Origin of the sequence: Pseudomonas sp. zfem003 (assembly GCF_032621675.1) — a bacterium.
In the GTDB taxonomy this organism is placed as follows: domain Bacteria; phylum Pseudomonadota; class Gammaproteobacteria; order Pseudomonadales; family Pseudomonadaceae; genus Metapseudomonas; species Metapseudomonas otitidis.
This window is the reverse complement of the sequence record NZ_JAVYJG010000011.1, coordinates 221,774-277,304: the sequence shown is the minus strand read 5'-3', so window position 1 is coordinate 277,304 and position 55,531 is coordinate 221,774. Positions and strand designations below refer to the sequence as shown.

General features: G+C 65.3%; 47 protein-coding genes and 1 tRNA gene (2 of these 48 cut by a window edge). 19 read left to right on the top strand and 29 right to left on the bottom strand.

Translation table 11 applies throughout. The features are described from left to right. A protein-coding gene (locus RTK35_RS25820; protein WP_044411992.1) for a LysR family transcriptional regulator crosses the window boundary here: on the bottom strand, positions 1-881 show its 5' portion. 19 nt of this gene lie to the left of the window's left edge; only the first 881 of its 900 coding nucleotides appear in the window; its start codon is at positions 879-881; its stop codon lies beyond the left edge, outside the window. Positions 882-984: 103 nt separating this feature from the next. Between RTK35_RS25820 and RTK35_RS25815 the strand changes: the two genes are divergently transcribed. The 4 genes from RTK35_RS25815 to RTK35_RS25800 are packed head-to-tail and all read left to right on the top strand — an operon-like array spanning position 985 to position 3,814. Further along, on the top strand, positions 985-1,683 hold the full coding sequence (locus RTK35_RS25815; RefSeq protein ID WP_044411995.1) for an MOSC domain-containing protein: 699 nt from the start codon (positions 985-987) through the stop codon (positions 1,681-1,683). Beyond that, complete coding sequence (locus tag RTK35_RS25810; RefSeq protein ID WP_316909322.1) at positions 1,680-1,919, top strand: hypothetical protein; 240 nt, start codon at positions 1,680-1,682, stop codon at positions 1,917-1,919. The genes RTK35_RS25815 and RTK35_RS25810 overlap by 4 nt, the downstream gene beginning before the upstream one ends. Beyond that, complete coding sequence (locus RTK35_RS25805; RefSeq protein WP_316909321.1) at positions 1,912-3,108, top strand: acetylornithine transaminase; 1,197 nt, start codon at positions 1,912-1,914, stop codon at positions 3,106-3,108. The genes RTK35_RS25810 and RTK35_RS25805 overlap by 8 nt, the downstream gene beginning before the upstream one ends. A 1-nt stretch (position 3,109) precedes the next feature. Beyond that, positions 3,110-3,814 (top strand): type 1 glutamine amidotransferase, encoded by a 705-nt coding sequence (locus RTK35_RS25800; protein WP_316909320.1) that lies wholly within the window; start codon positions 3,110-3,112, stop codon positions 3,812-3,814. 347 nt (positions 3,815-4,161) lie between these two features. Here RTK35_RS25800 and RTK35_RS25795 read toward each other — a convergent pair whose 3' ends face one another. Continuing rightward, positions 4,162-4,956, bottom strand: a complete 795-nt coding sequence (locus tag RTK35_RS25795; RefSeq protein ID WP_316909319.1) for a carbon-nitrogen hydrolase family protein — start codon at positions 4,954-4,956, stop codon at positions 4,162-4,164. Between the two features lie 12 nt (positions 4,957-4,968). Then, on the bottom strand, positions 4,969-6,651 hold the full coding sequence (locus RTK35_RS25790; RefSeq protein ID WP_316909318.1) for a flavin monoamine oxidase family protein: 1,683 nt from the start codon (positions 6,649-6,651) through the stop codon (positions 4,969-4,971). 400 nt (positions 6,652-7,051) lie between these two features. On the opposite strand from RTK35_RS25790, the gene RTK35_RS25785 reads away from it, so the two are divergent. After that, a complete protein-coding gene (locus tag RTK35_RS25785; protein ID WP_316909317.1) occupies positions 7,052-7,942 on the top strand; it encodes a fimbrial protein in 891 nt (296 codons plus the stop codon). Between the two features lie 4 nt (positions 7,943-7,946). Here the strand turns inward: RTK35_RS25785 and RTK35_RS25780 are convergent, their stop codons facing one another. Next, positions 7,947-8,420 (bottom strand): Lrp/AsnC family transcriptional regulator, encoded by a 474-nt coding sequence (locus tag RTK35_RS25780; protein ID WP_316909316.1) that lies wholly within the window; start codon positions 8,418-8,420, stop codon positions 7,947-7,949. Between the two features lie 135 nt (positions 8,421-8,555). On the opposite strand from RTK35_RS25780, the gene RTK35_RS25775 reads away from it, so the two are divergent. Beyond that, the gene (locus RTK35_RS25775; protein ID WP_316909315.1) at positions 8,556-9,578 is read left to right on the top strand and encodes a fimbrial protein; all 1,023 of its coding nucleotides are present in this window, start codon (positions 8,556-8,558) and stop codon (positions 9,576-9,578) included. A gap of 91 nt (positions 9,579-9,669) precedes the next feature. Here the strand turns inward: RTK35_RS25775 and RTK35_RS25770 are convergent, their stop codons facing one another. Next, the gene (locus RTK35_RS25770) at positions 9,670-10,644 is read right to left on the bottom strand and encodes a fimbrial protein (RefSeq protein WP_160158611.1); all 975 of its coding nucleotides are present in this window, start codon (positions 10,642-10,644) and stop codon (positions 9,670-9,672) included. Positions 10,645-10,949: 305 nt separating this feature from the next. Here RTK35_RS25770 and RTK35_RS25765 point away from each other — a divergent pair, with 305 nt between their 5' ends. Both RTK35_RS25765 and RTK35_RS25760 read left to right on the top strand, forming a co-directional pair. Further along, a complete protein-coding gene (locus tag RTK35_RS25765; RefSeq protein WP_316909314.1) occupies positions 10,950-11,918 on the top strand; it encodes a fimbrial protein in 969 nt (322 codons plus the stop codon). A 121-nt stretch (positions 11,919-12,039) separates the two neighbouring features. After that, complete coding sequence (locus RTK35_RS25760; protein WP_316909313.1) at positions 12,040-13,011, top strand: fimbrial protein; 972 nt, start codon at positions 12,040-12,042, stop codon at positions 13,009-13,011. Positions 13,012-13,068: 57 nt separating this feature from the next. Here the strand turns inward: RTK35_RS25760 and RTK35_RS25755 are convergent, their stop codons facing one another. Further along, positions 13,069-13,308, bottom strand: coding sequence for a DUF2388 domain-containing protein (locus RTK35_RS25755; protein ID WP_082078321.1), 240 nt, complete (start codon positions 13,306-13,308; stop codon positions 13,069-13,071). An 89-nt stretch (positions 13,309-13,397) separates the two neighbouring features. Next, positions 13,398-13,934: a tetratricopeptide repeat protein gene (locus RTK35_RS25750; RefSeq protein WP_074967403.1), complete on the bottom strand. Its 537-nt coding sequence runs from the start codon at positions 13,932-13,934 to the stop codon at positions 13,398-13,400. A 203-nt stretch (positions 13,935-14,137) separates the two neighbouring features. On the opposite strand from RTK35_RS25750, the gene RTK35_RS25745 reads away from it, so the two are divergent. The 5 genes from RTK35_RS25745 to RTK35_RS25725 all read left to right on the top strand — a co-directional run bounded on the left by RTK35_RS25745 (position 14,138) and on the right by RTK35_RS25725 (position 19,479). Then, positions 14,138-15,427 (top strand): FAD-binding oxidoreductase, encoded by a 1,290-nt coding sequence (locus RTK35_RS25745; RefSeq protein ID WP_316909312.1) that lies wholly within the window; start codon positions 14,138-14,140, stop codon positions 15,425-15,427. 43 nt (positions 15,428-15,470) lie between these two features. After that, the gene (locus RTK35_RS25740) at positions 15,471-16,028 is read left to right on the top strand and encodes a helix-turn-helix domain-containing protein (protein ID WP_044412049.1); all 558 of its coding nucleotides are present in this window, start codon (positions 15,471-15,473) and stop codon (positions 16,026-16,028) included. 51 nt (positions 16,029-16,079) lie between these two features. Further along, the gene (locus tag RTK35_RS25735) at positions 16,080-17,429 is read left to right on the top strand and encodes a glutamine synthetase family protein (RefSeq protein ID WP_174244733.1); all 1,350 of its coding nucleotides are present in this window, start codon (positions 16,080-16,082) and stop codon (positions 17,427-17,429) included. A 305-nt stretch (positions 17,430-17,734) separates the two neighbouring features. Further along, entirely contained in the window at positions 17,735-18,361 is a 627-nt protein-coding gene (locus RTK35_RS25730; RefSeq protein WP_172432464.1) for a TetR/AcrR family transcriptional regulator, read from the top strand. After that, positions 18,358-19,479, top strand: a complete 1,122-nt coding sequence (locus tag RTK35_RS25725; RefSeq protein WP_316909311.1) for a methyltransferase — start codon at positions 18,358-18,360, stop codon at positions 19,477-19,479. The genes RTK35_RS25730 and RTK35_RS25725 overlap by 4 nt, the downstream gene beginning before the upstream one ends. 351 nt (positions 19,480-19,830) lie before the next feature. On the opposite strand, the gene RTK35_RS25720 is transcribed toward RTK35_RS25725, so the two are convergent. Next, on the bottom strand, positions 19,831-20,739 hold the full coding sequence (locus RTK35_RS25720) for a LysR family transcriptional regulator (protein WP_316909310.1): 909 nt from the start codon (positions 20,737-20,739) through the stop codon (positions 19,831-19,833). A 110-nt stretch (positions 20,740-20,849) separates the two neighbouring features. On the opposite strand from RTK35_RS25720, the gene RTK35_RS25715 reads away from it, so the two are divergent. Beyond that, complete coding sequence (locus RTK35_RS25715) at positions 20,850-21,932, top strand: polyamine ABC transporter substrate-binding protein (protein ID WP_316909309.1); 1,083 nt, start codon at positions 20,850-20,852, stop codon at positions 21,930-21,932. 43 nt (positions 21,933-21,975) lie between these two features. Beyond that, positions 21,976-22,938, top strand: a complete 963-nt coding sequence (gene speB, locus RTK35_RS25710) for an agmatinase (protein WP_316909308.1) — start codon at positions 21,976-21,978, stop codon at positions 22,936-22,938. 765 nt (positions 22,939-23,703) lie between these two features. Here speB and RTK35_RS25705 read toward each other — a convergent pair. The 3 genes from RTK35_RS25705 to RTK35_RS25695 form a co-directional block, all read right to left on the bottom strand. After that, positions 23,704-25,266, bottom strand: coding sequence for an acyl CoA:acetate/3-ketoacid CoA transferase (locus RTK35_RS25705; RefSeq protein ID WP_316909307.1), 1,563 nt, complete (start codon positions 25,264-25,266; stop codon positions 23,704-23,706). Between the two features lie 136 nt (positions 25,267-25,402). Further along, a complete protein-coding gene (locus RTK35_RS25700) occupies positions 25,403-26,788 on the bottom strand; it encodes a GntP family permease (protein WP_222900850.1) in 1,386 nt (461 codons plus the stop codon). A gap of 485 nt (positions 26,789-27,273) precedes the next feature. Continuing rightward, on the bottom strand, positions 27,274-28,734 hold the full coding sequence (locus RTK35_RS25695; RefSeq protein ID WP_316909306.1) for a sigma-54 interaction domain-containing protein: 1,461 nt from the start codon (positions 28,732-28,734) through the stop codon (positions 27,274-27,276). 128 nt (positions 28,735-28,862) lie between these two features. On the opposite strand from RTK35_RS25695, the gene RTK35_RS25690 reads away from it, so the two are divergent. Further along, positions 28,863-29,021, top strand: a complete 159-nt coding sequence (locus RTK35_RS25690; protein WP_003084988.1) for a YqaE/Pmp3 family membrane protein — start codon at positions 28,863-28,865, stop codon at positions 29,019-29,021. Positions 29,022-29,107: 86 nt separating this feature from the next. Here the strand turns inward: RTK35_RS25690 and RTK35_RS25685 are convergent, their stop codons facing one another. The 12 genes from RTK35_RS25685 to rpsU form a co-directional block, all read right to left on the bottom strand. Then, on the bottom strand, positions 29,108-29,578 hold the full coding sequence (locus tag RTK35_RS25685) for a Bro-N domain-containing protein (protein ID WP_044405628.1): 471 nt from the start codon (positions 29,576-29,578) through the stop codon (positions 29,108-29,110). 399 nt (positions 29,579-29,977) lie between these two features. Next, complete coding sequence (locus tag RTK35_RS25680) at positions 29,978-30,889, bottom strand: restriction endonuclease (RefSeq protein ID WP_316909305.1); 912 nt, start codon at positions 30,887-30,889, stop codon at positions 29,978-29,980. A gap of 15 nt (positions 30,890-30,904) precedes the next feature. Then, positions 30,905-31,771 (bottom strand): hypothetical protein, encoded by an 867-nt coding sequence (locus tag RTK35_RS25675; RefSeq protein ID WP_316909304.1) that lies wholly within the window; start codon positions 31,769-31,771, stop codon positions 30,905-30,907. 96 nt (positions 31,772-31,867) lie between these two features. Then, positions 31,868-33,172 (bottom strand): hypothetical protein, encoded by a 1,305-nt coding sequence (locus RTK35_RS25670; protein WP_316909303.1) that lies wholly within the window; start codon positions 33,170-33,172, stop codon positions 31,868-31,870. Positions 33,173-33,283: 111 nt separating this feature from the next. After that, positions 33,284-34,618 (bottom strand): restriction endonuclease subunit S, encoded by a 1,335-nt coding sequence (locus RTK35_RS25665; protein WP_316909302.1) that lies wholly within the window; start codon positions 34,616-34,618, stop codon positions 33,284-33,286. After that, positions 34,615-36,159: a class I SAM-dependent DNA methyltransferase gene (locus tag RTK35_RS25660; RefSeq protein WP_316909301.1), complete on the bottom strand. Its 1,545-nt coding sequence runs from the start codon at positions 36,157-36,159 to the stop codon at positions 34,615-34,617. Before RTK35_RS25660 ends, RTK35_RS25665 begins: the two co-directional genes overlap by 4 nt. Before the next feature lie 428 nt (positions 36,160-36,587). Continuing rightward, positions 36,588-40,061, bottom strand: a complete 3,474-nt coding sequence (gene hsdR, locus RTK35_RS25655) for a type I restriction-modification system endonuclease (protein WP_316909300.1) — start codon at positions 40,059-40,061, stop codon at positions 36,588-36,590. Between the two features lie 339 nt (positions 40,062-40,400). Beyond that, a tRNA-Ile gene (locus RTK35_RS25650) sits at positions 40,401-40,477 on the bottom strand. 16 nt (positions 40,478-40,493) lie between these two features. Next, on the bottom strand, positions 40,494-44,228 hold the full coding sequence (locus RTK35_RS25645) for a bifunctional diguanylate cyclase/phosphodiesterase (protein WP_316909299.1): 3,735 nt from the start codon (positions 44,226-44,228) through the stop codon (positions 40,494-40,496). A gap of 103 nt (positions 44,229-44,331) precedes the next feature. Next, positions 44,332-46,185, bottom strand: a complete 1,854-nt coding sequence (gene rpoD, locus RTK35_RS25640) for an RNA polymerase sigma factor RpoD (RefSeq protein ID WP_208275118.1) — start codon at positions 46,183-46,185, stop codon at positions 44,332-44,334. Positions 46,186-46,252: 67 nt separating this feature from the next. Then, positions 46,253-48,202, bottom strand: a complete 1,950-nt coding sequence (dnaG, locus tag RTK35_RS25635) for a DNA primase (protein ID WP_316909298.1) — start codon at positions 48,200-48,202, stop codon at positions 46,253-46,255. Positions 48,203-48,395: 193 nt separating this feature from the next. Beyond that, positions 48,396-48,611: a 30S ribosomal protein S21 gene (gene rpsU / locus RTK35_RS25630; RefSeq protein WP_003085057.1), complete on the bottom strand. Its 216-nt coding sequence runs from the start codon at positions 48,609-48,611 to the stop codon at positions 48,396-48,398. Between the two features lie 204 nt (positions 48,612-48,815). Here rpsU and tsaD point away from each other — a divergent pair, with 204 nt between their 5' ends. After that, positions 48,816-49,841, top strand: a complete 1,026-nt coding sequence (tsaD, locus tag RTK35_RS25625) for a tRNA (adenosine(37)-N6)-threonylcarbamoyltransferase complex transferase subunit TsaD (RefSeq protein ID WP_074967460.1) — start codon at positions 48,816-48,818, stop codon at positions 49,839-49,841. 41 nt (positions 49,842-49,882) lie between these two features. Here the strand turns inward: tsaD and plsY are convergent, their stop codons facing one another. Next, positions 49,883-50,452 carry a glycerol-3-phosphate 1-O-acyltransferase PlsY gene (plsY, locus tag RTK35_RS25620; protein ID WP_044405658.1) on the bottom strand — a complete coding sequence of 190 codons (570 nt, stop codon included), beginning with the start codon at positions 50,450-50,452 and terminating at the stop codon, positions 49,883-49,885. Positions 50,453-50,504: 52 nt separating this feature from the next. Here plsY and folB point away from each other — a divergent pair, with 52 nt between their 5' ends. Further along, entirely contained in the window at positions 50,505-50,858 is a 354-nt protein-coding gene (gene folB / locus RTK35_RS25615; RefSeq protein ID WP_044405660.1) for a dihydroneopterin aldolase, read from the top strand. Next, complete coding sequence (gene folK / locus RTK35_RS25610; protein WP_236214603.1) at positions 50,849-51,388, top strand: 2-amino-4-hydroxy-6-hydroxymethyldihydropteridine diphosphokinase; 540 nt, start codon at positions 50,849-50,851, stop codon at positions 51,386-51,388. The genes folB and folK overlap by 10 nt, the downstream gene beginning before the upstream one ends. A gap of 3 nt (positions 51,389-51,391) precedes the next feature. On the opposite strand, the gene RTK35_RS25605 is transcribed toward folK, so the two are convergent. The 5 genes from RTK35_RS25605 to RTK35_RS25585 form a co-directional block, all read right to left on the bottom strand. Continuing rightward, positions 51,392-51,886 carry an OmpA family protein gene (locus RTK35_RS25605; RefSeq protein WP_107329510.1) on the bottom strand — a complete coding sequence of 165 codons (495 nt, stop codon included), beginning with the start codon at positions 51,884-51,886 and terminating at the stop codon, positions 51,392-51,394. A gap of 36 nt (positions 51,887-51,922) precedes the next feature. Next, entirely contained in the window at positions 51,923-53,167 is a 1,245-nt protein-coding gene (locus RTK35_RS25600) for a diguanylate cyclase domain-containing protein (protein WP_074967468.1), read from the bottom strand. Beyond that, complete coding sequence (locus RTK35_RS25595) at positions 53,164-53,712, bottom strand: YfiR family protein (protein WP_244165660.1); 549 nt, start codon at positions 53,710-53,712, stop codon at positions 53,164-53,166. Before RTK35_RS25595 ends, RTK35_RS25600 begins: the two co-directional genes overlap by 4 nt. Positions 53,713-53,841: 129 nt before the next feature. Beyond that, positions 53,842-55,083 carry a multifunctional CCA addition/repair protein gene (locus RTK35_RS25590; protein ID WP_316909297.1) on the bottom strand — a complete coding sequence of 414 codons (1,242 nt, stop codon included), beginning with the start codon at positions 55,081-55,083 and terminating at the stop codon, positions 53,842-53,844. After that, positions 55,049-55,531: the 3' portion of a DUF4136 domain-containing protein gene (locus RTK35_RS25585; protein WP_316909296.1), read on the bottom strand. The gene runs 102 nt beyond the window's last position; the window shows 483 of its 585 coding nt (coding positions 103-585); the start codon falls outside the window, past its right edge; its stop codon occupies positions 55,049-55,051. Before RTK35_RS25585 ends, RTK35_RS25590 begins: the two co-directional genes overlap by 35 nt.

Sequence of the window (55,531 nt, the reverse complement as noted above, 5' to 3'; positions counted from 1 at the left end):
GGCGCCGGGACTTTCTCCAGCAGGTTGTGCAGCAGTTCCAGGGTGGCCTGCTGGCGCTGGGCATCGCGGAACACCAGTCCTACCTTCAGCGGCACGCGCGGTTCGCTCAGGGGCTTCCACAGCAGGTACTGGTTGGCGTGCATCTGCCGTGCCCGTCCGGGCAGCACGGTGGCCAGCTGGGTATGGGGCAGGCTGTCGAGGATGCCGGCCATCTGGTTCAGCTCCGCCTGCACGTTGGGCCGGCGGCCGATCAACGCCAGTTGTTCCTGCCAGATCTGCCGCACGCGGAACTCCTCGCCCAACAGCAGCATCGGCAGTTCCGCCGCCTGGCTCAGCGACACCTTCTTGAACTCCCGCAACGGGTGCTCCGTGGGGATCACCAGTTGCAGCTCGTCTTCGTAGAGCAGCCGGCTGTGCAGGCCGGGCTGTCGCGGTGGGAGGAAGCCGATGCCGATGTCCAGGGTGCCGGTCAGCAGGCGCCGCTCGATGTCCAGCCCGGACAGCTCGTAGATCTGCACCACCAACTGCGGCTGGGCCTCCCGCAGCCGCTCCAGCAGCAGCGGCACCAGGCTGGCATTGACCGTCTGCAGCACGCCGATGGCCAGGCTGCGCGGTGCCTGGCCGCGGAACCCGCGCAGCGCCTCGCGGGCGCGTTCCAGGCCATCCAGCAGCGGCAGCGCATGGCTGTACAGCGTGTGGGCGGCGAGGGTCGGTAGCAGGCGCTTGCCGCTGCGCTGGAACAGGCTCACGTCCAGCCCCTGTTCCAGTTGGCGGATCTGCTGGGAAAGCGCCGGCTGGGACAGGCTCAGGCGCTCGGCTGCCCGGCCCACATGGCCCTCTTCATAGAGCGCGACGAAGTAGCGAAGCTGGCGAAAATCCATAAGCCCTGCTTATCGATAAAGCTGGAAAATCGAAATGGCCCGGCAACCCCGAAGCCCCTAGCCTAAGCAGCACAGAGACTGTATCTCGCGCTGGAGAGGGCGAATGTCCGGGATCGTAGTGCAAGGCGTTTTCATAGGCAAAGCCGAAGATATCGGCGGTGGGCTCAGCAGCGCGGTCGACAAGCAGCCGGTGAACCACCGGCTGTGGCTGTGGCCCCAGGGGCTCGGCAGCGATGAGCAGGGCGACCAGCGTTTCCACGGCGGTCCCGAGCGCGCCCTGCACCATTACCCGGCCGAGCACTACCGCTACTGGCGCAAGCATTACCGCCACCTGGCCTGGAAGGCGCCGAGCTTCGGCGAGAACCTTTCCACCTACGGCCTCACCGAGGACCAGGTGTGCATCGGCGACATCTTCCGCTGGGGCGGCGCCCTGCTGCAGGTCAGCCAGCCGCGCTCGCCGTGCTATCGCCTGAGCCGCCGCTGGGGCATCCCGGCGCTGCCGGAGCAGGTGCAGGAAACCGGCCGCTGCGGCTGGTTCTACCGCGTGTTGCGTCCCGGCTTCGTCAGCCTCGACAGCACCCTGGAGCTGGTCCAGCGCTCCTACCCGGGCCTGACCGTCGCCCACGCCATCCAGAGCTACTTCCACTACCCGTTGGAGCACGCCGGCCTGCAGCAGCTGCAGCAATGCTCGGCACTCTCCTCCCGCTGGCGCGACACCGCCGCCCGCCGCCTCGCCACCGGCGTGGTGGAGGACTGGAGTGCCCGCCTGCAAGGGCTGCCGCTGGAGGGGATGCGGGCATGAGCGACTACCGCATCGGCCTGCGCCGCGACCAGGTGCTGCTGGCGGAGCTGTCGGTCAACCAGGCCCGCTACGTCGAGGTGACCCGCGAGCTGCGCGCCCGTTTCCCCCGGGAAGAGGGCTTCAGCCTGCACATCGAGCGCCGCCGCGAATTGCGCCGCATCCTCGAACAGGGCCCGGAAGGGTTGCGCCTGCTGGGCATCGAATACTGCCATGAAGAGGTACCCGACCATGCGTGACCCGCTCGCCGGCATGCGCCTGATGAAGACCGTGGAGCGTCCCGAGCAGGTCTTCGTTCGTGGCCAGGGCTCCTGGCTCTGGGATGCCGACGGCCGCGCCTACCTGGACTTCACCCAGGGCTGGGCGGTGAACAGCCTCGGCCACAGCCCCAGCGTCGTGGTGGACGCCCTGCGGCGCCAGGCCGAAGCGGTGATCAATCCCGGACCGGCGTATTACAACCGCAGCCTGCTCAAGCTGGCCTCGCGCCTGTGCCAGGCCACCGACAGCGACCAGGTCTACTTTCTCAACAGCGGCGCCGAGGCCAACGAAGGCGCCATCAAGCTGGCGCGCAAATGGGGCCAGGTGCACCGGGGCGGCGCCTACCGCATCGTCACCGCCTGCAACAGCTTCCACGGACGCACCCTGGCCACCATGTCGGCCTCCGGCAAGCCGGCCTTCGAGCACCTGTTCGAGCCCAAGCTGCCGGGCTTCACCAAGGTGCCCTACAACGACCTGGAGGCCCTCGAAACCGCCGTCGACGACGAGACCGTGGCCGTCATGCTGGAGCCGGTCCAGGGCGAGGCCGGGGTCATTCCCGCCACCCTCGACTACCTGCAGGGCGCCGAGCGCCTGTGCCGTGCCAGGGGCGTGCTGCTGATCCTCGACGAGGTGCAGACCGGCGTCGGCCGCTGCGGCACCCTGCTGGCCGAGGAGCTGTATGGCATCCGTGCCGACGTCATCACCCTCGGCAAGGGGCTGGGAGGCGGCGTACCCCTGGCCGCGCTGCTGGCCCGGGGCAATGCCTGCTGTTTCGAACCCGGCGAGCAGGGCGGCACCTACCACGGCAATGCCTTGATGACCGCTGCGGGGCTGGCAGTGCTGAAGACCGTGCTGGAACCCGGCTTTCTCGAACAGGTGCGCGAGGTGTCCCAGCACCTGCGCGAGGGGCTCGCCCGGGTGGCGCGCCGCCACGGCCACGGCCCCCTGCGTGGCCATGGGCTGATGGTGGGCATGCCGCTGATCCACCAGTCGGCCACACGGGTGGCCCGCCAGGCGCTGGAGGACGGGTTGCTGATCAACGCGCCCCAGGCCGACTGCCTGCGCTTCACCCCGGCGCTGAACGTCAGCCTCGCCAACGTCGACGAAATGCTCAAACGCCTCAACCGCGCGCTTTCCCTGGCCCGCAGCAAAGAACCGGAGATCGCCTGACATGCGTGTCGCCATCCTTCAGCACGTCCCCTTCGAAGGCCCCGGGCGTATCGCCCAGTGGCTGGAGCTGCGCGCCGCACAGGCGTGGATCTACCCCCTCCACGCCGATGGTCGCCTGCCCGCGCTGGAGGACTTCGACCTGCTGGTGGTGCTCGGTGGCCCGATGAGCGTGCACGATGAGGCGCTCTACCCCTGGCTCCGGGAAGAGAAGGCGCTGATCCGTGCGGCGCTGGAGGGCGAAAAGCGCGTGCTGGGCATCTGCCTGGGTGGCCAGTTGCTGGCCGAAGCGCTGGGCGCCGAGGTACGCCCCGGCGAGGTTGAGATCGGCTGGTGGCCCCTGGAGAAGAATCCCCTGGCCGACCGCTCTCCGCTCGGGCGAATGCTGCCTCAGCGTCTGCTGGCCCTGCACTGGCACGGCGAGACCTTCGGGCTGCCGGATGGCGCGATCCCGCTCTACGGCTCTGCCGCCTGTGCCAACCAGGGGTTCGTCTGGCGCGAGCACGCCATCGCCCTGCAATGCCACCTGGAAAGCACCCCGGAGAGCATCGAAGCCTTGTTGCAGGCCTGTCCGGAGGACCTGGCGCGACCGGGCTCGGTGGAGGATGCCGCCGCGATCCGTGATGGCTACCCCCAGTGCAGTGCCTTGGCGCCGACGCTGTTCCGCCTGCTGGACTACCTCACCGGTCCCCACGCCGTGCTGACCTGATTCCCTTCTCGAGTCCTTTTTCTCAACCGCCCGGCGGCCCTGCCCTTTGCCCCGGGCGGTTTTTCTTGGTGCGGACCTGACGCGGTTCGCGGGGCTCGCTGCATCCTGCGGACGTGACCATGGCGTAGGGGGGATCGCGCTTCATCGATCCACCGCTTCCCTGGGCTGAAGCCCAGGCTACGAGGGCTTCACCACGGGTTTGAGGCGCACGGGCCCAGCCGTGCTTGGTGGATGGAAAAAAGTGCCATTCACCTTGCGCCGTGGCCATCGCAGCAGGAGGCGGGGAATGCTGGGGAGTCGCCGTAGGATGGGCTGAGCTGTGCGAAGCCCATCACTCCCGGCTCGTTTCAGACCAGGGGGCCGTAGAGGGCGGCGCGGCGGTCGTTGAGGTAGGTCAGGGCCTGGCGGGAGCGCTCCAGCAGGTCCCGACGCAGATCGGCGAAGGCCAGGGTTTCCTCGCGGCCGCACACGGCGGCCAGGCTGCCGTCCGGGGCGCTGACGCTTGAGAGGCCGCAATAGCGGATCTCGCCTTCGGCGCCGCAGTAGTTGGCGTAGGCCAGGTAGCACTGGCTTTCGTAGGCGCGGGCGCGCACCAGCACCTCGCAGACGAAGTCGAAGGGCACCATGTTCGCCGTGGGCACCAGCACCGCGTCCGCGCCGGCCAGGGCCAGGCGGCGCACGTTCTCGGGGAATTCCACGTCGTAGCAGACCAGCAGCCCCAGCTTCCAGCCCTCCAGTTCCACCAGCGGGGACAGGTCTTCGCCTGCGCTGAACATGCCCCGGTCCAGCTCGCCGAACAGGTGGGTCTTGCGGTAGTGGCCGAGGCGTTCGCCCCGGGCATCGATCAGTTGCACCGCGTTGTACAGCGCGCCGGTGTCATCCCGCTCCGGGTAGCCGTAGAGCACGGCGATGCCGTGCTCCCGGGCGATGCCGGCGATGCGCGCGGCCCAGTCGCCGTCGGCCGGCTGGGCCAGGCGCTGCACCGCCTCCAGGCCGATGTCGTAGCCGCTGAGGAACATCTCCGGCGTGATCAGCAATCGCGCCCCATGCCGCGCCGCTTCGGCCGCCCGTTGGTGCAGGCGTTCTAGGTTGGCGTCCGGGTCCAGGGGCTGCGGCGGGCATTGGTAGAGGGCGATGCGCATGGGGCTCTCCTGTCAGTCCGGCAGGGCGATGGGGCCGAGTTCGGCGAAGCAGTCGCCCGGGCCGGGATTGTCCGCCGGGGTGCTGCCGCCGAAGTGGCGCATGATGCCCCACACCGCATTGAGCGAGGTCTGCACCGCGCCCTCGACCCAGGCCGGCGTCCAGGACACATCGTCGCCGGCGATGAAGATGCCGCGCTGCTCGGCGGGCATGTCGTCCTGCATGAAGTGGGCGTACATGCGCTGGTTGTAGCGGTAGTGGCCCGGCAGCGCGCCCTTGAAGGCGCCGAGGAAGTGCGGGTCGGCCTCCCAGGACACGGTGATCGGGTCACCGATGATGTGGCTGGCGATGTCCACGTCCGGGTAGATCTTCTTCAGCGCGTCGAGGGCCAGCTTCACGCGCTTCTCCACCGGGTGCGGCAGCATCTTCAGGGCGTCGCTCATCCAGGAGTAGGACAGGCAGATCACCCCCGGCTTGTCGTCGCCGTTGTCGAACAGGTAGGTGCCACGGGTGAGGCGGTCGGTGAGGGTCATGCTCAGGGTATCGCGGCCGGTCTGCGGGTCCTTGTCCTTCCAGAACGGCCGGTCGACCATCACGAAGGTCTTCGAGGACTGCATGTAGCGGGTGCGGTCCAGGGCCATCCACAGCTTCTGCGAGAACAGCGACTCCTCGCACTCGATCTGGGTGGTCAGCAGCCAGGTCTGGCAGGTGGCGAGCACGGCGGCGTAGTGGCGGGTGTCGCCCCAGGTGTCGGTGACCGCCAGGCGGCCGTCGGCGGCACGGACGATGCGCTTGACCCCCGGCCGCGCCGCGCCGTTGTGCAGTGATGCCAGGCTGGTGCCCGCCGGCCAGTGCACGCAGCGCTCCGGCGCATGGCGCCAGATGCCCATGGGCACCTGTTGCACGCCGCCGACGATCAGGTGCTGGTTGTCGTCGCAGGCGGTCATCACCACGCGGAAGATCTCCAGCATGGAGTTGGGGAAGTCCGAGTCCCAGCCGCCGGTGCCGAAACCGACCTGGCCGAACACCTCGCGGTGGTGGAAGGAGAGCTGGGCGAAGGCCTTGGAGCTGGCGACGAAGTCATAGAAGGTGCGGTCGTCCCAGAGCGGCACCAGGGTGTTCCACAGGGCTTTCAGGCGCTTCACGTCGCGGTCGCGGATGGCCTGCTGGATCTCGCCGAACTGCGCGCCGTCCTCCAGGGCATCGGCCCAAGCGTCGGCCACTTCCTGGAACAGCGCCGGCAGGTCCGCCAGCTTCTCCGCGTAGTAGGTCTTGCCCTCGATGTCGATCACCGTGCTGCCGGAGGCCGGGGTGAGCGGGTTGGGGAAGGGCTGGGTCTTGAGGCCGAGCATGTCCACGTAGTGGTAGAAGGCCGTGGACGAGGCCGGGAAGCGCATGCCACCCAGCTCGGCGATGATCCCGTCGGTGCCCTCGAAGGCCTGCGAGCGCAGGCGCCCGCCCATCTTCGAGGCCTCGTAGACCACCGGCTTCAAGCCCATCTTCATCAGCTCGTAGGCCGCCACCAGCCCGGCGATGCCGGCACCGACGATGGCCACCTCGGCGCCGTGGTGCTCGGCCGGGATGCTGCCCAGGCCGGCGGGGTGACGGATCCAGTCGTCGAAGGCGAAGGGGAAGTCCGGGCCGAAGATGGTGATGGGGCTCTTGCCGTCGGCGGGGTGGCGGTTGTTGTTGTGCATGGCGACCTGCGAGGGATGTTGGAGGGGCTGTCTGGGCAGCGTTGGCGCCATTCTAGGGAGGCTGAATTTCGTCCATAAGACGATTTGTGTCGTCATTAAGCTGTTTGTGCATTCAAAACGACGAGAGATTTTAGCTAAGTGACGAGGTGATCTAGGTGGATATCGGATTCCTAGGAAATTTCCATTAAGTCGTAGGTTTACGGCTTTCACGAAGAAGGGAGTCACCTCGGAACGTCCCGACAAGCTGATCAGCCATCATGCGGGCCTTCATATCCGGGACACAGGGAGATGCCTCATGCGCACATGGGTTTGCCGTTCGCTCGTTTTTTTCAGCATGGTGCTGGGGTTTCATGGGCAGGCAGCATGGGCGTTCCCTGCGACGTGCAAGGGGTCGTTCGCCATGACCACCTACACATTGCCCACAAGCTTGACGGTTCGCCGGGATATGAATGTTGGCGATGTGCTGTTCGACACCCAGGGTTGGGTCGGCGGAGGCCAGGCTGATATCACCTGTGGCGGCTTCCTGCAGCACGGTGACCTGTGGCTCGATCGGGGCTTTACTGGAACCCCCGCGCCTGTCCCCGGATTGCCTTATGTCTATGCCACTGGAGTGCCTGGGGTTGGGATTCGCGTAGCCTGGTCTCGAAACGTGTCTGCCCCGGCGCAGATGTCGGGTGGGCAGTACATGACCAGCCCGCGCACCAGTAACGAGAGGCTCGAATGGGGTCGCTACACGCCGGCCAACCTCTGGTGGATCCAACTGATCAAGACCGGCCCCATACGCAGTGGCACCTACTCCATCCCGATTGTCGAGGTCTACTATCACAACCAGATTTCCAATCGACTGGCCTTCACAGGGGCGAATCTGGTCGTGCAGACCCAGGGCTGTCGCCTCCTCAACCCCTCGCAGAACGTGCTGCTCGGCAAATCCTGGATGAAGGATTTCAAGGGCGTGGGCAGCACTGCTTGGCCGAAGGATTTCGATATCGATCTCCAGTGCGAGCCTGATATCGCAGTCTCCTACCGAATCGATGGGCTCAAGGTTGACGACTCCACACTGAAGAACAGCGAAGGCCGTGACATGGCTAAAGGAGTCGGTGTCCAGCTGCTTAGCCGACATGGCTTTGTGGGACCGTTGGCCATGGGCAGGGAAGTGCTCCTTGGGCGCACCGCCGCGTCAGGTACGTCCGTGGTGCGCATCCCACTGACGGCTCGCTACCGTCAGGTCGACAGTGCGGTCGGCCCAGGTCAAGTGGTGACTTCAGCCACCATCACCCTGTTCTACCGCTGACCCCTCAGGCCGGCCCCGGCAGGGGCTGGCCGCGGTCGATCTTGCAACTGAGGATGATGGAGGTGGTGGTGCGCTCCACCCCTTCCACATTGCCGATCTCGTCCAGCAACTGGTCCAGCCGCTCCGGTGATTCGGCGCGCAGCCAGGCCACGTAGTCGAACTCCCCACTCACCGTGCACAGCAACTGCACCTCGGCCATTCCGGTCAGGCGGCGCAGCACGTCCTTGCCGCTGCGTGACCGTACGGTGATGCCCACGTAGGCCTGCAGGCCGCCTTCCGCCACGCGCTGGCCCAGGCGCACGCCGTAGCCGCTGATCACCCCGCTGCGCTCCAGCCGCGCCAGGCGCGAGTTCACCGTGGTGCGGGCGATGCCCAGGCGGCGGGCGAGGGTGGCGACGCTTTCACGGGCGTTGATCTGCAGCGCGGCGATCAGCTGGCGGTCAGTTTCATCAAGGGCGTGCTGGGTGTATTCGGGCATCGTGGGTATCGGTTACCGGTTGGGCCAATGGCGCACAGGTTGATGTAAGTGGTGAAACGGGTCGGTGAGGTATTGATAGGGCCCTACGGCTGGAGGGGCCAGCGCCGATTTACCGCACTGTGACGGATACCTAGCATGCCTGCTCCGCTTGATGTACGGAGAGCACAGTTGATCACGCCGTCTCGACTTCTGATGTATCTCTTGGTGATCGCGCTGTTCCCCGTGATGGGGGTAGTGAGCCCCCATGCGCTGGGCTGCAGCCTGAAGCGCGGCCAGAGTACCAACTTCACGTTCCCCAGCCCCCTCCATGTGCCCCGTGACCTGCCGATCGGTGGCGTCATCTACGACACCCATGGTTGGATCGGCTCCGGCGATGCCTATGTGGACTGCATGGGGCTCTTCCAGCACTACATCGGGACGGGCTTTATTTCCGGCCCCAGTGAAGTCAAGGTGCCTGGCAAGACGGACGTCTACGCCACCGGCCTGCCGGGTGTCGGCATCCGGGTTGCCTGGTCCAGCAGTCTGGACACCCCTGCTCACATGGAAGGCGGGGAGATGATGCGCTCTGCACGGCGCCGAACGCCAATCCCGCGAAACCACTATTCACCCGCGCAACGCTGGTGGATCCAGCTGATCAAGACGGACACGATCAACTCGGGCGTCCTCAGCATGAATCCGGTGCGGATCTACTACGACGATGAGCTGACCAACCAGCTCAACTTTCTCTCGTCGCAGGTGGTGTTCCAGAAGCGTGGCTGTGTGGCGACCGGCGCAACGCAGACGGTCACGCTGCTGCAGTCCAATATCGGCCAGTTCAAGGGGGGCGGCTCAACGGCGCGCCCCCGAATCTTCAGCATCGATCTGGACTGCGATGAAGGGGTCAATGTGTCCTACCGCATCGATGGGTTGCCTGCGACGGACTCGGTACTCAAGAACGTCACGGGTTCGCTCAAGCTGGCGAGTGGCATCGGCGTGCAACTGCTGCAATCAGATGGGGTGCAGCCGCTCTTGCTTGGCCAAAAGTATGTTCTGGGCACAGCCGACAGACCGAACAGCGATATGAAAATCGAGCTCCAGGCCCGCTACTACCAGTTCCAGGAGCAGATCAGACCGGGCCTTATCCTGACCACTGCAACGGTAACCCTGTATTACGAGTGACGGCCGGGTCTCCGATACGACGTACGCACCCGCTGCCGAGCCTTGGCTTGGCCTGGGCCTGTTTTCGGCAGCGCTCACGGCGCTGCTCGCCTCACTCGTAATACAGCGTCAGGTGCACCAGCGCCTCTACCGTGCCTGGCACCACCTCGGTGTCGAGCTGGTAATAGCGTGCCGTGAGCGGGATGTTGAGGAGCGCACCCCGGTCGGGCCCCAGGGCGGTGTAGAAGACCTTCTCGCCGAACACCACCGGGGCGCCGTTGCTGTCCCTGAGCAGTTGCACCCCCACTCCCCGCGCCGTGCCCCGTGTATCGCTGCTGTGGACCACCGAAGGCGATGCCTTGAGCGGCGCGTCCAGGCTGTAGGAGAGGCGCAGGTCCGGATCGCATTCCAGGGGAATCTGGAAATTCGTCGGCCGCGCGGTTGAGCCCGGCCCGGTGAAGTCCCGCAGCTGGGCCTTGGCCATGCGTACGTCCAGGGACGAGTTCTGCAACCGGCACCCGCGTTTCTGGTAGATCACCTGGCTCGCCGGGAACACCAGCTCGTTGGTCAGGAGGTTGTGGTAGTAGTTGCGGATCGGCGCGATCTGGTAAGTGCCCGAGGCGATGGGCCCGGTCTTGATCAACTGGATCCACCAGCGCTGGGCCGGCGCATAGGTGTCCCGCGAAATCTGTGTGGTGGAGCGCGGGATGGTCATGTAGATCCCGCCGTCCATGCCCGCCGGACGGGACTGGGGGTTGTTGTTCCAGGCCACCTTGATGCCGACCCCTGGCACGCCGGTCTCGTAGACATGCTCCAGGCCGGTGGCCTTGGTGTTGCCGGTGAAGCCCAGATCGAGCCAGAAGGTGCCGAAGCCCGAGCAGCGCGCCGACGCCTGACCGCCACCGACCCAGCCCCCCGAGTCATGCAGCACGGTACCGACCGGCGCGTCCCGCTGGATTGTGAGGGTGGCGGGGAGTGGGTAGCTGGTCTTCAACCCTGACCCTGAGCAGTTGGCTCCCAGGGCGAGGCCGGACATTGCCAGCAGCGCAAGCACACTGCCGGACGCAAGGCACAGGGATGTGTTCATGGAAGGCACCGTGAACGAGGAGGAGGGGATTCTTAGAGAGCGACCGGAATGAGTCCGCGCCATAGCCTTTGTCCCGGGGCTGGGCATCGGACGGCACTGGCTCCTAAAGCCGTTGATTGCTTAATGAGAGGGGATATCCGGCGAATCGTGGCAGGCCGGCCATTCGATTTCGTGGGTTGATTGACTATGAATGTAGTGACGATGGCCTACAGGGTTGCAAGGCTTGCGTGAAGGGTGGCCGACACGGCGATGTTGATGGCATCGGTAAAATTCCCACCCCTTTTCCTACCCTGTCGGTCATCCCCATGAAGCACGCCGCATGCCGCACGCTGGCAGGTGCCCTGGCGCTCCTGTTGATGTCCAGCCTTGCCTGGGGCGCCAGTTGCACAGGCTCGGGGCGCAAGACCCAGTTCCCGCTGCCTACCACGCTGTCCCTGCAGCGCGATGCGCCCATCGGCTCGGTGCTCTACGACACCCATGGCTGGATCGGCACGGGCGTGGCCTCGGCCTCCTGCTCCGGACCGGGCACCATCTGGCAGGACCATGGCTACAGAGCGGCCATGACAGCCACTTCAATGCCGGACGTCTATGAGTCGGGTGTTCCGGGTATCGGTATCCGAGTGGCCTGGGCGAACAACGCCAACCGTCCGCCACCCACCATGAGCGGGGGCTCCTACATGAGGTACCCGCGCACTGAAACGCAGATATCCGCCAACACCTACGCGCCGGCCCAGCTCTGGTGGGTCCAGTTGATCAAGACCGGCCCCATTGCCTCGGGTACCTTCCAGATCGCACCGATCCAGGTCTACTACCACAACCTGCTGACCAATGAACTCACCTTCCCGGCGAGCCAACTGGTGTTCAACAAGCGGGGTTGCCGAATGCTCAACCCTGCTATCACCGTGACGCTGCCAACTGCAAACCTGCATCACTTCGACGGTTACGGCAGTTCGGCAGGGGAGCGTCCGTTCACCATCCCCTTGGAGTGCGACGCTGATGTCCACGTCTCCTACCGTGTGGATGGGATCCATTTCATGTCGGTGCTGGAGAACAGCGAGGGGCCCGGCATGGCCAAGGGCGTAGGGGTGCAGCTGCTCAAAGGTGCGGGTGGCGGCACACCGCTGGTGCTGGGCGCCAAGGCCTATCACCTGTACACCGGGGAGATGGCCGGGCTCAGCGTGATTCCGCTGATAGCCCGCTATTACCAGGTCGACACCGCTGTAACGCCCGGCAAAGTGATCACCACCGCCACCCTCACGATGTTCTACGAATAGGGCACTCGATCGTCCTACGGCGCTTGCCTACAGACGTGGCGGTCACGCCGGACGCCTAGCCGACAGGGAGAGACGGAGCGAATCATTAGAATTCGCCCCCCATTTTTCCCCGGTCACCTTCATGAGCCCGCGTCCTTTCACCCGGCTGGCCAGCGCCCTGGCGCTCCTGCTCGCGTCCGGCATGGCCTGGGGGGCCAGCTGCAGCGGGTCGGGGCACAAGAACCAGCTGCCGCTGCCCACCACCCTGACCGTTCACCGCGATGCGCCGATCGGCACCGTGCTGTACGACACCAACCGCTGGATGGGCGGCGGCAGCGCCAGCGCCACCTGCACGGGGCCTGGCACCCTGTGGATGGACCACGGCTACAGCGCCACCATGCAGCGGACGGCCCTCGAACATGTGTATGAAAGCGGCGTGCCGGGCATCGGCGTCAAGGTGGCCTGGGCCAACAACGGCAGCCGTCCGCCCGCCACCATGAGCGGCGGCATCTTCATGGGCCACCCGCGCACCGAGACGCAGATCTCCGCCACCACCTACGCACCCGCCCAGCTGTGGTGGTTCCAGCTGATCAAGACCGGCCCCATCGAGTCGGGCACCTTCGCCATCAAGCCGATCCAGGTCTACTACCACAACCTGCTGACCAACGAACTGACCTTCCCGCCGACCCGCCTGGTGTTCAACAAGAAGGGTTGCCGGCTGCTCGAACCGGCCCTCACCGTGCACCTGCCCACCGCCAACCTCCACCACTTCGAGGGGGTGGGCAGTTCCGCCCGGGAGCGGCCGTTCGACATCCACCTGGATTGCGACCCGGACATCCGCATCCACTACCGCGTGGACGGGCTGAAGGCCGCGGACTCGGTGCTGCAGAACAGCACTGGCCCCGGCATGGCCAGAGGCGTGGGTGTGCAACTGCTCAAGGGCGCTGGCGATGGTGAGCCGTTGGTGCTCGGGACCAAGGCCTTCCATCAGGCCAGCGGTACCCAGGGTGGCCCCAGCGCCATCCCGCTCATCGCCCGCTACCACCAGCACGAGCCGGATATCGCCCCCGGCGCGGTGATCACCACCGCCACCCTCACGCTGTTCTACGAGTAGCCCGAGAACGCCCCCATGGCCCGGAACGACGCCGGCAGGATCGGCAACTGAAGGACCTCAGGGTGTAGAGGCGAGGATGGCGCGAGCCAGGGCCAGGTCGTCGGTGCCGGTGGGCAGCGGCTGTTGGCGCAGCTCGCGCAGGGCCCGTTCCAGCTCGGGGCCCCGGATGTCGCCGTCGCTGGCGACGAAGGCGGCGGCATCGTCCCGCGCCCGTGCCTTGTGTCCCGAGTCCATGAGGGCCCCGGTCGAGTAGCTCGGAAGGCAGAGGGTGCCTAAAGCGACAAGGGTGATGCTCATGGCCACCCCATCCAGCTTCTCCCCGGCATGGCTCGGCAATGAACCGGCAAGCAGTGCAACAGCAAGCGCTTTGCGCATCGGGTTTGCTCTCAATGGCCCGGCAGCGCCTGCACCGCCTTGCAACTGGCCTCGTAGTGCTGGGCGCAGGCCGACTGGTACAGGCGGCGGGCCTGGTCCGGGTCGCGCGGCACGCCTTCGCCACGCAGGTACAGGCTGCCGAGCACGTGCTGGGCCATGGGGTTGCCGGCGGCGGCGGACTGGTTCAGGTAGCGCAGCATCTCCGGCTGGTTGGCCAGGGCCGGGTCGTTGCGGCCGGTGTAGAGGAAGGCCAGGCTCACCGCCGCCACGGCGTTGCCCTGGTCGGCGGCGCGGGCCCACCAGTACTGGGCCTGGCGGTAGTCCTTGGCCACGAAGAAGTGGCTGCCCAGCTTGAACTGGCTCTCCGGGTCGCCGCGCTGGGCCTGCACCTGCAGCACCTCCAGCTCGCTGGGCGGCGTCTCGCGGATGACGTTGGCCGGCGCCTGCGCCTCGGCAGGGCGCTCCGGTGTCTTGGCAGTGTGGGTGCAGCCGGCCAGCAGGGCGACGGCCAGCAGCGGGACGGACAGGCGGGACAGTGACGGACGCATGGAGGCTCCTCGGCCAGGGCAGTGATGGGCGGCGGCGCCGGGCGTACAGGGTGATCGGCTTCCGCTCGCGCTTCAAGGTGTTGCAGCCAGTGGGACCGGCCCCGCGTGAAAGGGTTCTCGTCGGTTCGTCCCGGGGTTGGCTTTGTGAAATTTATTGGATAGATTTTCATGAAATTAAATCTACAAAATTTCACGAGGCCCCCATGTTCAAGCAATCCGCCCAGCATGTCGGTACCTGGTACGCCGCCGCCTTCCCCGGCCCCATCCCGCTGCGCCCGCGCCTGCAGGCGAGCCAGGACTGCGACGTGGTGGTGGTCGGCGGCGGCTTCAGCGGCCTGCACACCGCCCTGCGTCTGGCCCTGGCCGGCAAGCGCGTGGTGGTGCTGGAGGCCAGCCGGCTGGCCTGGGCGGCCTCCGGGCGCAACGGCGGGCAGGCCTTGCTGGGCTGGTCCTGCGACATGCCCCCGCTGGAGAAGGCGCTCGGCGTCGACGGCGCCCGCCAACTGTGGGACAGCATGCGCTGGGCCGCCGAAGAGATCCGCGAGCTGCCCGCCCGCCACGGCTTCGAGATGGACTACCGCAGCGGCAGCCTGTGGGCCGCCGTACTGCCGCGCCGGGTCGGCCAGCTGCACGAGGCCCAGCGCGAGGCCGAGGCGAAGTGGGGCTACGACGCCTTGCGCGTCATCGAGCGCGACGAACTGCCCGAATGGATCGGCAGCCCGCGCTACCAGGCCGCCCTCTACGACCCCGAGGCCGGCCACCTCGACCCGCTGAAGCTCGCCCACGGCCTGGCCAATGCCCTGGAAGCGGCTGGCGGGCGCATCTTCGAACAGACCCAGGCCCTGGAATACCGCACCCGCGGCGAGGGCTACAGCGTGCGCACCGCCGAAGGCGAAGTGCGCGCCGACGTGTTGGTGCTGGCCTGCAACGCCTACATCGACCGCCTCGACCCGGCCCTGGCCCGGCGCGTGCTGCCGGTGGGCTCCTACCAGGTCGCCACCGAACCGCTGGACCCGGCGCTGGCGCGCTCCCTGCTGCCGCGCAACAGCTGCGTGATCGACAACCAGTTCGTCCCCGACTACTTCCGCCTCACCCCCGACAACCGCCTGCTCTTCGGCGGTGGCTGCACCTACCTGGGTGGCCTGCCCAGGGACGTAGCGGCCGCCACCCAGCCGCACCTGGAGCGGGTCTTCCCGCAGCTGCGCGGCGTGGGCATCGAGTACGGCTGGGGCGGGCACCTGGACTGCAGCATGAAGCGCACCCCGGACATCGGCCGCAGCGGCCAGCGCTACTGGCTGCAGGGCTTCTCCGGGCACGGCGTGCTGCCGACCCTGGCCGGTGCCCGTGCCGTGGCCGACGCCATTCTCGGTGACGACCGCCTGCTGGGGCTCTACCAGCGCCTGAACAACCCCGGCTTCCCAGGTGGCGCGCTGCTGGCGCCGCCGCTGGAGGCCATCGGCAAGGCGTACTACCGCCTGCGCGACGTGATCTGAAGGGCCGCCCGCCGGCACCCGGCGGGCACCACGGAGATTCCAGATGGACAAGCAAGACGAAATCGAAGGCCTCGCGATCCTCATCCGCGACCTGCGCAAGCACAAGAACGTGACCCTGGGCGACCTGGCCACCCGCATCGACCGCTCGGTGGGCTTCCTCTCCCAGGTCGAGCGCGGCCTCTCGCGCCCCACGGTGGCCGACCTCACCGCCATCAGCGAAGCGCTGGGGGTGCCGACCACCTACTTCTACAGCCTCAGCAAGCCCCGCGAGATCCCCTGGGTCACCCGCCCCGACGAGCGCCGCACCCTCTATTACGCCGGCGGTATCACCGACGTGCTGGCCTCGCCGACCATGTCCGGCGGTTTCTCCATGCTCGAAAGCCACCTGGAGCCCGGCGCCACCAGCGGCGAAGGGCACCTGGACGACAGCTCCGAGCAGGGCGGCTTCGTCCTCGAAGGCGAGCTGACGCTCTGGTACGGCGACGACGCCGAGCCGGTGACCCTCTACGCCAACGACAGCTTCCAGCTGCCGCCCCATGCGCAGTTCCGCTACGCCAACCTCTCCGAACGGCCGACGCGGGTGCTCTGGGTCTTCACCTGACACCCGGCGGCTTCTCCCCCGAACACCCCTTTCCCTTGCAGGACCGCAGTGATGACAACAACAAGACACCCCGATCTGCTCAGCGAAGTCCGCGCCTTCCGCGAACGTCACCCGGACATCCGCTACGTCGACCTCATCTGCCTGGACATCCCCGGGCACTTCTACGGCAAGCGCTACCCCATCGACATGCTGGAGAAAGTGGCCGCCGGCGGCCCGCTGAAGGTCCCGCAGAACTGCGTGCTGCTCGGCACCCAGGGCGGGCTGTACCCCATCGGTGACTACTGCTTCGCCGACGGCGACCCGGACGCCCCGCGCCGCCTGGTGCCGGGTACCCTGGTGCCGGTGCGCTGGGAGAAGGAGCCCCTGGGGCAGATGCTGATCACCTCCGACGGCACCGAAGCGCCCATCGAATTCGAACCCCGTGAAGTGCTCGCCCGCGTGCTGCAGCGCCTGGAGCGGCGCGGCATCCGCCCGGTGGTGGCCTTCGAGCTGGAGTTCTACCTGTTCGACCGCAAGCTCGACGCCGGTCTGCCGCGCTTCCCCCGCGACCCGCTGTGCGAGGACGAGGACGACCAGCCGAACATGCACATCGAGCGCCTCTCGCGCTTCTCCAGCGTGCTGCACGAAATGGTCGACGCCGCCAACGAACAGGGCGTGGCCGCCAACGTCATCACCGCCGAACTCGGCCCCGGCCAGTTCGAGATCAACTTCGGCCACTGCGACGACGGCCTCAAGGCCGCCGACTGGGCCGCCCTGTTCTGCCGCAGCACCCGTGGCGTCGCCCTCAAGCACGGCCTGCGCGCCAGCTTCATGAGCAAGCCCTACCTGCAGGCACCGGGCAGCGGCATGCACGTGCACGTCAGCCTCTACGACCGCGACGGCCACAACCTGCTGGACGCCCAGGGCCAGCGCCCGCTGCGCCACGCCGTGGCCGGCTGCCTGGACCTGCTGCCCCACTGCATGCCGATCTTCGCCGCCAACCACAACGCCTTCCGCCGCTACGGCGCCATGGTCAACGCCGCCAGCCGCGCCAGCTGGGGCTTCGAAGACCGCGATGCGTGCATCCGCATCCCCGAGTCCGACGGCCGCAATCTGCGCATCGAACACCGCCTGGCCGGCGCCGACGCCAACCCCTACCTGGTGCTGGCGGCCATCCTCACCGGCATGGAGCACGGCCTCGACGCCGCCCGCGACCCCATCGCCCCGCTCAACGAAGACCGCTCCAGCGGCATCGACTTCCCCAAGGACATGCTCACCGCCGTCGCCGCCATGCGCGACCACCCCGTGGTCAACCAGGGCCTGGGCAGCGAATTCGTCATGGTCTATTGCGAGAACAAGCGCCAGGAGTACCTCGACTTCATCAACGAAGTCAGCGCCCGGGAATACCGCTGGTACCTGTAGCGGAACACGCTATGTGCAGGGTGGGTGGCGCTTTTTCCATCCACCCGCGGTGTTCCCGGAGACACCGAGTCGGGCAGCGCTGCGCACTGCCTGGGCGAATGAATTCGCCCCTACACACCGGCACGTCGTTGATCGGGGCGAAGGGTGGATAGCGCTCTTTCCATCCACCAATGGCACCCGCCATGGGCAGAGAACCCGGTGGTCACGCGGTGTCATTCACCGCCCCCTATCTGATTGACGAAACCCGGCGGACGTTCGTCGCTGGACTGTTAGCCTCCCGTGCAGGATTTCAGGGAGGTACCGCCATGCCACAAAAACCTGCTGGGCCATCGGTGCGTGAGCGTCTGCTCCAGGCGGCCCGGGCCTGCTTCCTCGGGGATGACTACCACCAGGTCACCACGCGCCAGATCGCCGAGATGGCGGGCGCCAACCAGTCGATGATCCGCTACTACTTCGGCAGCAAGGAGGGGCTCTACGAAGAGATGTTGCGGGAGGCGTTCAATCCCCTGCTGGAGGTGCTCGACGGCCCCCTGCTGGCCAGCGTCGACGGGTTTGCCGGCTTCCTCCGGCTCTACTACGACGCCATGGCGTCCCAACCGGAGCTGCCTCGCCTGGTGCTCAAGGTGCTCGCCCTCAACCGAGGGCCGGGGCGTCGCTTTCTCCAGCAACTGCTGGAGCGAGGCCGAAGCGGCGGTGCGCGCAGGGTCGCCGATCTCAAGCAGGCCGGTCGAATCGACCCGGAGATCGACCCCGACATGCTGCGCATGGCTTTCGTCAGCCTGGCCATGACCCCAATGCTGCTGCGGGACGTATTCGAGGAACAGATGGACAGACCGATGGATGCCGACTTCCTCGCCGGCCTGGCGTGCCTCAATGGCCGGCTGTTCAGTGCCGGGCTCAGTCCCCAGGTGAGCGGGGAGGAGAGGGCATGAGCCTCCAGCGCAATTCCATGGCCGTACGTGGCTTCCGGTTGTCGATGCGCGCTGTCGCCGGGTTGCAACGGCTCGTCGCGCAATTGCTGCCTGCGCCTTTCCGCCTGATCCAGATGGGCTCGGCGTTCTGGCTCTCGCGAGCGTTGGATGTCGCCACTCGTCTGGATATCGCCAGCCAGCTTGGCGATGACACCCTGGCCGTCGGAGAGCTTGCCGAACGTCTGCAGGTGTCCCCGGATGCCCTGGCTCGTCTGCTTCGTCTGCTGGTTGCAAGCGGCGTGTTCGCCGAGCCGCAACGCGGCTGCTTCTGCAATTCGTCGACCTCCGCCTGGCTGCGTCAGGATCACCCCCGCAGCGTGCGGGCCATGGTGTTGCTGCATAACAGCCGAGCCATGAGTGCCCCCTGGTACTGGCACCTGGAAGAAGGCATTCGCCAGGGCGTCCCACCCTTCGTGCTCAGCCATGGGCAGGAGCTGTTCGAGCGCCTGAATGCGGATGCACCATTCGACGCCCTGTTCTCGGCCGCCATGGACAGCGTCGAAGCCCTGGCCGGCGACAGCTTCACCACGGACATGGATTGGCAGCGGGTGGACCGCATCATCGATGTCGGCGGCTCGCGTGGGCGCAAGTCCCTGGCCCTGTTGAGGCGCCACGGCCACCTGCGTGCCTGCGTGGTCGACAGGCCAGGGGTGGTTGCCGAGGCCCTCCGTTATTGGTGCGAACACCCTGAGCCGGCGCTGGATCGCCTGCAGTTCGTGGCCGGTGACCTGTTCGAGATGCTGCCCGAGGCGCAAGACGAGGGTGATCTCTACCTGCTGTCCGCCGTACTTCATGGCTTTGGCGAGGCTGACTGCCTGAAAGGGCTCGCGACTCTGCGGCGGGCTATCGGCCAGAGCGGAGCACGGGTGGTGCTCATGGAAATGGTGCTGGCGGACGACCACCCCGACCTCCCCGGAGCGTTGTGCGACATGCAGATGTTCATGGCAGGGCAAGGGCGTGAGCGCACCCTGGACGAGTGGCGAACGCTCTGCCTGCGCGGTGGTTTTCAAATCGAGGAGGTGGTCGAGACCCGGTCCCTGGCGAAGCTGCTGGTGCTGCGTTTGGCCCAACAAGGCTAGGCCAGCCCGACGCCGCACAAGCGTTCTCGGCCCCGGTGTCCACAAGGCCCCATCGGATGCGGTGAGCTGTACCAACCGCCCCCTATGGCCAGGTCTTGAACGCGAATGAATTGGCTCCCCACGGTCGGCATTTCACCGGGCGCTGCGTAAGGTGGGTGGCGCTTTTTCCATCAACCAGCAGCGCTCCCGGGGGCACCGAGTCGGGCAGTGCTGCGCACTGCTTGGGCGAATGAATTCGCCCCTACACATCGGCACATCGCCGGCCGGGGCGTAGGGTGGATGGCGCCCTTTCCATCCACCAATGGCGCCCGCCATGGCCACGAATGGTGGACCGATGAAGCGCGGTCCACCCTACGCCCGGTCCACCCCGCCGAAGGCGGCCAGGAGGTCTTCGACGAACGCCTGCTGCGCTTCGCTGGGTTCGCGGCCGCGGTGGTGGGTGAGGCGGAATTCGACGTCGAAGCCCAGGCGCTCGGGCAGCAGGGCGCGGAGTTGCCCGCGTGCCTCCCAGGGCGCTGCGATATGGCGGGGGAGGTAGCCGATGTGGGCGCCGGAGAGGATCAGCGCCAGGGTGCCTTCCACCTGCTCGGTCACCGCGCTGCTGGCGGCGGACTGGAAGGGCTCCGCCTCGCCGATGAAGCGGTAGGGGTGCAGCACCCGGTCGCATTGGCGCAGGTCGTCCTCGGTCACGCGCGTGCGGTCGAACAGCGGGTGCCCGGCGCCGCAGAACAGCAGCTGCTCCTCGACGAACAACGGCCGGTGTTCCAGCGCCTGCTGGTTGCCGGAGAAGTAGCCGATGGCCAGGTGCAGCTGGTCCTGCAGCAGGCGCCGCTCCAGTTCGGCGGGCATGGCGCTGAGCAGCTCGATGCGCACCGCCTGGCGGCGTGAGCGGAAGCGCCGGATGGCATCGGCCAGGCGTTGCATCACGGCATCGTCGAGGGACTCGGAGAGGCCGATGCGCAGCTCGCCCAGGAGCATGTCGGCCATGCCCCGCGCCTCGCCCTTGAAGGTCTCGATGGCGCCGAACAGCCGCCGCGTGGCCGCCAGCACCTGCTCGCCCTTGGGGGTCAGGCGGAAGCCGGCCTTGCCGCGCTCGCACAGGCGGAAGCCCAGGCGCGTCTCCAGCTTGGCCATCTGCGTGCTGATGGTGGACTGGCCCACCCCCAGCGCGCCCTGGGCGGCGCTGAAGCCGCCGCTTTCCACCACGGTGACGAACAGCCTGAGCAGCTGCAGGTCCAGGTCCTGGAGTTGGGCGAGCATGGGGATCTCCAAACATCGATGGTGAGCGATGCCAAAGTAGAACACTTCATATTTATCCGAAGCAAAGCCCGGCGCAGGATCGTCCCATCACCGCTCCGGGAGCTTTCGCCATGCGCCTTTCCCTGTTGTTCGCCCTGCTCGCCGCCTGTGTCCTGCCCGCCCATGGGCAGGACCGGGAGCTGAACCTCTACAGCTGGTCCGCCTACATCCCGCCCCAGGCGCTGGAGCGCTTCAAGGCCGAGACCGGCATCCGGGTGAAGTACGACATCTTCGACAGCGCCGAGGCCCTCGACGCCAAGCTGATGACCGGCGGCAGCGGTTATGACGTGGTGTTCCCCGCCAGCAGCGGCCTGGCGCGGGCGATCAAGGCCAATGCGGTGCAGCCGGTGCAGCGTGAGCAACTGCACCACTACGCCAACCTCGACCCGCAGCTGCTGGCCAAGCTCGCCAGCGTCGACCCCGGCAACCGCTTCGGCGTGCCCTACACCTGGGGCACCATCGGCCTGGGGCTGAACCGCGACGCGGTGCAGAAACGCATCCCCGATGCACCGCTGAACAGCCTCGACCTGCTGTTCAAGCCCGAGTACGCCAGCCGCCTGAAGGACTGCGGCATCGCCGTGATCGACTCGCCCCAGGAGGTCATCAGCGTGGCCCTGCACTACCTCGGCAAGGACCCGTACAGCACCGCCAAGGCCGACCTCGCGGCGGTCCATGAGCTGCTCACCGCCTTGCAGCCGAACCTGCGCTACGTCGGCGCCGGCAAGCACATCAACGACCTGGCCAAGGGCGAGATCTGCCTGGCGCTGACCTACAACGGCGACGCCGCCATCGCCGCCGAGCAGGCCCGCGAGGCGAAGATGCCCTTCGAGGTGGTCTACCGCATCCCCCGCGAGGGCACGCTGATCTGGTTCGACACCCTGGCCATCCCCGCCGACGCGCCGCACCCCCAGGCGGCCCACGCCTTCATCGACTGGATGCTGCGCCCCGAGGCCATCGCCGAGCTGACCAACAGCCAGTTCTTCGCCAACGCCAACAAGGCCGCGACGCCACTGCTGGACCCGGCGGTGGCGAACGACCCGGACATCTACCCGGACCAGGCCGTGCGCGACCGCCTGTTCGGCGAGCAGGAACTGACGCTCAAGGAGCAGCGCGAGCGCAACCGCATCTGGACCCGCTTCCGCACCCAGTACTGAACCCGCGCAGATGCACACCCCACCCCCGACGGAGCCCGATGACATGGAACACGCCTTCGACAACGACCAGGCCATCACCCGGCCGAGCCTGCTGGGCACGGCCGCCGAAGCCACCTACGCCGGCATCACCAGCTTCATGCGCCGGCGCTACAGCCGCGACCTCGCCGGCGTCGACCTGGTGGTGAGCGGGGTGCCCTTCGACACCGCCACTACCAACCGTCCCGGCAGCCGCTTCGGGCCCCGCGCCATCCGCGCCGCCTCGGTGCAGATGGCCTGGGCGCGGCATTTTCCCTGGGAGTTCGACCCCTTCGACCACCTGGCGGTGATCGACTTCGGCGACTGCGCATTCGACCACGGCACGCCGCAGCACACGCCGGAGGCGATCCAGGCCCACGCCGCGCACATCCTCGAGGCCGGCGCGGCGATGCTCACCCTGGGCGGCGATCACTTCATCAGCTACCCGCTGCTCAAGGCCCACGCGGCCAAGCACGGGCCGCTGTCGCTGATCCACTTCGACGCCCACAGCGACACCTGGCCGGACGAGGACGGCCAGCGCATCGACCACGGGACGATGTTCTTCCATGCCGCCCGCGAGGGCCTGGTGGACCCGGCGCGCTCGGTGCAGATCGGCCTGCGCACCACCAACGACGACGTGATGGGCTTCCAGGTGCTGGACGCCCGCGAGGTGCACCGCCACACGCCGGAGCAGATCGCCGAGCGCATCCGCGCGCGGGTGGGGGACAACCCGGTGTACCTGACCTTCGACATCGACTGCCTCGACCCGGCCTTCGCCCCCGGCACCGGCACCCCCGTGTGCGGCGGGCTCTCCAGCCACCAGGCGCTGGAAATCCTCCGCGGCCTGCGCGGCATCAACCTGGTGGGCATGGACGTGGTGGAAGTGGCACCGCCCTACGACAACGCCGAAGTCACCGCCCTGGCCGGCGCCACCCTGGCGATGGAGATGATCTGCCTGTATGCCGCGCGGCATAAGTTGGGGGAGCGGTAGGCGCGGCTCTGTGGAAGCGAATTCATTCGCGAACGAGGTAAAGCACGAGCATCGCGGCTGAAGCCGCTCCCACAGGGTCTGCCATCTGTAGCCCGGACTTCAGTCCGGGGACGGGCATGCCGGGGAGGAGCCTTCGCGAGCAGAGCTCGCTCCTACGGGGGCGGTGCCAGTCGGAGGGATTCCCGGGCTGAAGCCCGGGCTACGGAGCGCTCTGGCTTGGTGGGAGCGAATTCATTCGCGAACGAGGTGAAGCGCGAGCATCGCGGCTGAAGCCGCTCCCACAGGGTGGCCACCTGTAGCCCGGACTTCACTCCGGGGAGGGGTGGTGGTGCCGAGGATGGGCGTTCGCGAGCAGAGCTCGCTCCTTCGGGGTTGGTGCCAGCCGGAGGGATTCCCGGGCTGAAGCCCGGGCTACGGAGCGCTCTGGCTCGGTGGGAGCGAATTCATTCGCGAACGAGGTAAAGCAAGAGCATCGCGACTGAAGCCGCTCCCACAGGTCGTGCCACCTGTAGCCCGGACTTCAGTCCGGGGCCGGGCGGTGGTGCCGGGGAGGAGCCTTCGCGAGCAGAGCTCGCTCCTACGGGGGCGGTGCCAGTCGGGGGATTCCCGGGCTGAAGCCCGGGCTACGGAGCGCTCTGGCCCGGTGGGAGCGAACTCATTCGCGAACGAGGTGAAGCACGAGCATCGCGGCTGAAGCCGCTCCCACGGGGTGGGCTACGGGATGCACCTGAAAAAAGCCACGGGCCCAAGGGTGGGCCCGTGGTTTCACGCACAACCGTCGATCATGGCGCGCAGGCCCAGGCGGGGCTCCTGGAACAGCCGCGCATCCATCAGCCGGGGTTGGTTGACGATGGGGCGGAAGTCCATGCGGGCAAGGATGTCGCGCTCGATATCCACCCCCGGCGCGACCTCGATCAGCTCCAGGCCCTCGGTGGTGAGGCGGAACACGCAGCGCTCGGTCACGTAGAGCACCGGCTTGCCGGCTTCGGCGGCGAGGCGGCCGGCGAAGGTGCGGTGCTCCACCTCGCGGACGAACTTGCGCAGCTCGCCGTCCTGCACGATGCGCAGGGCGCCGTTCTCGATGCGGATGTCCTGCGGGCCGGCGCTGAAGGTGCCGACGAAGACCACCGCCTTGGCGTTCTGGCTGATGTTGATAAAGCCCCCGGCGCCGGCCAGGCGCGTGCCGAACTTCGACACGTTGAGGTTGCCCGCCGCATCCGCCTGGGCCAGGCCGAGGAAGGCGAGGTCCAGGCCGCCGCCGTCGTAGAAGTCGAACTGGTAGGGCTGGTCGATCAGCGCGCTGTGGTTGCAGGCCGCGCCGAAGTCCAGGCCCGAGGCCGGCACGCCGCCGATCACGCCGGGCTCGGCGGTGAGGGTGAGCAGGTCGATCACCCCTTCTTCCGCCGCCACCGCCGCCACGCCTTCGGGCATGCCGATGCCCAGGTTCACCACCGCGCCGGGCTTGAGTTCCAGCGCGGCGCGGCGGGCGATGAGCTTGCGCAGGTCCAGCGGCATCGGCGGCAGGCTGCCCTCGGGCACCCGCACCTCGGCGGCGAAGGCCGGGTTGTAGGCGGTGGCGAAGGTCTGCTGGTGGTGCTCCGGCGCGGCGACCACCACGCAGTCGACGAGGATGCCGGGGATCTTCACCTGGCGCGGGTTGAGTGAGCCCCGGGCGACCACCCGTTCCACCTGGGCGATGACCAGGCCGCCGGAATTGCGCGCGGCCATGGCGATGGCCAGGCTCTCGATGGTCAGCGCCTCGCGCTCCATGGTCAGGTTGCCGTCCTCGTCGGCGCTGGTGGCGCGGACCACCCCGACGTGGATGGGGAAGGCCTTGTAGAAGAGGTAGTCCTCGCCGTCGAGGGGCATGCGCCGCACCAGCTCCTCGGTGGTGCGGGCATTGAGCTTGCCGCCGCCGTGCTCGGGGTCGACGAAGGTGCCGAGGCCCACCCGCGACAGCTGCCCCGGCTTGCCGGCGGCGATGTCGCGGAACAGCTGGGAGATCACCCCCTGGGGCAGGTTGTAGGCCTCGATGCGGTTCTCCACCGCCAGCTTCTGCAACCCGGGCACCAGGCCCCAGTGGCCGCCGATCACGCGGCGCACCAGCCCTTTGTGGGCCAGGTGGTTGAGGCCCCGGCCCTTGCCGTCGCCCTGGCCGGCGGCGTAGACCAGCGTCAGGTCGCGCGGCGCCTGCTCGGCCTGGAAGCGCTGCTCCAGGGCGATGGCGACGGCCTCGGCGAAACCGATGCCGACGAAGCCGCCGGTGGCCAGGTGGGCGTTGTCGGGGATACGCGCCACAGCCTCGGCGGCGCTCATCACTTTGCTCATGTCGTACCTCGAGCGTGGAATTGGGGGCTGCCGGGTTCACCCGTGGGAGCGGCTTCAGCCGCGAAGGGCCGCGCAGCGGACCCGGGGCGCCCCTGCGGGCCGCATCGCGAATGAATTCGCTGCCACGGGCTACTCATCAGAAGCTGCCGAACAGGCTGCCGAGGGTGATCACCACCACCAGGGCGGCGAGGGGGAAGATCACCGTGTTCATGAAGATGAATCTGTAGGAATCGCGGTGGGTCAGCTTGCAGATGGCCAGCAGCGAGATCACCGCGCCGTTGTGGGGCAGGGTGTCCATGCAGCCGGAGGCCATGGCGGCGACCCGGTGCAGCAGCTCGGGGCTGATGCCGGCGGCGTTGGCCATCTCCAGGTACTGCGCGCCGAGGGTCTTGAGGGCGATGGACATGCCGCCGGAAGCGGAGCCGGTGATGCCGGCGAGGATGTTCACCGCCACCGCCTCGGACACCAGCGGGTTGCCCGGCACGCTCAGCACCAGGTCGCGGATCACCACGAAGCCGGCGAGGGAGGCGATCACGGTGCCGTAGCCCACCTCGGAGGCGGTGTTGAGGATCGGCAGCATGGAGCCGAAGGTGCCGTCGTTGAGGCTCTGCTTCAGGTCCACCCAGCGCCGCCAGTGCAGGCCGATGAGCAGCAGCACCGCCGCGCCGAGGGCGACGATGATCGACCAGATGCCGATCACCGACTTGGCGTCCTGCAGGCCGCCGAACTCGGGCTTGGCCAGGTAGCTGGTGTCGAGGTTGGGCAGCACCTGCTTGGCCATCAGGAAGTTCAGCGCGATCACCAGCAGGATCGGCAGCAGCGCCAGCCAGAAGCCGGTCACCGGCAGGCCGCCCTGCTCGGTGGGGTCGTCCTTGTGGCTGCCGTAGCCTTCGCCGGCGGCCATCAGTTTGCGGGCCTGGGCGGCGAGCCACCAACTGCCGAGGCCGAGCATGATCAGCCCGCCGATCAGCCCGAGGATGGGCGCGGCGAAGGCGTCGGTGCCGAAGAAGGGGCTGGGGATGGCGTTCTGGATCGCCGGGGTGCCGGGCAGGGCGGTCATGGTGAAGGTGAAGGCGCCCAGGGCGATGGCGCCGGGCAGCAGCCGCTTGGGAATGCCCGCCTCGCGAAACAGCGCGGTGCCGATGGGGTACACGGCGAAGGCCACCACGAATAGCGACACGCCGCCGTAGGTCAGCAGCCCGCAGGCCAGCACGATGGCGAGGATGGCCCGCTCGCGCCCCAGCCGGGTGACGATGCCCTGGGCAATGGCGCGGGCCGAGCCGGAGTCGTCCATCAACTTGCCGAAGATGGCGCCGAGCAGGAACAGCGGGAAGAACTGGATCAGGTAGCCGCCCAGGGACTTCATGAACACCTGGGTGTAGGTGGGCAGCATCAACGCCGCATCACCGGCGAACAGCACCGCCAGCAGCGCCATCAGCGGCGCCAGGATCAACACGTTGTAGCCGCGATAGGCCAGGAACATCAGCAGTGCGAGGGACAGCAGGATTCCGAGGGTACCCATGGGATTTCCTTCTTGTTGTTGTTTTGAACCGCCGCAGCGGCCGGGCCTGGGTCGGCCCTTTGCCGGTATAGAGCGAAAGCTGTGCCAGGTGGGCTGAAAAGCCCTGGGGAAGGCGCTGGTACTGGGTTTGAGCCATTGGCGGGAAGGAGAACGGAGCGATTCAAGTGTCCACATAAATGGACGGTGTCCTGATTGTTGGACGCCTGTTTCGAGCGATGTCCAAAAATATGGACGCCCATAACCCAAGCGCGAGGCCCCCGGGCTGTAGGGTGGATGGCGCTCTTCCCATCCACCAACGCGCCCACCCTCAAACACCGTGGCCGCAGGTAAACGCACGCCCTGCCCGCGATCGAGCCCGCGCCGCGTGGATCGATGAAGCGCGATCCACCCTACGCCACCTGTGCGTTCCGTGGGGGGGATGCCACTTCTCCATCCCCCGGCGTTCCGGCCCGTAGCCCGGGCTTCAGCCCGGGGAAGCCGCCCGGCTACAACCCGTGCACCTGGAGTTTGTTGTAGAGGCTGGCGCGGGCGATGCCGAGGCGTTCGGCGGCGCGGGTGCGGTTGCCGTCGCAGGCGGCGAGGGCGGTGAGGATGGCGGCGCGTTCTGCCTCGGCCAGGCTGTCCGCCAGGGGGCGGACATCGCGCGGTGCGGACGGCTCGGGCGCTGGGGCGGGCTCGGCGCTGGGCGGCAGTGGGTCCACCAGCAGCTCGGCCAGCTCCGCCCCATGCAGGGGCTGGGTGCCGTCGCCCAGCAGCTGCGCCCGTTCCAGCAGGTTGCGCAGCTCGCGCACGTTGCCCGGCCAGGGTTGGGCGCGGAGCAGGGCGAGGGCGTCGTCGGTCAGCTCCAGCGGCGGCTGGCCGGAGCGGCTGGCGATGTCGTCGGCGAGGTGCTCGATCAGCGCCGGCAGGTCTTCCCGGCGCTCGCGCAGGGGTGGCAGCCGCAGGGCGAGGACGTTGAGGCGGTAGTAGAGGTCTTCGCGGAATTCGCCGGCAGCCACCTTGGCCTCCAGGTCCACATGGGTGGCGGCGATCACCCGCACGTTCAGGGTCTTCACCTGGTTGGAACCCAGCGGCTCCACCTCCTGCTCCTGCAGCACGCGCAGCAGCTTGGCCTGCAGCGGCAGGGGCAGGTCGCCGATCTCGTCGAGGAACAGCGTGCCGCCGTCGGCCAGTTCGAACTTGCCGGCCCGCGCGCGGCGGTCGGCGCCGGTGAAGGCACCTGGCGCAGTGCCGAACAGCTCCGCCTCCACCAGGGATTCCGGGATGGCCGCCACGTTCACCGCCACGAAAGGCCCGCTGGCCCGCAGCGACAGGTTGTGGATGCCCTGGGCGAGCAGCTCCTTGCCGGTGCCGGTCTCGCCGCGCAGCAGCACGGTGGCGTCCAGCTGGGCGGCGCGGCGGGCCTGGCGCTTCACCTCGCTGGCGGCGGCGCTGGTGCCGATGAAGCCGGCGATGGTGTAGCGCGCACGGCGGGCGCGGGCCAGTTCGCGCTGGGCGGCGGCGAGCTGGTTCTGCAACTGGTTGTACTTGGCCATGACCGGCTGCAGGTGGCGGGCGCGGTCGAACAGCACGAAACCCAGGGCGCCCACCAGGGTGCCGTCGGCGTCGCGCAGGGGGATGCGGGTGACCACGAAGTGCTCGTCGCCGAAGGCCATCAGGTCGAGCATGCTCGGCGCGCCGCTCTGCACCACTTCGCGCAGGCGGCTGGCGGGCAGCACGTCTTCCACCTCGCGGCCGAGCACCGAGCGCGGGTCGGCGATGCCGAGCTTCTGGGCGTACTTGTCGTTGATCCAGACGATGCGCGCCTGGCGGTTCACCGCGATGGTGCCCTCGCACTGGGCGTCGAGGTGGTCGAACAGCAGCGGCATCGCCACTTCGCGGAAACGCTCGGGGGAGACGCCGATGATCAGGCCGTGGGGGGCGAGGTCGTCGCGGGAGATCGCCATGGGCACGGCTCCGGAAAGGAAACGCCGGCGATTATGGAAGCCGCCTCGCCGGCCCGGCAAGAAAGCCTGAACCCCCGTGACGCAGCGGTGGTCGACTGCAGGTACCCACTGACTTGCACGGAGTCGTCATGGACCTGATCCGCATCCTTATCGCCATCCTCCTGCCGCCGCTGGGCGTCTTCCTCCAGGTGGGCTTCGGCGGCGCCTTCTGGCTGAACATCCTGCTCACCCTGCTGGGCTACATCCCCGGCATCGTCCACGCGGTGTACATCATTGCCAAGCGCTGAGGCACCGGGGGCACTGCGGGCCCCCGGTTCCGCTCCAGCAGGCGGTTGAACGGGCTGCGTTGCCGCTGCGCCGTTGAAACGGCGGGCTAGTGCCGCGTGGCGAATTCGCGGCCTTCGAACAGGTCGGCCACATCACGCACCCGCACCCACTGGCGGCCCTGCCATTCCATCAGGCTGAACTCGCGCCCCTGCCAGGTGACCCGGCGTTGGCGGGGCAGTTGCGGCGTGGCGGCGGAGCGCAGCGCGGGCACCACGTCCTGGGTCAGCCATTGGCGCAGAGCGCGGTGTTCGGGGTGGTAGAAGTTGACCTTGAGCAGCTCGAACACTGCGCTTTCGTTGATCAGCAGCACCTCCTGCTCCCCGCCCTGTACGTACTCCACGCGGGCGTGGCGCCATTGGTCCGGGTCCAGCTTGCGCGACAGGCGTTCGTCGAAGCGGTGGTTGGTGAGGGGGCCGAGGTCCTGGGCGACGAACCAGACCTGGTCGTCGATCAGCAGGGCGCGCAAGGCGCGGTGATGGCGGTGGAAAACCGTGGGGATGTAGCACTCGTAGGACATGGTGAGACTCCTTCCTTGTAGGGGGAGCCCGCCACCGGTTCCTGACTGCATGAGGGTGGCGGACCGTGCGAGGTGTGGAATACCGGGACGATAGGAACCGGTGGGCTTGCGCCCGCCTCGCACGGTCCGCCATAGAAGGCCAGAGGCAACGAACGGAACTTCCATTCGCTGACCCTGCTTATGGCGTACATGCTTACTACCGTCTTCGGGATTCCACTCCCGGCCGCAGCCAGCGCTGCGACGGGGGAGACGCTACGAGCCGAGTGCGTAGGACGGCAATGCCGGTGAGGGGTAGGAATCTTCGGAGAGAGGCGGTGCGGTGATGCCCCCTAGATTGGCCATCTGGTGCTCTAGGTCTCTCCACCGCTAGATCATGAAAAGTGATGCCGAGTCAGTGAGTCAGTCCTCGATGAAGTAGTCGTTGTCCAATTCCTTCACTTCGTATACCTGCTTCACACTGCAACCCAAGCTGTTTTCAATCATCAGGCGGGCCAGTTCGACACCGTCGATCAGCACCACTTTGATATCCAGGCCCAATGCTGCTTCGCGGGCGCCGGCGGAGAATTCCGAGGTTGTGATGAACACACCTTTACGCGCACGCCGGCGCGTGAGCGCGCCGATGAACTTGTCGATCTCCGGGCGATGTACCGTGTTGCTCCAGCGTTTGGCCTGCAGGTAGATCACATCCAAGCCCAGCTTGTCTTCCTTGATGATGCCGTCGATGCCGTCGTCGCTGGTCTGCTGGGTGGCGCGTCCAGCCTCCTTGCGTGAGCCGCCGTAGCCCATGGCGATCATCAGATCGACCACTAGTTGCTCGAAGAAGGTTGGCGTTGCGGCACGCACCTGGGTCAACAAGTCGTCGGCCAGCGACTTCATCAGTGCCTGGTGCGCTTGATTCAATTGCTCGTCGGGCGTGATGTCTTCCTCGACGGCGACTGGCAGCGCTTCGGTGTCGGAGCCACTTGGCCGGGCCGTGTGGAACTCGGCGAACTCCGGATAGCGTTTGAGCCAGCCCACGGTAATGCGCTCGGGGCCTGTGGTCAGGGCTTCCAGCCCGCGTGGGGTGATCTGTACCTGGCCTTTGACAGGAATGCTCAACAGCCCGGCCTTGTTCAGGTAGGTGCGCGCCCAGCCTACACGGTTGTTGATCACGGTCTGGCGTCCGGAGGGCAGGCGTTCATGGCGTTCTTCTTCGCTAAGCTGGAACTCGTCGGCGATACGCTCACGCAGTGCGCTTAGGCCCAGCGCAGTACCATCGGCGACGGCGTTGAGCACCGGGCGCATGATGCTCTGGAAGTCTGGAATGGGCATAGGGCCTCCTTGCAATCAGCGAGCTAGAGCAGCAGGCGACGGGCCGCTGCTGGGCTGGCGTGAGAAACGTTGGGTATCGGTGTGCAGCCGCTCAACTACGTCGGTCAGGCCGGCGCGGAGCAGGCCTTCCTCGGCCTCGGCGCGCAATGCATCCAGCCAGGGCGAGTGTCCGGAGAAGTGCGGCCATAACTCATGGTCAGCGGCCAGCGGGTGGGGCCGGCAGCGATCCAGCCAGGACGGAATCAGGCCCTGGTGATGGCTCAGCCGATACAGGGCAGAGGCCTCCAGCTGCGAACGCTGGAAGATGGCGCCGTGGTAGTGGGCAATGGCCAGGACTTGCAGCAGATGTATCAGGCTTGGGTAGTGCTCGAAATGCCCACCTTCGGTCAGGTGGAAGAAGCGACTGCAGGTAGCATGGTCATCGCCTAGTTGCTCCAATACCAGGGCGTAGTAGCCCTCACTGGATGGGCCGATTTCGTCTGTGTCCGAGGTGATCAGATAGAGCCGAAACTCGATGTCTTCGGTAACGTGGCTGTGCTGCATAAACCACTTATGCAGTTCAGCCGGCGCTTTGTAACTGAAAATCTGTTGGTGAGCGCCATTGCTCAGGCCGCTCAGCCAGTCCGGCTTCAGGGCGAAATGCTGATTGATCCAGTCGAGATGCGCTTGCTGCAGTAGCGGCTTTAGCTGATCGGGGTTGGACCACTGGTACGCCGTCAGCCGCAGCGAGGCCGGCAGCAGCGCGTTGATCTCCGTGCAGGCCACGCCGTGGGCTTCGAAGGTCGCCAGCACGCGCACGGCCTGCCGGCGGACCGGGTTGCGTCGATCACTGACCCAGCCGAGCAGACGTTGCAGCAGGTCTATCCAGTCCTTGGGGTTCATGGGGCTGCTCCTTCAGCGAATCAGGCTCTAGCCTTGCTCGGTTGCTTCTCTGGAATGGGAGGAGCAAAGCCTTTACTCAGAGGATTGGTTTGACCGTCAGAGCATCGCGACCTGACAGACCTTGCCGTGCTGGTCGAAGGTGAGAGCTGTGCGGATAGGTTGATTCTCGTCGCGATACTTTTTCAGATGCATGGACAGCATGTCTGCTGTGGCTTTGTAAGCCCTTTGATGGTCAAGGGTGAGTGCCCTCATGCTCTCATTCTGACTGACGAGGTCGTGTTTCCTCTGTTCAAGCGTGCTGGCGCGGTTAAACACAGCACTAGACAGAAGCTCAATGGAGCGATCCCGCTGGGCGGTAAGTAGCTCATCAATTTCAAGGAAGGACTTGCTGTATTTATCACCTAGGCTCAACGCCCACTGGTCGCAACCTGTTGGGTCAAGGTAAGCCGTACCAATGTCGAGCAGAGCGAGAATTCGCAATAACGCATCTCGCTTCTGCAACAGGCTATTTACCTTGCTGGCATGGGTAACCAGCGCCTTGTGGGTTTCACCCGTTCCAAAGGTATCGAGGGTTTGCTGCTTTTCAATATCGGTTTTCAAGCGAGAGGCTTCGCGCTGCAGCTTCTCGAGCCATTGCATCGTCTCGCGCTTGATCGCTTCGATCTGGTTTCGTTTCTCTTGGGGAAACTGCTCGGGTGACTTCAGGTCGCGCATGAACCCAACGAGATACTCGAGGTAGCCCATCGAGCCGTAAAGGTTTGCATGGTCATTATCGTCAAGGGTCTGCCGAAGCTCTTCGATACCTCTTTGGATGCTATCCAGGCTCCGATTGATATCTGCCAAATGAGATTGCGCGACAGCAATGCTGAGCAAGTGAAATGCTCCTGATGCCAGCTGCTTGGCTTTACCTCCTTCCAGGAGACGGCCGTGCCCTGCGATTTGACCATTACTCTGTATGGCTATCGCGCGTTGACCACCACCGACCGCATCCATGATGGTCAAAGTGCCCTCCGAAAGGCCTTTTTGGATCTCGGGATCAAAGACCAGCTCAAGGGTCTTATTCGGCAATGTGGTGACACCCTTTAACAGGTCGGCAGCCAGTTGTTGGCCACGTTTTACCGCAACATCATTTGGGCCTGAGAAAGATGGGGCACCTGCTGGAATCTGAGTGATCAAGCGGGTTTTAACCAGTTGGCGGCCTTCGCTATCCGCCACAACTAGTTCCGGACTGAGCTCGGCCGATGGTTGATTGACTACTGTCGGCTCAGTTGCGGCATCTACCTGTAGCGGGCTGATCGGCTGGGCTTTCTGAGCATTGCGGCTTTTGATGAAAAGTAGAGCCGCGCCTCCCAAAGCAACTGCAGAAAACGCAGCTACACCGTAAGTAATGAATTCATCCATTGATCGAACTCCTTGTACTGATCGTGCGCAAACTGGTGGAGAGGTTAATTTTTTGCGTAGTGGCCGGATGCTATTGGCTTCTCTTGTCACTCCGCAATGGGTAGCTATCTGTCACGGCGCTTTTCTAGCACGCCTGGCCTTGGGAGCGGCGGCGCGCTGGGCTTTGATGCGTTCCAGCAGCACGCTGGCCGGTTCGTCGTTCGGGTCTTGCGGCACCAGTTCGCCTCTAAATGCCTTGGCCAGGATGCTTTGGGTCAGTTGGTCGATACTGCTTTTGGCCGAGGCGACTTTGGCTTCCAGTTGGTCGGCGAAAGCGAACAGTTGTTCGATGTGGCAAACGATTTCGGTTTGTTCTTCTGGAGGCGGAACAAAAACTGGTATTTCGTTCATGTTTTTCTGATTCAGCTTTGGTTGGGCTGATCCGCTAACCCAGGGGGTGATGTCCAGAGTGTTTAGGTAAAACGCCAAGTAAGAATTCGAGTGCCCAGTTGGGCTGGCAATAACGTGGGCGTGATTGTTCACCCAGATTTTCCCTTGGGCGATAAAGGCAATTGGCTTTGCGCGAGTGAGAAGATTTGCACCATCTTCGCCAACCAGTACGAATTCTCCCTCATGGGTATATCCGTCGATGCTATCGATCTGGCCTGTGGCACCGAAATAGGGGTAATCGCCTTTTAGGGATTCACGTTCTTTTGCTGAAATCGGCCTGCGAGCGCCATCAAAGTTGATGGCGTAACGCCCCAACGGGATCTGTGACCAACCAACAGGCATGTTGGAGTTATGCTGTGATTTGCTATCTGAGTTTGCCGAACGCCATTCCTCCGTCAACCTCCCGGAAACCGCTGCGGCGAGGACGGATTGGCGGAAGCGTTTGAGCAGCGCGGGGATGCCGTCGATGCGGGCTTTGAGGGTGTCGACCTGGGCCAGCAACTCATCGAGCTTTTGGGCGATGCGGGTTTGTTCGGCCAGCGGTGGGATAGGTAGTTCAATTTCTCGGAGTGCTGAAATATTAAGGCTGGCTCTTGTCGAGCCACCGGTTTCCTCAAGCATCTTTTCTTGTCCCTGGGGGGAAAGAAGAGAGGCCCATATCCACTTAGACATTACAGGCTCAGCCAGTTCTAGTTTGGCGATTGTTCTCGATATGTTGGCGTTTTCTAAGTGTTCAGGGGTTATTGCGACGCAGCCAACTGTTCCTTGTATAGATATCAATATTGTGCCAGCAGTTACTTTGCTTCTCTTGAATTCGCTATCAAGCTCTTGGCTGATTAGAAATATTTGCTCGTCATTTACTATGTTCTTATTGATGTCTTTGACACGTATTAGTGGAATGCCGTTGGGTGTGAATTCGCCTGGCATTAGAACGCCGTAGCAAATGCTACTTTGAGGGGAAATAATCTCGGCTAGCTTGCTACTAGCCCAACCAGTTAGCTTTTCGGTGTGGTTCATTCGTTGTTCTCCCGCCCCACGACCAACCCCATCACCTCCGCCATCAACTGCTTCTGCGCCGCCACTTCATCCCCCGCACCCAGCGCTTTCATCAACTCTTCCAGCTCATGCAGGGCTTCGGTCAGTTCGGCCATGGCTTCACCCGCTAGCACTTCGGGAGCAGGCAAATCGGCCGCGTCCAGGCTATCGGCATCCTTGAGCCAGCTGATATCCAGGGAGTCGCCGCGCTCGCGGATGAAGTCTCGGGTAAATACGCGGAAGCGGCTGAGTTCGCCGATGCCTTCGACATTCTCGGCGCGCGGGCTATTGCCGTTGGGGTCATCCCCATAGGCTTCTTCAAAGGGGTTGAGGTGCTGCGCGCCAAAGGGGGTGCGCTTGCCAAAGCTGGGCATATTGCTGCGCAGGTCATAGACCCATACGCGCTGTGTGCAGCCGTGTTCCTGACGCGGGTTGGCTTGCGTGCCTTTCTGGAAGAACAACACGTTGGTCTTGACGCCCTGGGCGTAGAAGATGCCGGTGGGCAGGCGCAGGAGGGTGTGGAGGTTGCACTTGTCCATCAGATCGCGGCGCACTTCGGTGCCGACGCCCGCTTCGAACAGCACGTTGTCCGGCAATACCACCGCCGCGCGGCCGCCGGGCTTGAGGCCGCGGTAGATGTGTTGGAGGAAGGCCAGCTGCTTGTTGCTGGTCTTGTAGGTGAGGTCGTCGCGGGTGGGGCCGCCGCCGCCTTTGGCGGTGCCGAAGGGCGGGTTGGATAGGATCACGTCCACCTTGGGCAGGTTGGCCCCGGTTTGGCCGAGGGCGTTGCCCAGGTGCACCACGCCTTCCTCATCGCCTTCCATGCCGTGCAGCAGGGTGTTCATCAGCGCCAGACGGCGGGTGCCGGGCACCAGCTCAATGCCGACAAAGGCTTTGTTGCGCTGGAAGGCCTGGGCCTTGGCGTCGAGGTCGTAGAGGTCGTCGGTGTGGCGCTTGATATAGGCGTCGGCGGCAATCAGAAAGCCTGCGGTGCCAGCGGCCGGGTCCTGGATGGTTTCACCTGGCTGCGGTTTGAGGCAGTTGATGATGCTGTCGATCAGCGGGCGCGGGGTGAAGTACTGGCCCGCACCGGATTTGGTTTCGCTGGCGTTCTTCTCCAGCAGGCCTTCGTAAAGATCGCCGAGGCCGTCCTGGCGAGCGCTGAACCAGTCGATGCCGTCCAGGCTTTTGATCAACTGCTCCAGGTGGCGCGGCTCTTTCAGGCGCGTTTGCGCGTCGGCGTAGATGGCAGCAATCAGCGGGTCGGCGTTCTGGCCCAGGTCGAGCAGGGTTTGCTTGTAGTAGGTCAGCAGGTTGAGGCCGGATTTACCCGCCAGATCCGGCCAGCGCGCCCCCTCGGGCAGCTTGTGGGCGAAGCTGCCGTTATTCTGGACCTGCTCATATTCCATTTTGATGAACAGCAGCAGGACCAGTTCGGTGACGTAGTCGCTGTAGTTGATGCCGTCGTCGCGTAGTACGTCGCAGAGGTTCCAGAGCTTCTGGACGATATCGGAGTTGGTCATGGACTTATCTCTAATTGGTTCATGGCGTGAGCCGAATAGATCGGTTATTCGGCTCACGGGATTGAATGGGGGCGCGGCGCGTTTTACCTGGGTTTTGGTAATGCATCGCTTTATTTGGCTCGAACTAGCTGCGTATTCATGTCAATGGCTGGGTTACAAAAGGACTTCACATGAGGAAATTGACGGCCATAAAAACGCTTAATTGGTGCATAGCTGAAGCAGTCATAGGCATGGCGTGTGTTGCGCGCGAGGCTATGAAGCGACGCTTCGTTTTGCAAGATATTTGGCACAGCAGAGATGAGTAGGAGCGCCGGTGTGTCGTTCGCCTTGTTATAGGTGTGGTGAGTGTTTGGGGGCGAAAGGAGGTGTCCGCTGTCCCAGGACTGCGGACGCCTGCAGCCAGAAGAGAACGGGCACGTCAAGGCGCTTCACGCCGCCGACCATAGGTTGTCATTCAGGGCTTCCAGTACCTGATCCAGGTTGCCGCCCAGGTTGCGATCCAGCGCCTTGAGGCCGCCATCGTTACGGAATGCATCGTTGACCTGCTGCGGGTCGATGACCACTTCATGCACCAGTTGCTTGGCCAGGCGATCCAGCCATTTGCGCTGTACGGGCGTCCAGGGCTGCAGCGCGTAGATTTTCTGCATAGCCATGGTCACGCGTTGGTCAAAGGGCAACAGGGCTTCGCCGATGGCGGCTTGGCGGATATAGCCAATGATGCTGGCGGCGATTTCCTGGTTGGTCTGATTGCGCCAGGCGCTTTTCAGGCTGGCTTCGCTGAAACCGTGCTGGTCGAGTAGTAGGCGGACTTCGCGCAGTTGCTCGCGGGTCAGATCCTTGGGGCGGTTGACCACAACGCCAAGGGCCGCTGACTGGTTGAGTTGGCTGCGAATAAAGTCGTTGAAGCTCTCCAGGTAATCAGCCGGCTTCTGGTTGTATCCGTAGTTCTGCTCGCGTACCAGCAGTTCGTCGCTGTGGGTGGAGATAACCGGGTAGTTCTCCGAACCGAGCAGGGCACTGACGGAGGCGAGCTGGTTGAGCAGTTGGCTGTGTTGGCGGACAAAGTTGGCGGCTTGCTGCGGTCCAAGGTCGTGCAGGTGTTTATGTAACTGGGCCGGTTCAACGCCCCACACTTCTTTCAGCTCATCGAGCTTTTTCTTGAGCGTGGGTTTGTCCTGGGCCTTGTGCTGAGCCTTGCGCAGGATACGCATGACACGTTGGCTCAGTTGGTTGAGCACGTCATGGGCGTGGCTGCTGTCGTCGTGGCTACCGGGTGCGTCATGGCTGACTCCGCTGGTGAGTTCGCTGACCAGTTGTTCCAGGCTGATGTTGGGGTTCTTCACCAGGGGCTTCATGGTGTCGACCGCTTCCAGGCTGGCGTAGAGATCGACGGGGTCGTAGATGCGGAATACGGTTTTGCCAATGTCGTCGCAGCGGCGGGTGGCGCGGCCTTTCATCTGCTCGTAGAGGATGCGCGAGCGCACTCGGCGCATAAACACCAGGTTGCAGATTTTCGGTACGTCGATACCTGTGGTGAGCAGGTCGACGGTGATGGCGATATTGGGGGTGGGCTCGTTCTTGTAGCGGCGAATCAGTTGCTCAACCTTGTCACTCTGACCGGTGATGATGCGCACGGCAGCTTCGTTGTATTGCTCGCTGTAGGCCTGTTTGAATGCATCGTCGAGCAGGTTTTTGACCCGTTCGGCGTGGGCCTGGTTGACGCAGAAGATCATGGTCTTCTCTTCGCCAAAGGGGTCCAGCTCCTTGGCCAGCTCATCGCAGATGACTTTGTCGAAGGCCGGGGTGATCACGCGGCGGTTGAACGATTCGATGTTGAAGGTGAGCTCGTCTTCCAGCTCGGCTACGTCGACTTCGCCGGTTTGGGTGTTGATGACGCTGACCGACTCGCCTTTCTCGAAGCGGATGCCGTGCTTGCTGAGCTGGGTTTCGTAGCGGATCGGCGGCTCGTGATCCACCAGCCAGTCGTCCGCTACGGCCTCGCGGTAGCTATAGGTGAATACCGGTTTGCCGAAGATTTCGCTGGTGTGCTTGGCCGGGGTGGCTGTCAGACCGATGCGGCAGGCATCGAAGTGGTCGAGAACGCGGCGGTATTGCGAGAGGTACTGACTGTGATCGCGCACGGCCAACTCGCCTTCGGTCATCTCCTGATCAAGGGTGTAACCCCGGTGGGCTTCGTCCACGATGACGCAGTCGAATTCGCCCACGGGCGGCGGGTTGTCCGAGCGGAAAATGCGGCTGACCATAGCCTGCACGGTGGCCACTTGAATGCGGGTTTCCGCTTCGGCAGCCATGTCACCCAGCTCTTTGATGTCGTAGATCTGTGCCAGGGTGTGGTTTTGCTCAAGCGTTGTGTCGTTGAACGAGTCGATGGCCTGCTGGCCGAGGGCGCTGCGATCAACCAGAAAGAGAATGCGCTTGAAGCGCTCGGCTTTCAGGAACCGGTACATCAGGCCAATGATGGTGCGGGTTTTACCGGTGCCGGTGGCCATGGCCAGCAGGCAGTCACGCTGATTGTTGGCTAGGGCCTGCTCTACGGCCTGGATGGCTTTCTCTTGGTAGTCGCGCAGCTTGAGGTAGGAGAAGCCTTCGGCCTTGAGCTTGGCCTCGGCCTCTGTCTGGCTGCGTTTGAGCAAATCAAGCAGATCATTCGGCGTGTGGAAGTCTGGCAGTGGCCGGCGAGTGTTGGCTGGGCTGCGTAGGTCACGGAACCAAGTACCTGACTGTTCGGCGAGCTGTTTGATATAGGGGCGGCCGTTGCAGGCGAAGGCAAAGGGCACGCGGAAGTGACTACCCTGGCCGTCGCTCCAAGGCTGTGTTTGGCCGGCCTGTAGCCAGGGCTGCTGATGCTCGGCGGCGAGGTTGAACTCGCGGGCATAGCGCTCGGCCTGGGGGATGCGGTCGGCGATGTTGATGCGCTTGCGCTTGGCCTCAACGATGGCGATTGGTGTGAGGCCAGCGAATAGTACGTAGTCGGCGCAAGCCTTGGCGCTGCTGGTGGGCCATTCGGCGATGGCTTTGTTCTTACCCTTCTCGGGGCGTGCGCCTTTGCTGTAAGTGAGGTCGAGAGAGTCGGCTTCCCAGCCGGCGTCGATCAACTGCTGGTCGATCAATATGCGGGTGAGGTCTTCATTCAGATCAAAGCTGCTGGTCGCTTGCATGGTGCAGTGCATGACCTGCTGCGCAGCTTGCGGCTGAGTCAACAACTGGATCTGCAGGGCTTTGATGCGTTGCTCGTGTTCACTGCGTAGCTCGCGCAGGGCGGCTTCATGTTCAGCCGCCAGTTGCTTATGGCTGCGCGATTCGGCGTCCATTTGTTCGGCGAGTACGGCGTATTCCTCGGCTTCACGCTTATGCAGCTCTGCCAGCTGTTGGTTGCTTTCCAACTGCTGTGTGGATTCGTCCAATTGCGCCTTGAGTTGTTCGATCTGGCTCTGAAGGTCGCGTAGCGGAGCGCTGGGGTCGCTCGGGGTGACGAAGGGGCCGGGTTTGAAGGTGCGGGCGTTCTTGCTGAAGGACTGGTGATACCAGATGGCCAGAGCGCGGGCGACCTTTAGCCCATCCATGGCCTCGCGGTGCCGGGTACGGAATTCGTGGGTGGCCTTGTTGCCTTCGACGCGCAGAGTACGGAAAAGGCTGCAGATGTTCTGATCCAGCTGGATTTCGCGGCTGAGTTTGTAGAGTAGATCGGCCTGCGTGGTGTTGGCGTCGAACTCGATACCGGCACGGCTAGCCAGATCTTGGGCCAATGCTTCTCCCAACTGGCGCAGCTTGATTAGTGTGGTGTTGGGATCGGCGGCGAATACTTGTTCAGCGGTGCTGGCTAGTTGCAGGAATAGCGGGTCGTGTTCCTGAAGAAAAGCGAAGTTACTACTGGCTTCCATGGTCGATCCTTTGAACCCATTCACCTAGCTGCGCCAAATTGGGATCCACTGCGCAACATTTCAGGAAGCTTACTCAAGGCGGAGGGGCAAGGGGAGCAAAAACTTAGCGGCTAATTTTAAGCTTCCTGTTTTCTCCCTTTCTGTTGTTTGAGCTTTGTGAAGGTCTGCCGACCGGTTTTGCGTGCTAGGGCCTCCTGGTTTCTGTCTACCGTTTTTACGATGGTGGCTATTTTCCAGGCTCATAAAAAGGCAACGCTGTACCGGCATTGGACTGAATTTTTCTATCGGACTGTTATTGCTGCAGAAACGCAAAAGCCGCGCAATGCGCGGCTTTTTGTTTGGTGGGCCCACACGGACTCGAACCGTGGACCAAAGGATTATGAGTCCTCTGCTCTAACCGACTGAGCTATAGGCCCTCAGAAGGCGGGCGGATTATACCGGCGCCTTGTCGGGGGCGCCAACCGTTTGACTGGGGCTGAGGAATTGTCGGGCGAAGACGTCGGCGGGGACGGGGCGGCTGACGATGTAGCCCTGAATCTGTTCGCAGCCTTCGGCGCGCAGGAAGGCTTCCTGGGCGGGGGTTTCGACGCCTTCGGCGATGACGGTGAGCTGCATGCTGTGGCCGAGGGCGATGATGGCGCGGGCGATGGCGGCGTCTTCCTGTTCGTGGGGGAGGCCGCGGACGAAGGATTTGTCGATCTTGATGATGTCGAGCGGGAGCCGCTTGAGGTAGCTGAGGGAGGAGTAGCCGGTGCCGAAGTCGTCGATGGCCAGTTGCAGGCCGAGGTCCTTGAGGGCGTGGAGGACGGCGAGGGCTTCTTCGGCCTGGCTCATGATGAAGGTTTCGGTGATTTCCAGTTGCAGGCGTTCGGCGGGGACGCCGGCGCTCCTGAGTTGCTGGTCGATGCGCTGGACGATGCCGGGCTGGCGCAGTTGGGCGCCGGCGAGGTTGACGGAAAGGGGGCCGAAGGGGGCGTGCTGGTCCTGCCATTCACGCATCTGGCGGCAGGCTTCGCTGATGACCCAGTCGCCGAGGGTGAGGATGAAGCCGTTCTCTTCGGCGAGGGGGATGAAGCGTTCGGGGGAGATGTCGCCGAAGAGGGGGTGCTGCCAGCGCAGGAGGGCTTCGGCGCCGATCAGGCGGCCGCTGCGCAGGCAGAGCTTGGGTTGGTAGTAGAGGCAGAGTTCGTGGCGTTCGAGGGCGCGGCGCAGTTCGTTTTCCAGGGCCATGCGTTCGGTGGCCTGGAAGGTGAGGTCGCGGGTGTAGAGCTCGACGCGGTTCCGGCCTTTGGATTTGGCCTGGTACATGGCGGCGTCGGCGTTCTTGACGAGGGTGGCGGTGTCGCTGCCGTGTTCGGGGAAGCGGCTGATGCCGATGCTGGCGCTGATGAAGAATTCGTGGTCCTGGGTCTCGAAGGGGGCGTTGAAGCAGGCGAGCAGGCGTTCGGCCAGTTGCTGGGCCTCTTCGGGGTGGCGCAGGTGCGGCAGGAGGATGATGAATTCGTCGCCGCCGAGGCGGGCGACGGTGTCGTTGCGGCCGAGCTGGTTGCCGAGGCGGGTGGCGATGCTCTTGAGGAGGACGTCACCGATGGGGTGGCCGAGGCTGTCGTTGATGTGCTTGAAGCGGTCGAGGTCGAGGAACAGGACGGCGCCTTCATGGCCTTCGCGTTCGCAGGCGGCGAGTGCCTGGCGCAGGCGGCTTTCGAAGAGGACGCGGTTGGGCAGGCCGGTGAGAGGGTCGTGGTGGGCCTGGTAGTCGAGCCGGGCCTGGGCCTGTTTGAGCGGTGAGATGTCGGCGAAGACGCCGACGAAGTGGGTGATCTGGCCTTCGGGGTTGCGGACGGCGTTGATGGTGAGCCATTCGGGGAAGGTTTCGCCGTCCTTGCGGCGGTTCCAGATTTCACCTTGCCAGTGGCCTTCGCGGTTGAGCTGGTCCCACATGTCGACGTAGAAGCCGCGTTCGTGGTGGTTGGAGGCGAGCAGGCGGGGTGTCTGGCCGAGGGCTTCGTGTTCTTCGTAGCCGGTGATGGTGGTGAAGGCGCGGTTGACGGCGAGGATGCGTTGCTGGGTGTCGGTGATCATGACGCCTTCGGCGGTGCTTTCGAAGACGGTGGCGGCCTGGAGGAGTTCTTCCTGCATCTTCTGCCGGTCGGTGACGTCGCGGGCGATGGTGAGGATGCAGGCTTCGCCGCCGACGGGCAGGGGCTGGGCGGAGAGTTCGCAGATGCGCAGGCTGCCGTCCTTGCTGCGGATGGGGGCGGTGTAGTGGCGCAGGCCGCCTTCTTCGCGGATGGCTTTGACCATGTGGTCGCGGTCGGCGGGGTTGACCCAGATGCCGAGGTCGAGGGTGGTGCGGTGGTCGGCTTCGCCGAGTTCGTAGCCGGTGATGCGGGTGAAGCCTTCGTTGGCTTCGATGAGGCAGCCGTCGGCGAGGCGGGTGATGAGGAGGCCGTCGGGCGAGGCGTGGAAGGCGCGGGCGAATTTCTCTTCGGAGAGGCGCAGGCGCTGCTGGGTTTCCTGCAGGACGGTGATGTCGCGCACGACGATGATGAGGGCGGGGACGCCTTCGACGTCGGTGGGCTGGGCGGAGAGGAGGCCGGTGAAGCCTCGGCCGTCGCTGCGGCGGAAGGCCATTTCGAGGTTGTGCAGGCTTTCGTGCTGGATGCGCTGGAGCAGGCCGGCGGCGAGGCTAGGGTCGGCCCAGAGGCCGAGTTCGGTGGCGGTGCGTCCGATGGCCTGTGCGGCACTGAGCCCGGTCTGTTGCTCGAAGGTCTGGTTGACGTCGAGCAGGCGGCCGTCGCTGCGGCGGGCGAGGGCGATGACGTCGGGGCAGTGGTGGAAGACGGTGGCGAACTTCTGTTCGGAGAGGCGCAGGGCGTCTTCGGTGTGCTTGGCTTCGGTGATGTCGATCATGAGGCCGCGGATGACGGGGACGTGGCCGTGGTGGATGAGGGTGACGATGTCGCGGATCCAGAGGATGCGGCCGTCGGCGGCGAGCATGCGGTAGTCGAAGCTGTGGTCGCGGCCGGCCTGGGTCTCTTGCTGGCAGTAGCAGAAGGCGCGTTCGGCGTCTTCGGGGTGGAGGGTGCGTTGCCAGAAGCCGGGCTGTTTCCATTCGTCGAGGGGGTAGCCGAGCAGGCGTTCGGCGTGGGGGGAGACGTAGGTGAAGCAGTAGTCGTCGAGGTTCATCTCCCAGGCGATGGCGTTGAGGCTTTCGACGAGGCCGCGGTAGTGCTGTTCGCTGTTGCGGAGTTCTTCTTCGAGCAGGGCGCGGCGGTTCATTTCGCCCCGCAGGCGGCGGTTGATGCGCAGGACGAGTACGAGGACGAGCAGGGCGCCGAGCAGGGCGGGGATGACGTAGATGAGCTGGTCGGTCCAGACCGGGCGGCGGTCGATGACGCCGCCGACCCAGCGGTCCTGGATGGCATTCACCTGTTCGGCGGTGAGTTCGGCGAAGACTTTGTCGAGGATGCCGATGAGGATCGGTTCGCTCTTGGGGGTGGCCATCGCCAGTTGGTAGCGGTAGGGCGTTTCGCCGCTGATGAAGAGGCCGTCGAGCTTGAGCTGGCGGAGGCTCCAGACGCTGGAGGCGAGGTCGCCGACGAAGGCGTCGGCCTGGCCGGTGGCGAGAACCTGGAGGGCGGCGGCGACGGTGGGCGCGGTGAGCAGGTTGAGGTCGGGGTTGTGGGTGTGGAGCAGTTCGTGGGGTGCGTAGCTGTCGACGACGACGACCCTGAGGCCGTACAGGTCCTTGAGGGTCTTGGGTCGGGGGCCGTCCTCGCGGGCGAGGATGACAATGGGGAAGTCGAGGTAGGGGCGGGTGAAGCTGAGGTAGTCCTGGCGCTCGGGCGTGGACATGATGCCGGGCAGCAGGTCGATTTCGTTGCGTTTGGCGCGTTTGAGCACTTCACCCCAGCTGCCGGGGTCGATGGGCTCGAGGCGGATGTTGAGGCGGTCTTCGATCAGTCGGGCGTAGTCGGCGGCCAGGCCTTGGTAGCGGCCCTGGGTGTCGCGGAATTCGAAGGGGGGCCAGGCGGCATCGGTGCCAAGGCGCAGGGTGGGATGGGCCTGGAGCCAGTCCTGTTCTGCCTGCGTGAGGGTCAGGGCTCCGGATGTGGGAATCCAGAACGCCAGGCACAGCAGGAGAATGGCAGACAGACGCGCCATGAGGGTCCCGTTCCAAGTTGGATACAGGCGTGAGTGTAGTCGGGGGAAATGGGGCTTTGGTAGCGAAAAGAAAGACCCCCGGGCGGGCCGGGGGTCTTGTCTTTTACTCGTCGAGGAAGGAGCGCAGATGCTCGCTTCGCGACGGGTGGCGCAGCTTGCGCAGTGCCTTGGCTTCGATCTGGCGGATACGTTCGCGGGTGACGTCGAACTGCTTGCCCACTTCCTCGAGGGTGTGGTCGGTGTTCATGTCGATACCGAAACGCATGCGCAGGACCTTGGCTTCACGGGCAGTGAGGCCGGCGAGGACTTCGCGAGTGGCTTCCTTGAGGCTTTCGACCGTGGCGACGTCGATCGGGGACTGCATGGTGCTGTCCTCGATGAAGTCACCCAGGTGCGAATCTTCGTCGTCACCAATCGGGGTTTCCATGGAGATCGGCTCTTTGGCGATCTTCAGGACCTTGCGGATCTTGTCCTCGGGCATCTCCATGCGCTCGCCGAGTTCTTCCGGGGTGGGCTCGCGGCCCATTTCCTGGAGCATCTGGCGGGAGATGCGGTTGAGCTTGTTGATGGTCTCGATCATGTGCACCGGGATACGGATGGTGCGGGCCTGGTCGGCGATCGAGCGGGTGATCGCCTGGCGGATCCACCAGGTGGCGTAAGTCGAGAACTTGTAGCCGCGGCGGTATTCGAACTTGTCCACGGCCTTCATCAGGCCGATGTTGCCTTCCTGGATCAGGTCGAGGAACTGCAGGCCACGGTTGGTGTACTTCTTGGCGATGGAGATCACGAGACGCAGGTTGGCCTCGACCATCTCTTTCTTGGCACGGCGGGCCTTGGCTTCGCCGATGGACATGCGGCGGTTGACGTCCTTGATCTCGGCGACCTTGAGGTCGACTTCCTTTTCGAGATCCACCAGCTTCTGCTGGTTGCGCTTGATGTCGTCCAGCAGCTTGCCGATGGCTTCGGCGTACTTGGCCTTGCCCTTGGCGATGTCTTCGGCCCAGGTCAGGTCGACTTCGTTGCCGGGGAACAGGCGCAGGAAGTCGGCGCGCGGCATGCGGGCGTCACGGACGCACAGTTGCATGATGGCGCGTTCCTGTCCACGGACGCGGTCCAGGGCGCCACGGACGCGCTCGACCAGGGCGTCGAACTGCTTGGGCACGAGCTTGATCGGCATGAACAGTTCGGCGAGGGCTTGCAGCTCCTCGGTGGCCTGCTTGCTGTCGCGGCCGTGCTTTTTGAGGGCCTTGCGGGCCTTCTCGAGCTGGTCGGATACCGCGGTGAAGCGGCGCAGGGCTTCTTCCGGGTCCGGACCGCCGTCACCTTCTTCCTCGGTGTCGTCGGATTCGCTTTCTTCGTCTTCTTCGTCTTCATCCTTGGCTTTGGCGGCGCTGTCGTTTTTCAGTTCGACAGGCTCGACTTCCTCGGCCGGCAGGCTGCCGTCGTCGGGGTCGATGTAGCCACTGAGGACGTCGGAGAGGCGGCCACCTTCGGTGGTGACGCGCTGGTATTCGGCGAGGATGCTGTCCACGGCGCCCGGGAAGTGGGCGATGGCGCTCATCACTTCGCGGATGCCTTCCTCGATGCGCTTGGCGATTTCGATCTCGCCTTCGCGGGTGAGCAACTCGACCGTGCCCATTTCGCGCATGTACATGCGGACCGGGTCGGTGGTGCGGCCGATGTCGGTCTCCACCGCGGCGAGAGCGGCTGCGGCTTCTTCCGCTGCGGCTTCGTCGGTGTCGGCCTCGGCCAGCAACAGGGCGTCCGCATCCGGAGCACTCTCGAATACGTTGATCCCCATGTCGTTGATCATGCGGATGATGTCTTCCACCTGTTCCGGATCGGAAATATCCTCCGGCAGGTGGTCGTTGACCTCCGCGTAAGTCAGGTAACCCTGCTCACGACCGCGGGCGATCAACTCTTTGAGGCGAGACTGCTGTTGCGCTTTTCCGGACATAACACCCTATCCACTGAAGGTCTTGGCGGGCTAAAAACAAGCCGAGGATTATACCAGAACCGGGGCCTCACGCGCCAGTTGGGCGGGAGGGGGCTGAGGATGGACTACGGCTGAGAAGGTCGCGCAGCTGGTCTTTCTCTTCTGCGCTGAGTTCGCTTTGCTTGGCTTTGCGTAGCAGTTGTTCAAGGCTGCGCTCGCGTTGGCGGGCCGACAACCTAGTTATAGTGTCGAAAAACTGTTGTTCAAGGTTGTCGCTGGAAATCAGCCATTCCTTTTCCGCCAGTGCCTGCAGCAGGCGCCCCTGCTCGGTGCCGTGCCAGCGGGCGATCAACTGCAGTGAACGCAACTGGGGATTTTTCTGTACGGCCTCCAGCAGCGACACCATGAGCTGGGCATAGCTGTCGTCTTCTGCGGCGAAGTGGCTGGCATTCTCGACTTTCTGCGCGAGTTGCGGGTGGTGCAGCAGCGTGCGCAGTGCGGTCAGCGTGGGGGATTCGACATGCACTTCGGTGCGTGGGGGGCGACGCGGTTCGCCCTTGCGATCCCACTTGCGGCCATCCTTCTTCCAGCCGTCCTTTTTCCACTCGCGCTTCGGTTGGGCGACGGGTGGTTCGTAGCTCATCTCCCGCATGGAGTCGCCGTGCGCGTCGTAGGCGGGGGCGGCCTCGTAGGCGTAATCCTCCGTGTACGGCATGTGTTCGCTGACGGGGGCTGCCTGCGCCATCTGGCCGATGGCGTCGCCGCTGAGGCCGGTGATCTCGGCCAGTCGCTGGCGCATCAGGGCGCGCAGGTTGGCGCCGGGCACTTTGTCGATCAGTGGTGAGGCGAGCGTCACCAGGTGTGCCTTGCCTTCCAGGGAGCGCGGGTCGGCTTCTTCCTGCAGTTGGTGGAAGAAGTAGTCCGCCAGCGAATGGGCGTGCTGGGTGATGCGCGCGCGGAAGGCGTCGGTGCCTTCGGCGCGGACCAGGCTGTCCGGATCCTCGCCTTCCGGAAGGAACAGGAAGCGTGCGCGGCGCCCGTCTTCGAGGCTCGGCAGGGTGGCTTCCAGGGCGCGCCAGGCAGCCTTGCGTCCGGCCTGGTCGCCATCGAAGCAGAACAGGATGCTGGGTACGAGGCGGAACAGGCGGCGGACGTGCTCTTCGCTGGTGGACGTGCCAAGGGTGGCCACGGCGTTGCGCAGGCCCTGCTGGGCGAGGGCGATCACGTCCATGTAGCCCTCGACGACCATGATCTCGTCGAGGTTGCGATTGCTCTTGCGTGCTTCGTAGAGCCCGTAGAGCTCCTGTCCCTTGTGGAAGACGGGGGTTTCCGGCGAGTTGAGGTACTTGGGCTTGTCATCCCCCAGTACGCGGCCGCCGAAGGCGATGATGCGCCCGCGGCTGTCGCGGATGGGGAACATGACCCGGTCGCGGAAGCGGTCGTAGCGCTTGCCGGTCTCGCTGTTCTCGATCAGCAGGCCGGCGTCGATCATGTGCTTCTGCTGCAGGGCGTCGGCGCCCATGTGCTTGAGCAGGTTGTCCCAGCCGGGCGGAGCGAAGCCCAGGCCGAAGTCGCGGGCGATCTCGCCGGAGAGGCCGCGTCCCTTCAGGTACTCGACGGCCGCCTTGCGGGTCGGATGGCTTTTCAGGGCGCTCCGGTAGTAGTCGGAGGCCGCGCTGAGCAGGGCGTACAGCGGGGAATCGGTCGGCTGGCGCGGGCGATTGCTGCGGCCGCCTTCCTCGCGCGGGACTTCCATGCCGGCCTTACGGGCCAGTTCTTCGACAGCCTGGGGGAAGTCCAGGTTGTCGTGGTCCATGATGAAACCCAGCGCGTTGCCGCCGGCGCCGCAGCCGAAGCAGTAGTAGAACTGCTTGTCGGGGCTGACGCTGAAGGAGGGGCTCTTCTCGTTATGGAACGGGCAGAGGGCGCTGTAGTTCTTCCCGGCCTTTTTCAGCTGGATGCGCGATGCCACCACCTCGACGATGTCGGTGCGGTTCAGCAGGTCATCGATGAATCCTTGCGGGATCAGGCCGGCCATAGGGTGCTCAGGAGACGAAAAGGCTCAAAGCATAGGCCCTTGTCGCAATCGCGGGGACGTCGGGTGGACCCGGGCTGTAAAAACGAAAACTCCGATCTTCGCGATACGAAGCGGAGTGGATTGCGGTGCCCCATTAATGCACTCGCCCGGCCGAGGCCGGGCGATGCTTGAGCGTGCGGCGAAGCCTGTTAACTCAGTACAGGCGCTCGCGGCGACGCTGTTCGCGCTGCACTTTCTTGGCGTGGCGCTTAACGGCGGCAGCGGCTTTGCGCTTACGCTCGGCGGTGGGCTTCTCGTAGAACTCACGGCTGCGGACTTCGGCCAGTACACCGGCTTTCTCGCAGGAGCGCTTGAAGCGACGCAGGGCTACGTCGAAGGGTTCGTTCTCTTTAACTTTGACGGCTGGCATCCAGGTCGTACCTTCACTAATTACCGGGGGTGAACGTGCTCCTGGCTTAGAGTGCGGGAGAACGTCGGTTTTCAAGGGTTGCGGATATTAACCCCTTGCCCCCTGGAATGCAAAGCCTTCAGTCGAAAAGCGCTGGTCGGGGAGGGGGGCGGCGATTATGATGCGCGCCTTCTTCATTGGCTAGTCCTTCAAGGTTCGATCCTCATGCTGGTGCTGGGTCTGGAGACCTCTTGCGACGAGACCGGCGTCGCCCTTTACGACAGTGAGCAGGGCCTGTTGGCCGATGCGCTGTTCAGTCAGATCGATCTCCATCGCGTCTACGGTGGCGTGGTGCCGGAGCTCGCCTCCCGCGACCACGTGAAGCGCATGCTGCCGCTGATTCGCGAGGTGCTGGCAGCGGCCGGCCGCAGTCCACAGGACATCGATGGCATTGCCTATACCTCCGGCCCCGGCCTGGTGGGCGCCCTGCTGGTTGGCGCGTCCTGCGCCCAGGCCCTGGCGTTTGCCTGGGGTGTGCCGGCGTTGGGCGTCCATCATATGGAAGGGCATCTGCTGGCTCCGATGCTGGAGGAGCAGCCCCCGGTCTTTCCTTTTATTGCGTTGCTGGTTTCCGGTGGGCACACCCAGCTGGTGCGGGTGGATGGCATTGGCCGCTACCAGGTGCTCGGCGAGTCGGTGGACGACGCAGCCGGCGAGGCGTTCGACAAGACCGCCAAGCTCATCGGCCTGGGCTACCCGGGTGGCCCCGAGATCGCCCGGCTAGCGCAGTCCGGCACCCCGGGGCGATTCACCTTCCCCCGACCGATGACCGATCGCCCCGGGCTGGACTTCAGCTTCAGCGGTCTCAAGACCTTCGCCCTGAACACCTGGCAGCAGTGCCGCGACGCGGGCGATGCCGGCGAGCAGACGCGCTGCGACATCGCCCTGGCCTTCCAGCAGGCGGTGGTCGAGACGCTGGTGATCAAGTGCAAGCGTGCGCTCAAGCAGACCGGCCTCAAGCGCCTGGTCATCGCCGGTGGCGTCAGCGCCAACCAGTCCCTGCGCGAGTCCCTCGGGGCGATGCTGGGTGAGCTGGGCGGCGAGGTGTTCTATGCCCGCCCGCGCTTCTGCACCGACAACGGCGCGATGATCGCCTACGCCGGTTGCCAGCGGCTGCTGGCCGGCCAGAAGGATGGCCCGGCCATCGGTGTACAGGCGCGTTGGCCGATGGAGAGCCTGCCGGCCATCTGAGGCTGGAGTGCCCGGAGTCTTCCGGGCATCCACTCCGATTTTCAGAAATGTCGTTCGCGTCCTGCGAAAAGGTCGCGTAGATTCCCCCGGTGCCGCCAGACGATGAGCCCGCACAGCGCGGACATCGGCAGCAGGGCCGCCGGCTGTTGCCAGGCCAGCAAGGGCAGGGTCAGCGGCGTCGCGATGAGCGAGGCGAGCGAGCTGGTGCGGGTCAGGTAGAAGGTGAGCACCCACGCCGACAGTGCCAGCAGCGCTGCCGGTGGGTAGAGCCCCAGGAGCATGCCGGCGGCAGTGGCGACGCCTTTGCCGCCACGAAAGTTGAAGTACAGCGGGTAGAGATGCCCGAGCACGGCAGCCAGGCCGACCCAGGCCTGCTCCTGCAGGTCGAGACCAATCAGGCGGGCGACCAGCACGGGCAGCAGCCCTTTGAGCAGGTCGCCCAGCAGGGTGAGGATGGCGAGGCGCTTGCCGGCCACCCGCAGCATGTTGGTGGCCCCGGGATTGCCCGAACCTTCGGCGCGCGGGTCGGCAGTGCCGAACACGCGACTGAGCAGGATGGCGAAGGACAGCGAGCCGAGCAGGTAGGCGAGGATCGCCAGCAGCCAGAACATTGGTATCCATTCCAGGGCGAGGAAGCCCTGATTCTAGCGGGGCAACACTGACGTGGACACGGTTTTCATCGAGGGCTTGGAAGTCGATACCGTTATCGGTGCGTACGACTGGGAGCGCAGTATCCGACAGTGCCTGCGTCTGGACCTCAGCATGGCCTGGGACAACCGGCCGGCTGCGGAAGGCGACGACCTGAGCAAGGCGCTCGATTACGCTGCCGTGTCCCAGCGCATCCAGGCCTTTGCCAGCGAGGCGACCTTCGAGTTGGTGGAAACCTTCGCCGAGCGCCTGGTGGCGCTGCTGATGAGCGAGTTCGGCATCCCGTGGATCCGCCTGCGGCTGCACAAGCCCGGCGCGGTGTCCGCTGCCAGCAGCGTCGGCGTGGAGATCGAACGCGGATGCCGCTGACCACGATCTACCTGGGCCTGGGCAGCAACATCGATCGGGAGCGCCATCTCGTGGCGGGACTCGAAGCCCTCTCCAGTTTCCTGCAGGACATGCGCTGCTCGCCGGTTTTCGAGAGCTTGCCGGTGGGGATTCGTAGCGGGAATTTCTTCAATCTGGTGGTCGAGGCCCGTACCGATCTGCCGTTGCATGACCTGGATCGCCGGCTCAAGGAGATCGAGGCGGACAACGGCCGCTACGCGCCCGATCGCAAGGGGCTGCCCCTGGACATCGACGTGCTGCTCTACGGCGATCTGGTGGGTGACTTCGAGGGCCTGGTGCTGCCGCGTGCGGAAGTCCTGAAGAATGCCTTCGTGCTCTGGCCCCTGGCGCTGCTGGCGCCGGATCTGCAACACCCCGGCGCGCAGCGCCCGTTCGCCGACCTCTGGCTGGAGGCGTCCATCGACCAGGCGCTGTGGCCGGCCGCCTTCCGTTGGCGAGGCCTGGCGTTGACGCCGGGCGAGCTCCTCCAGGCCTACCCGGCGCCCGCCTGATCCTCAGTCCGCGACGACAATGATCACCACCCGGCGGTTTTCCTTGCGGCCCGCCGAAGTCGCGTTGTCGGCAATGGGGCGGGTCTGCCCCATGCCGCGCAGCTGGATGGCCTGCTTCTGCATGCCGTTTTCCTCCATCACCGCTCCTACGCTGCCGGCCCGGCGCTCCGAGAGTTGCCGGTTGTAGTCCGGCGCGCCGTAGTTGTCGGTGTGGCCTTCGAGGATCACGCCGGTGATACCCACCTTCAGCAGGGAGTGGGTGATGTCCGCGATGGTCTGGCGGCTGGCGTCGGAGATGCGCTCCGAGTTGTTGTCGAACAGCACCTTGCCGGAGAGGCCGAAGGCCCAGCCCTCATCCGTCAGCTTGAAGCCCTTGGCCTTGAGCATGGCCACCTGTTCTTCGCTCAGGCCTGGCTTGGGCGGTGCACTCTGGCACCCGGTTATCCACAGGAAGGCGATCAGCAGCCAGGTCAGGTGGAGGCTCGGGTGGATTTTCATGGTGGTTCTCCTGAACAACGGGGGTAAAAGACAGCGTTAACGCAGGGAGGCGGCCTGCCGACCGCTCTGGTTCCTCTTGGCCCTGTACATGGCGGTATCGGCTTGCTGGAGCAGTTCGTCGAGCGAACTGGCGTCCTGGGGATAGATGGCGATGCCGATGCTGAGCGAGGCGACGATCTCGCTGCTGCCTGTCAGGGGGATGGGGGGCAGCATGCTGGCGAGGATCTTGTCGGCGATGCGCTGGGCGTCCTCGAGGTCATGCAGTGGCGACAGCAGCACGGCGAACTCGTCCCCGCCCAGGCGGGCCACGAGGTCCTCCTCGCGCAATTGGCTGCGCAGTCGTTCGGCGATGCTGATCAGGACCTGGTCGCCAGCCCCGTGGCCCAGCTCGTCGTTGATGGCCTTGAAGCGGTTGCAGTCGAGGAACAGGAGGGCGAAGCGCCCGCCAGTCAGCTTGGCTTGCCGCACGGCGCGGGTCAGCGCCGGTTCGAACTGGCTGCGGTTCGGCAGGCCGGTCAGGGGATCGTGGCTGGCCTGGTGGGCCAGCGAGGCGTTCTCCCGCTGCAGCTGGTTCTGCCAGGCTTCGATCTCATCCAGCAGCTGGTTGAAGTCCTCTCCCAGCTCGTGCAGTTCGACGATGGGGGACGAGGGCACCCGGCGGGCGAAGGTGCGCTCCCGGGCAATGGTGCGGGCCACGGCCGAGAAGGCCCGCAGCGGTGCCATCAGCTCGCGCTGGGTGCGGCGCGAGTAGAGGTTGGCGACCAGGCTGCCGATGGCGAGGCAGAGCAGGAGCGCCAGCGCGCCATTCTGCAGGAAGCGGCTCAGGTTGCTGCCCTGGCTGCTCAGTTGCAGCTCGCCAACGGTGCGCCCCTGGTACTGGATGGGGTAGCGCAAGGGCTGGCTGAGCAGCAGGTCGGCCAGGCCGCGTTCAAGCGCGCTCCAGCCATGGGTGGCGGGGCGTTGCCAGTCCACCAGGAGGGATCGCTGGCTGTCCAGTACGCGCACTTCGGCCAGGTCCTCGGGGGCGGCGATCAGTTCAAGGCTTTCCTGCACGGCGGCTGCATCACGGAAGACCACGGCGGCTTCGAGGGTGTAGCCCAGGGAGCGGGCGAGCAGGTGCAACTGGTACTCGGCGTAGTTGCGCAGTGCGAGCACGCCCAGCAGGGTCAGCGTGAGTGCGGTGAGGCTCATGGCCAGCAGGATGCCGCGCAGTTGCGTCCGCCACAGCAGGCGGCTGAGGGTGTAGGCATGAGGGCGGGTGACCTGGCGTCGACGGTTCATGGCTGAGCCCTGTTGCGACGCCCCAGTTGCAGGACCTGGGGATGGATGCGCAGACCGCTGCGGGCGACGGCATCCAGATTAACGGCGAAGCTGACGCGGGTATTCTCGATATCCAGGCAGAACAGGCTGCCATCACTGCAGGCATCGGCGCTTTCGCTGATGGTCAGCACGGGGTTGTCGGCCAGGCGACCCAGCAACCGCTGGCGTGACCCGGGGTCGAGGATGCCGATGTAGAGGGCATCACACGTGGTTTCCAGGTCTGGAGAGTCCTGGAGCAGGCGTCGACTGGAAACGGGAATCTCGTAGTCGCGGCTCACGCCGGCAAGCAGGCGGTCCGCGTATTGGGTCGGGCCGGTGATGCACAGGGCGATCCGGTCCTTGGGCTGCGGCCAGCGGCTGTAGGCCAGGATGCCTTCTACCGCCTGGCGTACTCGCTCACCACGGATCTCGGCCGGATTCGGTGTCGGCTCCTGGGCCGTTGCGCTGAGCGCCAGCAGCCCCAACAGCAGGCCCAGCTGCCAGGGATGAAGGTTCCACGAGAGCACCTGCAGCCTCCTGGGCTCTCGCTGCGCGCGAGAGTGTTCGCCAAAAAAACGGCGCCAACATCCATTTGATAAATCAAAAGTCTAGATGGGCCAAATATTTGGCAGCCTACCAAGGACAGGCAGGTGTGGCTACTGGCTAGCAGCGGGCTGATGGGCCGAGCGGTAGGCGGCGAGTGCGGCGATCCGTTCCCGCGAGAGCGCTTCGCCGAGGGCTGCGCCGCTGAGTCCCTTGGCCATCAGCTCCTTCACGCCGACTGCACGGGCCGCCGTCGCGGCACCACGCAGGTAGGCGGCCTGGGGATAGTCCCGGTCTTCCAGGCCGGTACGACCCCGGGCGTCCATCTCGCAGGCGGCGATGAATTCATCGAAGCGCTGCGGGCGGCGATAGACGTCGAAGGCCTGCATCAGGGTGGCCAGGGTACCGGGACGCAGCTCCAGGGCGCGGTGAGCATGGGTGTGGTACTCGCACACCAGCAGCGCGAGTTCCTGGCAGTCGCGCGGTGCCTTGCAGCGCTCGTTCACCGTCTTGATCGGCGCCAGGCCCCGTTGTTCGTGCTGGAGGTGGCGGGGCCACTCTTCCTGCGGGGTCAGGCCCTTGCCGAGGTCGTGCAGCAGACAGGCCCAGCGCACGGTGAGGGGCTGCTGGTGCTCGGCGCATTGGCGCAGGACTGCGAGGACGTGCAGGCCGGTGTCGACTTCGGGGTGGTGGGCAGGTGGCTGGGGCACGCCGAACAGGGCATCCAGTTCCGGCATCCAGGCCTTCAGGGCGCCGCAGGCGTGCAGGACCTCGATGAACACATCGGGCCGGGGCTCCATCAGGGCGCGTGAGACTTCCTTCCAGGTGCGTTCGGCTGTCAGCGCATCCAGTTCGCCGGATGCGGCGATCTCGCCCATGAGCCCGAGGGTTTCCTCGGCGACGCGGAAGCCCATTGGGGCGTAGCGGGCGGCGAAGCGGGCGACCCGCAGGACGCGCAGCGGGTCTTCGGCGAAGGCCGGGGAGACGTGGCGGAGGATGCGTTGCTCCAGGTCGCGCTGGCCACCGTAGGGGTCGACCAGGCGGCCGTCGGCGTCTTCGGCGATGGCGTTGACGGTGAGGTCGCGGCGGATCAGATCGTCTTCGAGGGTTACGGCGGGGCTGGCGTAGAAGGTGAAGCCGCCATAGCCACGCCCGCTCTTGCGCTCGGTGCGGGCCAGGGCGTACTCATCGCCGGTGTCGGGGTGGAGGAACACCGGGAAGTCGGCGCCCACCGGTTTGTAGCCAAGCGCCAGCATCTGTTCGGCACTTGCGCCCACCACTACCCAGTCGTTTTCGGTGACCGGTCTGCCCAACAGACGGTCACGTACGGCGCCGCCCACCTTGTATATCTGCATGCTCATTTCCTCCGAGGCTGCGGAGGATAGCAGCCTGGCCGGCCGTGGCGACCGGTATCTGCCGGACCAGTGCCTCGACGGCGGTCTGCAGCAGTTCGGCACTGTCCCAGGCGGGGCTGATGCCGGTGCTGGCGGTGCCTTCCCAGAGCACCTGGCCTGTCAGGTCGGTAATGCGCAGGCGCAGGGTGCCGGTGGCGTCGCGCAGACGGTGGATGGCCTGGTAGCCGCCGAGCGGAGTGGGCGGTGCCTCGTCGACGCGGAATTCCAGCGGCGCATCCTGCAGGGCCAGCCAGTAGTAGACGCGCAGCTCCGGCTGCTGGCTTTCGTGGTAGCCGCGCTCAGCTAGTTGCTGGCGCAGCAGCGGGGCGAGCTGCCGGTAGTGGGCGCGGTAGGGGGCTTCGCCCTGCACGGCCTGCTCGGGAGCGATGAGTTCGAAGCTGGCGTGGCC

What these genes read in the sequence shown, in the direction of transcription:
- RTK35_RS25815 (WP_044411995.1), top strand. Translation starts at nt 985, where the DNA reads ATGTCCGGGATCGTAGTGCAAGGCGTTTTCATAGGCAAAGCCGAAGAT.
- RTK35_RS25810 (WP_316909322.1), top strand. Translation starts at nt 1,680, where the DNA reads ATGAGCGACTACCGCATCGGCCTGCGCCGCGACCAGGTGCTGCTGGCG.
- RTK35_RS25805 (WP_316909321.1), top strand. Translation starts at nt 1,912, where the DNA reads ATGCGTGACCCGCTCGCCGGCATGCGCCTGATGAAGACCGTGGAGCGT.
- RTK35_RS25800 (WP_316909320.1), top strand. Translation starts at nt 3,110, where the DNA reads ATGCGTGTCGCCATCCTTCAGCACGTCCCCTTCGAAGGCCCCGGGCGT.
- RTK35_RS25795 (WP_316909319.1), bottom strand. Translation starts at nt 4,956, where the DNA reads ATGCGCATCGCCCTCTACCAATGCCCGCCGCAGCCCCTGGACCCGGAC.
- RTK35_RS25790 (WP_316909318.1), bottom strand. Translation starts at nt 6,651, where the DNA reads ATGCACAACAACAACCGCCACCCCGCCGACGGCAAGAGCCCCATCACC.
- RTK35_RS25785 (WP_316909317.1), top strand. Translation starts at nt 7,052, where the DNA reads ATGACCACCTACACATTGCCCACAAGCTTGACGGTTCGCCGGGATATG.
- RTK35_RS25780 (WP_316909316.1), bottom strand. Translation starts at nt 8,420, where the DNA reads ATGCCCGAATACACCCAGCACGCCCTTGATGAAACTGACCGCCAGCTG.
- RTK35_RS25775 (WP_316909315.1), top strand. Translation starts at nt 8,556, where the DNA reads ATGCCTGCTCCGCTTGATGTACGGAGAGCACAGTTGATCACGCCGTCT.
- RTK35_RS25770 (WP_160158611.1), bottom strand. Translation starts at nt 10,644, where the DNA reads ATGAACACATCCCTGTGCCTTGCGTCCGGCAGTGTGCTTGCGCTGCTG.
- RTK35_RS25765 (WP_316909314.1), top strand. Translation starts at nt 10,950, where the DNA reads ATGAAGCACGCCGCATGCCGCACGCTGGCAGGTGCCCTGGCGCTCCTG.
- RTK35_RS25760 (WP_316909313.1), top strand. Translation starts at nt 12,040, where the DNA reads ATGAGCCCGCGTCCTTTCACCCGGCTGGCCAGCGCCCTGGCGCTCCTG.
- RTK35_RS25755 (WP_082078321.1), bottom strand. Translation starts at nt 13,308, where the DNA reads ATGAGCATCACCCTTGTCGCTTTAGGCACCCTCTGCCTTCCGAGCTAC.
- RTK35_RS25750 (WP_074967403.1), bottom strand. Translation starts at nt 13,934, where the DNA reads ATGCGTCCGTCACTGTCCCGCCTGTCCGTCCCGCTGCTGGCCGTCGCC.
- RTK35_RS25745 (WP_316909312.1), top strand. Translation starts at nt 14,138, where the DNA reads ATGTTCAAGCAATCCGCCCAGCATGTCGGTACCTGGTACGCCGCCGCC.
- RTK35_RS25740 (WP_044412049.1), top strand. Translation starts at nt 15,471, where the DNA reads ATGGACAAGCAAGACGAAATCGAAGGCCTCGCGATCCTCATCCGCGAC.
- RTK35_RS25735 (WP_174244733.1), top strand. Translation starts at nt 16,080, where the DNA reads ATGACAACAACAAGACACCCCGATCTGCTCAGCGAAGTCCGCGCCTTC.
- RTK35_RS25730 (WP_172432464.1), top strand. Translation starts at nt 17,735, where the DNA reads ATGCCACAAAAACCTGCTGGGCCATCGGTGCGTGAGCGTCTGCTCCAG.
- RTK35_RS25725 (WP_316909311.1), top strand. Translation starts at nt 18,358, where the DNA reads ATGAGCCTCCAGCGCAATTCCATGGCCGTACGTGGCTTCCGGTTGTCG.
- RTK35_RS25720 (WP_316909310.1), bottom strand. Translation starts at nt 20,739, where the DNA reads ATGCTCGCCCAACTCCAGGACCTGGACCTGCAGCTGCTCAGGCTGTTC.
- RTK35_RS25715 (WP_316909309.1), top strand. Translation starts at nt 20,850, where the DNA reads ATGCGCCTTTCCCTGTTGTTCGCCCTGCTCGCCGCCTGTGTCCTGCCC.
- speB (WP_316909308.1), top strand. Translation starts at nt 21,976, where the DNA reads ATGGAACACGCCTTCGACAACGACCAGGCCATCACCCGGCCGAGCCTG.
- RTK35_RS25705 (WP_316909307.1), bottom strand. Translation starts at nt 25,266, where the DNA reads ATGAGCAAAGTGATGAGCGCCGCCGAGGCTGTGGCGCGTATCCCCGAC.
- RTK35_RS25700 (WP_222900850.1), bottom strand. Translation starts at nt 26,788, where the DNA reads ATGGGTACCCTCGGAATCCTGCTGTCCCTCGCACTGCTGATGTTCCTG.
- RTK35_RS25695 (WP_316909306.1), bottom strand. Translation starts at nt 28,734, where the DNA reads ATGGCGATCTCCCGCGACGACCTCGCCCCCCACGGCCTGATCATCGGC.
- RTK35_RS25690 (WP_003084988.1), top strand. Translation starts at nt 28,863, where the DNA reads ATGGACCTGATCCGCATCCTTATCGCCATCCTCCTGCCGCCGCTGGGC.
- RTK35_RS25685 (WP_044405628.1), bottom strand. Translation starts at nt 29,578, where the DNA reads ATGTCCTACGAGTGCTACATCCCCACGGTTTTCCACCGCCATCACCGC.
- RTK35_RS25680 (WP_316909305.1), bottom strand. Translation starts at nt 30,889, where the DNA reads ATGCCCATTCCAGACTTCCAGAGCATCATGCGCCCGGTGCTCAACGCC.
- RTK35_RS25675 (WP_316909304.1), bottom strand. Translation starts at nt 31,771, where the DNA reads ATGAACCCCAAGGACTGGATAGACCTGCTGCAACGTCTGCTCGGCTGG.
- RTK35_RS25670 (WP_316909303.1), bottom strand. Translation starts at nt 33,172, where the DNA reads ATGGATGAATTCATTACTTACGGTGTAGCTGCGTTTTCTGCAGTTGCT.
- RTK35_RS25665 (WP_316909302.1), bottom strand. Translation starts at nt 34,618, where the DNA reads ATGAACCACACCGAAAAGCTAACTGGTTGGGCTAGTAGCAAGCTAGCC.
- RTK35_RS25660 (WP_316909301.1), bottom strand. Translation starts at nt 36,159, where the DNA reads ATGACCAACTCCGATATCGTCCAGAAGCTCTGGAACCTCTGCGACGTA.
- hsdR (WP_316909300.1), bottom strand. Translation starts at nt 40,061, where the DNA reads ATGGAAGCCAGTAGTAACTTCGCTTTTCTTCAGGAACACGACCCGCTA.
- RTK35_RS25645 (WP_316909299.1), bottom strand. Translation starts at nt 44,228, where the DNA reads ATGGCGCGTCTGTCTGCCATTCTCCTGCTGTGCCTGGCGTTCTGGATT.
- rpoD (WP_208275118.1), bottom strand. Translation starts at nt 46,185, where the DNA reads ATGTCCGGAAAAGCGCAACAGCAGTCTCGCCTCAAAGAGTTGATCGCC.
- dnaG (WP_316909298.1), bottom strand. Translation starts at nt 48,202, where the DNA reads ATGGCCGGCCTGATCCCGCAAGGATTCATCGATGACCTGCTGAACCGC.
- rpsU (WP_003085057.1), bottom strand. Translation starts at nt 48,611, where the DNA reads ATGCCAGCCGTCAAAGTTAAAGAGAACGAACCCTTCGACGTAGCCCTG.
- tsaD (WP_074967460.1), top strand. Translation starts at nt 48,816, where the DNA reads ATGCTGGTGCTGGGTCTGGAGACCTCTTGCGACGAGACCGGCGTCGCC.
- plsY (WP_044405658.1), bottom strand. Translation starts at nt 50,452, where the DNA reads ATGTTCTGGCTGCTGGCGATCCTCGCCTACCTGCTCGGCTCGCTGTCC.
- folK (WP_236214603.1), top strand. Translation starts at nt 50,849, where the DNA reads ATGCCGCTGACCACGATCTACCTGGGCCTGGGCAGCAACATCGATCGG.
- RTK35_RS25605 (WP_107329510.1), bottom strand. Translation starts at nt 51,886, where the DNA reads ATGAAAATCCACCCGAGCCTCCACCTGACCTGGCTGCTGATCGCCTTC.
- RTK35_RS25600 (WP_074967468.1), bottom strand. Translation starts at nt 53,167, where the DNA reads ATGAACCGTCGACGCCAGGTCACCCGCCCTCATGCCTACACCCTCAGC.
- RTK35_RS25590 (WP_316909297.1), bottom strand. Translation starts at nt 55,083, where the DNA reads ATGCAGATATACAAGGTGGGCGGCGCCGTACGTGACCGTCTGTTGGGC.